General features: G+C 36.7%; 59 protein-coding genes (1 of these 59 running past the window's edge). 38 read left to right on the plus strand and 21 right to left on the minus strand.

Going from position 1 to position 57,671, the window contains the following annotated elements:
- The first annotated feature begins 126 nt into the window (after positions 1-126).
- The 9 genes from FJR11_RS02525 to FJR11_RS02565 all read left to right on the plus strand — a co-directional run bounded on the left by FJR11_RS02525 (position 127) and on the right by FJR11_RS02565 (position 7,948).
- Positions 127-717, plus strand: a complete 591-nt coding sequence (locus FJR11_RS02525; RefSeq protein WP_168502160.1) for a hypothetical protein — start codon at positions 127-129, stop codon at positions 715-717.
- 1 nt (position 718) lies between these two features.
- Positions 719-985, plus strand: coding sequence for a hypothetical protein (locus FJR11_RS02530; protein WP_168502161.1), 267 nt, complete (start codon positions 719-721; stop codon positions 983-985).
- Positions 982-1,437 carry a hypothetical protein gene (locus FJR11_RS02535; protein WP_168502162.1) on the plus strand — a complete coding sequence of 152 codons (456 nt, stop codon included), beginning with the start codon at positions 982-984 and terminating at the stop codon, positions 1,435-1,437. The genes FJR11_RS02530 and FJR11_RS02535 overlap by 4 nt, the downstream gene beginning before the upstream one ends.
- Positions 1,438-1,764: 327 nt before the next feature.
- Positions 1,765-2,097 (plus strand): hypothetical protein, encoded by a 333-nt coding sequence (locus FJR11_RS02540; protein ID WP_168502163.1) that lies wholly within the window; start codon positions 1,765-1,767, stop codon positions 2,095-2,097.
- A 232-nt stretch (positions 2,098-2,329) separates the two neighbouring features.
- Positions 2,330-3,946, plus strand: a complete 1,617-nt coding sequence (locus FJR11_RS02545; RefSeq protein WP_168502164.1) for a hypothetical protein — start codon at positions 2,330-2,332, stop codon at positions 3,944-3,946.
- Positions 3,947-4,131: 185 nt separating this feature from the next.
- On the plus strand, positions 4,132-5,472 hold the full coding sequence (locus tag FJR11_RS02550; RefSeq protein WP_168502370.1) for an RNA-guided endonuclease TnpB family protein: 1,341 nt from the start codon (positions 4,132-4,134) through the stop codon (positions 5,470-5,472).
- A 113-nt stretch (positions 5,473-5,585) separates the two neighbouring features.
- Positions 5,586-5,756 carry a ribbon-helix-helix-containing protein gene (locus tag FJR11_RS02555; protein ID WP_015079854.1) on the plus strand — a complete coding sequence of 57 codons (171 nt, stop codon included), beginning with the start codon at positions 5,586-5,588 and terminating at the stop codon, positions 5,754-5,756.
- Positions 5,757-5,987: 231 nt separating this feature from the next.
- Positions 5,988-7,442, plus strand: a complete 1,455-nt coding sequence (gene zds, locus FJR11_RS02560) for a 9,9'-di-cis-zeta-carotene desaturase (protein WP_168502165.1) — start codon at positions 5,988-5,990, stop codon at positions 7,440-7,442.
- A 59-nt stretch (positions 7,443-7,501) separates the two neighbouring features.
- Positions 7,502-7,948 carry an SRPBCC family protein gene (locus FJR11_RS02565; RefSeq protein ID WP_168502166.1) on the plus strand — a complete coding sequence of 149 codons (447 nt, stop codon included), beginning with the start codon at positions 7,502-7,504 and terminating at the stop codon, positions 7,946-7,948.
- A 64-nt stretch (positions 7,949-8,012) separates the two neighbouring features.
- Here FJR11_RS02565 and FJR11_RS02570 read toward each other — a convergent pair whose 3' ends face one another.
- Entirely contained in the window at positions 8,013-8,957 is a 945-nt protein-coding gene (locus FJR11_RS02570) for an aldo/keto reductase (RefSeq protein WP_168502167.1), read from the minus strand.
- 266 nt (positions 8,958-9,223) lie between these two features.
- Between FJR11_RS02570 and FJR11_RS02575 the strand changes: the two genes are divergently transcribed.
- The 3 genes from FJR11_RS02575 (at position 9,224) to FJR11_RS02585 (ending at position 12,537) form a co-directional block, all read left to right on the plus strand.
- A complete protein-coding gene (locus FJR11_RS02575; RefSeq protein WP_168502168.1) occupies positions 9,224-10,657 on the plus strand; it encodes a BCD family MFS transporter in 1,434 nt (477 codons plus the stop codon).
- Positions 10,658-10,752: 95 nt separating this feature from the next.
- Positions 10,753-11,559: an inositol monophosphatase family protein gene (locus tag FJR11_RS02580; protein ID WP_168502169.1), complete on the plus strand. Its 807-nt coding sequence runs from the start codon at positions 10,753-10,755 to the stop codon at positions 11,557-11,559.
- Between the two features lie 21 nt (positions 11,560-11,580).
- Entirely contained in the window at positions 11,581-12,537 is a 957-nt protein-coding gene (locus tag FJR11_RS02585) for an alcohol dehydrogenase catalytic domain-containing protein (protein ID WP_168502170.1), read from the plus strand.
- Between the two features lie 221 nt (positions 12,538-12,758).
- On the opposite strand, the gene FJR11_RS02590 is transcribed toward FJR11_RS02585, so the two are convergent.
- The 4 genes from FJR11_RS02590 to FJR11_RS02605 all read right to left on the minus strand — a co-directional run bounded on the left by FJR11_RS02590 (position 12,759) and on the right by FJR11_RS02605 (position 15,664).
- On the minus strand, positions 12,759-13,028 hold the full coding sequence (locus tag FJR11_RS02590; protein WP_168502171.1) for a hypothetical protein: 270 nt from the start codon (positions 13,026-13,028) through the stop codon (positions 12,759-12,761).
- An 85-nt stretch (positions 13,029-13,113) separates the two neighbouring features.
- Positions 13,114-14,148, minus strand: a complete 1,035-nt coding sequence (gene chlG, locus FJR11_RS02595; protein WP_168502172.1) for a chlorophyll synthase ChlG — start codon at positions 14,146-14,148, stop codon at positions 13,114-13,116.
- A gap of 138 nt (positions 14,149-14,286) precedes the next feature.
- Positions 14,287-15,387: an ArsA family ATPase gene (locus FJR11_RS02600; protein WP_168502173.1), complete on the minus strand. Its 1,101-nt coding sequence runs from the start codon at positions 15,385-15,387 to the stop codon at positions 14,287-14,289.
- 85 nt (positions 15,388-15,472) lie between these two features.
- Positions 15,473-15,664 carry a DUF2862 domain-containing protein gene (locus FJR11_RS02605; protein WP_168502174.1) on the minus strand — a complete coding sequence of 64 codons (192 nt, stop codon included), beginning with the start codon at positions 15,662-15,664 and terminating at the stop codon, positions 15,473-15,475.
- Between the two features lie 159 nt (positions 15,665-15,823).
- On the opposite strand from FJR11_RS02605, the gene FJR11_RS02610 reads away from it, so the two are divergent.
- From FJR11_RS02610 to FJR11_RS02690, 17 genes are all read left to right on the plus strand, one after another.
- Positions 15,824-16,576 (plus strand): Uma2 family endonuclease, encoded by a 753-nt coding sequence (locus tag FJR11_RS02610; RefSeq protein ID WP_168502175.1) that lies wholly within the window; start codon positions 15,824-15,826, stop codon positions 16,574-16,576.
- A 117-nt stretch (positions 16,577-16,693) separates the two neighbouring features.
- Positions 16,694-17,500 (plus strand): ABC transporter permease, encoded by an 807-nt coding sequence (locus FJR11_RS02615; RefSeq protein WP_168502176.1) that lies wholly within the window; start codon positions 16,694-16,696, stop codon positions 17,498-17,500.
- Entirely contained in the window at positions 17,501-18,256 is a 756-nt protein-coding gene (locus FJR11_RS02620) for an ABC transporter ATP-binding protein (RefSeq protein WP_168502177.1), read from the plus strand.
- Between the two features lie 63 nt (positions 18,257-18,319).
- Positions 18,320-21,556, plus strand: a complete 3,237-nt coding sequence (locus FJR11_RS02625) for a glycosyltransferase (protein WP_168502178.1) — start codon at positions 18,320-18,322, stop codon at positions 21,554-21,556.
- Positions 21,557-21,594: 38 nt separating this feature from the next.
- Positions 21,595-22,593, plus strand: coding sequence for an NAD-dependent 4,6-dehydratase LegB (locus tag FJR11_RS02630; protein WP_168502179.1), 999 nt, complete (start codon positions 21,595-21,597; stop codon positions 22,591-22,593).
- 18 nt (positions 22,594-22,611) lie between these two features.
- Positions 22,612-23,322, plus strand: a complete 711-nt coding sequence (locus FJR11_RS02635) for a sugar phosphate nucleotidyltransferase (RefSeq protein ID WP_168502180.1) — start codon at positions 22,612-22,614, stop codon at positions 23,320-23,322.
- On the plus strand, positions 23,319-24,182 hold the full coding sequence (locus tag FJR11_RS02640; RefSeq protein ID WP_168502181.1) for an NAD-dependent epimerase/dehydratase family protein: 864 nt from the start codon (positions 23,319-23,321) through the stop codon (positions 24,180-24,182). The genes FJR11_RS02635 and FJR11_RS02640 overlap by 4 nt, the downstream gene beginning before the upstream one ends.
- Before the next feature lie 47 nt (positions 24,183-24,229).
- Positions 24,230-25,162 (plus strand): glycosyltransferase family 2 protein, encoded by a 933-nt coding sequence (locus tag FJR11_RS02645; protein ID WP_168502182.1) that lies wholly within the window; start codon positions 24,230-24,232, stop codon positions 25,160-25,162.
- An 18-nt stretch (positions 25,163-25,180) separates the two neighbouring features.
- A complete protein-coding gene (locus FJR11_RS02650; protein ID WP_168502183.1) occupies positions 25,181-25,891 on the plus strand; it encodes a GNAT family N-acetyltransferase in 711 nt (236 codons plus the stop codon).
- 10 nt (positions 25,892-25,901) lie between these two features.
- A complete protein-coding gene (locus FJR11_RS02655) occupies positions 25,902-26,771 on the plus strand; it encodes a bifunctional 2-polyprenyl-6-hydroxyphenol methylase/3-demethylubiquinol 3-O-methyltransferase UbiG (RefSeq protein ID WP_168502184.1) in 870 nt (289 codons plus the stop codon).
- Positions 26,772-26,792: 21 nt separating this feature from the next.
- A complete protein-coding gene (gene rffA / locus FJR11_RS02660) occupies positions 26,793-27,920 on the plus strand; it encodes a dTDP-4-amino-4,6-dideoxygalactose transaminase (protein WP_168502185.1) in 1,128 nt (375 codons plus the stop codon).
- A gap of 13 nt (positions 27,921-27,933) precedes the next feature.
- Complete coding sequence (locus FJR11_RS02665) at positions 27,934-29,562, plus strand: hypothetical protein (protein WP_168502186.1); 1,629 nt, start codon at positions 27,934-27,936, stop codon at positions 29,560-29,562.
- The gene (locus FJR11_RS02670) at positions 29,559-30,479 is read left to right on the plus strand and encodes an NAD-dependent epimerase/dehydratase family protein (protein WP_168502187.1); all 921 of its coding nucleotides are present in this window, start codon (positions 29,559-29,561) and stop codon (positions 30,477-30,479) included. The genes FJR11_RS02665 and FJR11_RS02670 overlap by 4 nt, the downstream gene beginning before the upstream one ends.
- A complete protein-coding gene (locus tag FJR11_RS02675; protein WP_168502188.1) occupies positions 30,476-31,660 on the plus strand; it encodes a glycosyltransferase family 4 protein in 1,185 nt (394 codons plus the stop codon). The genes FJR11_RS02670 and FJR11_RS02675 overlap by 4 nt, the downstream gene beginning before the upstream one ends.
- 46 nt (positions 31,661-31,706) lie before the next feature.
- Positions 31,707-32,624 carry a glycosyltransferase gene (locus FJR11_RS02680; protein ID WP_168502189.1) on the plus strand — a complete coding sequence of 306 codons (918 nt, stop codon included), beginning with the start codon at positions 31,707-31,709 and terminating at the stop codon, positions 32,622-32,624.
- Positions 32,625-32,666: 42 nt separating this feature from the next.
- Positions 32,667-33,515, plus strand: coding sequence for a glycosyltransferase (locus tag FJR11_RS02685; protein WP_168502190.1), 849 nt, complete (start codon positions 32,667-32,669; stop codon positions 33,513-33,515).
- A gap of 22 nt (positions 33,516-33,537) precedes the next feature.
- A complete protein-coding gene (locus FJR11_RS02690) occupies positions 33,538-34,605 on the plus strand; it encodes a glycosyltransferase family 1 protein (protein WP_168502191.1) in 1,068 nt (355 codons plus the stop codon).
- 46 nt (positions 34,606-34,651) lie between these two features.
- On the opposite strand, the gene FJR11_RS02695 is transcribed toward FJR11_RS02690, so the two are convergent.
- A complete protein-coding gene (locus FJR11_RS02695) occupies positions 34,652-35,491 on the minus strand; it encodes an Rpn family recombination-promoting nuclease/putative transposase (protein ID WP_168502192.1) in 840 nt (279 codons plus the stop codon).
- Positions 35,492-35,632: 141 nt separating this feature from the next.
- On the opposite strand from FJR11_RS02695, the gene rfbC reads away from it, so the two are divergent.
- The 3 genes from rfbC to FJR11_RS02710 are packed head-to-tail and all read left to right on the plus strand — an operon-like array spanning position 35,633 to position 38,131.
- On the plus strand, positions 35,633-36,178 hold the full coding sequence (gene rfbC / locus FJR11_RS02700) for a dTDP-4-dehydrorhamnose 3,5-epimerase (protein WP_168502193.1): 546 nt from the start codon (positions 35,633-35,635) through the stop codon (positions 36,176-36,178).
- On the plus strand, positions 36,171-37,058 hold the full coding sequence (gene rfbD / locus FJR11_RS02705; protein WP_168502194.1) for a dTDP-4-dehydrorhamnose reductase: 888 nt from the start codon (positions 36,171-36,173) through the stop codon (positions 37,056-37,058). Before rfbC ends, rfbD begins: the two co-directional genes overlap by 8 nt.
- Complete coding sequence (locus FJR11_RS02710) at positions 37,055-38,131, plus strand: glucose-1-phosphate thymidylyltransferase (protein ID WP_168502195.1); 1,077 nt, start codon at positions 37,055-37,057, stop codon at positions 38,129-38,131. The genes rfbD and FJR11_RS02710 overlap by 4 nt, the downstream gene beginning before the upstream one ends.
- A gap of 111 nt (positions 38,132-38,242) precedes the next feature.
- Here the strand turns inward: FJR11_RS02710 and pyk are convergent, their stop codons facing one another.
- Positions 38,243-40,012 carry a pyruvate kinase gene (gene pyk, locus FJR11_RS02715; RefSeq protein ID WP_168502196.1) on the minus strand — a complete coding sequence of 590 codons (1,770 nt, stop codon included), beginning with the start codon at positions 40,010-40,012 and terminating at the stop codon, positions 38,243-38,245.
- Between the two features lie 425 nt (positions 40,013-40,437).
- On the opposite strand from pyk, the gene crtR reads away from it, so the two are divergent.
- Positions 40,438-41,328 (plus strand): beta-carotene hydroxylase, encoded by an 891-nt coding sequence (gene crtR / locus FJR11_RS02720; protein WP_168502197.1) that lies wholly within the window; start codon positions 40,438-40,440, stop codon positions 41,326-41,328.
- Between the two features lie 96 nt (positions 41,329-41,424).
- Here the strand turns inward: crtR and FJR11_RS02725 are convergent, their stop codons facing one another.
- The 10 genes from FJR11_RS02725 to FJR11_RS02770 all read right to left on the minus strand — a co-directional run bounded on the left by FJR11_RS02725 (position 41,425) and on the right by FJR11_RS02770 (position 48,015).
- Positions 41,425-41,655, minus strand: coding sequence for an addiction module protein (locus tag FJR11_RS02725; RefSeq protein ID WP_168502198.1), 231 nt, complete (start codon positions 41,653-41,655; stop codon positions 41,425-41,427).
- A 28-nt stretch (positions 41,656-41,683) separates the two neighbouring features.
- A complete protein-coding gene (locus tag FJR11_RS02730; RefSeq protein WP_217358206.1) occupies positions 41,684-42,601 on the minus strand; it encodes a hypothetical protein in 918 nt (305 codons plus the stop codon).
- 309 nt (positions 42,602-42,910) lie between these two features.
- Positions 42,911-43,129 (minus strand): type II toxin-antitoxin system HicB family antitoxin, encoded by a 219-nt coding sequence (locus tag FJR11_RS02735; protein ID WP_168502371.1) that lies wholly within the window; start codon positions 43,127-43,129, stop codon positions 42,911-42,913.
- 67 nt (positions 43,130-43,196) lie between these two features.
- Positions 43,197-43,913 carry a hypothetical protein gene (locus FJR11_RS02740; protein ID WP_168502200.1) on the minus strand — a complete coding sequence of 239 codons (717 nt, stop codon included), beginning with the start codon at positions 43,911-43,913 and terminating at the stop codon, positions 43,197-43,199.
- Positions 43,914-44,058: 145 nt separating this feature from the next.
- Positions 44,059-44,994: a nucleotidyl transferase AbiEii/AbiGii toxin family protein gene (locus tag FJR11_RS02745; RefSeq protein ID WP_254444668.1), complete on the minus strand. Its 936-nt coding sequence runs from the start codon at positions 44,992-44,994 to the stop codon at positions 44,059-44,061.
- Positions 44,978-45,391 carry a DUF6088 family protein gene (locus tag FJR11_RS02750; RefSeq protein WP_168502201.1) on the minus strand — a complete coding sequence of 138 codons (414 nt, stop codon included), beginning with the start codon at positions 45,389-45,391 and terminating at the stop codon, positions 44,978-44,980. The genes FJR11_RS02745 and FJR11_RS02750 overlap by 17 nt, the downstream gene beginning before the upstream one ends.
- A 49-nt stretch (positions 45,392-45,440) precedes the next feature.
- Complete coding sequence (locus FJR11_RS02755; protein ID WP_168502202.1) at positions 45,441-45,728, minus strand: hypothetical protein; 288 nt, start codon at positions 45,726-45,728, stop codon at positions 45,441-45,443.
- Positions 45,729-45,767: 39 nt separating this feature from the next.
- Entirely contained in the window at positions 45,768-46,181 is a 414-nt protein-coding gene (aroH, locus tag FJR11_RS02760; RefSeq protein ID WP_168502203.1) for a chorismate mutase, read from the minus strand.
- Positions 46,182-46,253: 72 nt separating this feature from the next.
- A complete protein-coding gene (gene sppA, locus FJR11_RS02765) occupies positions 46,254-47,075 on the minus strand; it encodes a signal peptide peptidase SppA (RefSeq protein ID WP_168502204.1) in 822 nt (273 codons plus the stop codon).
- 643 nt (positions 47,076-47,718) lie between these two features.
- Complete coding sequence (locus tag FJR11_RS02770) at positions 47,719-48,015, minus strand: hypothetical protein (protein WP_168502205.1); 297 nt, start codon at positions 48,013-48,015, stop codon at positions 47,719-47,721.
- 340 nt (positions 48,016-48,355) lie between these two features.
- Here FJR11_RS02770 and FJR11_RS02775 point away from each other — a divergent pair, with 340 nt between their 5' ends.
- The 5 genes from FJR11_RS02775 to plsY all read left to right on the plus strand — a co-directional run bounded on the left by FJR11_RS02775 (position 48,356) and on the right by plsY (position 53,062).
- Entirely contained in the window at positions 48,356-49,618 is a 1,263-nt protein-coding gene (locus tag FJR11_RS02775) for a glycosyltransferase family 4 protein (protein WP_168502206.1), read from the plus strand.
- A 215-nt stretch (positions 49,619-49,833) separates the two neighbouring features.
- A complete protein-coding gene (locus FJR11_RS02780) occupies positions 49,834-50,619 on the plus strand; it encodes an MlaE family lipid ABC transporter permease subunit (protein ID WP_168502207.1) in 786 nt (261 codons plus the stop codon).
- Between the two features lie 58 nt (positions 50,620-50,677).
- Positions 50,678-51,067: a DUF3119 family protein gene (locus FJR11_RS02785; protein ID WP_168502208.1), complete on the plus strand. Its 390-nt coding sequence runs from the start codon at positions 50,678-50,680 to the stop codon at positions 51,065-51,067.
- Positions 51,068-51,139: 72 nt separating this feature from the next.
- On the plus strand, positions 51,140-52,315 hold the full coding sequence (locus tag FJR11_RS02790; protein ID WP_168502209.1) for a DUF3086 domain-containing protein: 1,176 nt from the start codon (positions 51,140-51,142) through the stop codon (positions 52,313-52,315).
- A gap of 72 nt (positions 52,316-52,387) precedes the next feature.
- The gene (gene plsY, locus FJR11_RS02795) at positions 52,388-53,062 is read left to right on the plus strand and encodes a glycerol-3-phosphate 1-O-acyltransferase PlsY (protein ID WP_168502210.1); all 675 of its coding nucleotides are present in this window, start codon (positions 52,388-52,390) and stop codon (positions 53,060-53,062) included.
- Positions 53,063-53,166: 104 nt separating this feature from the next.
- On the opposite strand, the gene FJR11_RS02800 is transcribed toward plsY, so the two are convergent.
- The 4 genes in view from FJR11_RS02800 to FJR11_RS02815 are tightly spaced (at most 35 nt apart) and all read right to left on the minus strand, a layout consistent with a single transcriptional unit that may run on beyond the window.
- Positions 53,167-56,214 (minus strand): type I restriction endonuclease subunit R, encoded by a 3,048-nt coding sequence (locus FJR11_RS02800; RefSeq protein ID WP_168502211.1) that lies wholly within the window; start codon positions 56,212-56,214, stop codon positions 53,167-53,169.
- 4 nt (positions 56,215-56,218) lie between these two features.
- Complete coding sequence (locus tag FJR11_RS02805; RefSeq protein WP_168502212.1) at positions 56,219-56,629, minus strand: type II toxin-antitoxin system VapC family toxin; 411 nt, start codon at positions 56,627-56,629, stop codon at positions 56,219-56,221.
- A gap of 2 nt (positions 56,630-56,631) precedes the next feature.
- On the minus strand, positions 56,632-56,871 hold the full coding sequence (locus FJR11_RS02810; protein ID WP_168502213.1) for an antitoxin: 240 nt from the start codon (positions 56,869-56,871) through the stop codon (positions 56,632-56,634).
- A gap of 35 nt (positions 56,872-56,906) precedes the next feature.
- Positions 56,907-57,671, minus strand: the 3' portion of a protein-coding gene (locus tag FJR11_RS02815; protein WP_371417443.1) for a restriction endonuclease subunit S. The gene runs 579 nt beyond the window's last position; only the last 765 of its 1,344 coding nucleotides appear in the window; its start codon lies beyond the right edge, outside the window — the gene reads right to left on this strand; it ends in the stop codon at positions 56,907-56,909.

Raw genomic sequence — 57,671 nt, forward strand, 5'->3', positions numbered from 1 at the left:
AGTTAACTGGCTGTAAGCTTGGTTGGGAAATATTGAGAAAACCTATTAGGTTTCACCCCAAAATTTAACGACAAAATACGGACTATGGTGAGGGACGAAATAACCCATGATAGCAAAAAATAAAATATGAGTTTTAGATCCCTCGAACGCTACGAGTCCCAAAAAGCAGCCTATGACAACTACAAGGCGTGGAAACTATTAAGCCCTGATGCCAAACAAGCTCTATATGATGCCATCCCTGGTATAGCTACAGGTCGCGCAAAACCTGTACTTTCAGCGGGTTTTATCATTCCGTTTAATGCCACAGGAACTATTGTCACTTACATTGAAACCAAGAAAATTATAGATGCGACTCAAGGGAGCGCGGTTGGGGCTGCTGTAGCCACAGCGTTGCGGACTGCTTTAAGTGGCCAGTTTTTCGCCACAGCCACCGGTACAACTCCGGTAATTATCTCTAGCCCCCGGTACAAATTTGCAAAACTTTCTTTTACTCGGAGAAATACCCCAGTAGCGAGAGTTTCACGGATAACCAAACGTAGCTATAAGAAACCAACATCCGATACTATTTCCATGCCATTTGGAGGATCTAGTATGTCAGAAGATTTCGACGTTGCGGTAGCCGAAATAAAAACTAAGGCAAGCGGCGCGAATGCGTGGGCGAATGCTTCGGCCGGGGAAATTAAACAAACCTACAAATTCACTCCAGAAGGTATCTAAGATGTCTGGGATTGCTCAAAGAGAGGGATTTATTTGGACTCCTGATGATGACATTGACTTGTTATCAGTTGAAATTGATGCCGATGCCGATGATGCAGAATTTGCGGGGATGATTGGCATTAATAAAGCTGGTAGAGAGTTTCTTGAAAATGACATATCCCTAACGGATTATTGCGATAAACTCCAACTCTTTGGCATCCCAGATCCTTATGAGTTGGTCGGAGAATTTTTAGATCACACTGAGATGATCATGAGGTATGGTTTGTGAGAATTCTTGAATTAAACAACCCGGCTAATTTCTCACTAGTATACTCAAACTCTATACCTGCCACCTGTTTTACAACCCAGGATGGAGAGGAGATTTGCAGTAGGCTAACCGAAATCATACCGCCGGTCATTCTTGATAAACCAATTATTTCCGTGCAAATCAGCACATCCGTTCCAGTAGGTAAAATTTGGGACTATGCGGGAAAATTGAGTAGAGTTATCCAGACTGGGATTGGAGACTCATTTTCAGAAGAAAAAAAAGCTCTATTCCTTGGGAAGAGAAATCTAATTTTATTCTCACAGGTCCAATCCGATTACACGATAAGTTACCTGCCTCCAAAGTGGTTCAAAGATGTAACCATCGGGGTTTACCAGTACGATGGGGCGGATACTTCGGCAATAGAAACCGACTTGATGAGGATTGAATCAAAAATTGATGCGCTTTCAGTATGATTAGTGCCTGTCACGCTCTAAGTCATGAATCACCTTTTCCGCATACCATCTGTCAGATTTGCCAGGATACTTGCGCCTGACGTGGTTCATTAGCCTTTCTGCTGTGGGTGCATCAAAGTTAACCAGGATTAATAATTGATGAGGTATGCGTGACTTTCTGATGTTGCGGGTGTAATTTTTTCGCCTAAAGGATAATTTTAGCTTATACGCATCAACTATTTTATCCGTAAGATGCAAAATCAACCCCAGTATTCCAAGGATAAAGATAATTTGGGTAACGATTAAAATTAAAACCATCATGATGAATTGCTACTACCTGCTTTCATCATGATTCCCTTTTTTAGACAATTTTTGCTATTAGGGATTAAAAAAGGCGATTCCTACGGAGCGCTTCGCTATCGCATCGCTCTTAACTTTTCCAGAAATAAAAATATGAACAATATAGAAAAAGCACCCGCAAGTACCGAACGGGTGACAATGTTAATTACAATCCTCACCATTGCCACACAAGCAGGACTCTATCTGCTAACGGGTGGATTTGCGGCTGGTGGCAAGCTTAACGGCATTGAATCTGAAATTAAATTAATCAGACAGGAAGTGGTAAGCGCTAACCAAATCCAGGATTATCGGCTGGATAAATTAGAGGTCAGGGTAAAATAATCAATTGGGGATTCATTTTAGCGACATTACGACGGCAAAAAAGAATAATAAGATGGGAAGATGGAAAGATGGGAAGAAAATTCTCAATTATTCCTTCCCTATCACCTGTTGCCTCATTTTTAGCAACCAAAGATTTTTATTCTAGAATTGAGGGGTTCGGTTCGGTATGTTTAAAGATTAACCATTCCCAAAAGTCTAATTCTCAATCGCTTTGTTTTGATTCATTTACTCTATGACAAGTTTTAATCGCTCTACCAGTCGCCGGTTGCAGAAATTAACCCAGATTCCTTCTGTATGGGAGGGCGATCGCCGTCCAATGTCATCACCACACAATCCATTTGCAGACTCAGAGGCCAAAGGAGATTGTATCCTTTGGGTAGATGCCTCTGAAGGCATTGTTAGAGGCATGGACATGGTAGATCCCAGCCTGGGTCCAGAAGCCATTGTGCGTACCCTCATGCGGGCAATAGAGCATCCCCAAAGTCCTGCTAAACCCGGCAGACCGCAAAGAATTGTCGTCCGTGACCGGGAAATTCAATTTTACTTGCGCGGAGTCTTGCAAGATTTAGATATTGCCATTGACTACGTACCGGAATTACCCATCATTGATGAACTATTTCGCTCCTTTGCCGAAGTCATTGACAGCCAAATTCCCGATTTACCACCCAAATATGCCAAACTCCTCCATGATAAAGCCTTAGAAGTTTGGCAATCTGCCCCTTGGAGATTTTTGGAAGAACAGCAAATTTTGTCCATAGAGATCAATCAATGGGATGTAGAGAAACTCTATGCCTCAGTCATGGGAATGCTAGGAATTGAGTATGGGATTTTATTTTATCGTTCGGAAGATTCCCTAAAACGGTTTCGGGCTGCTGTTTTAGCTGATGAAGATGAACTCCAGCAAGACTTAGAAGAAGCCTTCCTCAAGCAAGACTGCTTATTTCTCACCTTTGATTCATTGCACGATAACGACGATGATGAACCGGATAATTTGGCAGATATGCCCCTTTCAGAAATTCAACCGACCTTTGGTAATATTCATCCCCTAGAAGGATTACGTTCCGTTTTGTATGAAGAAGAAGCACTACTCACTTTTGTCGCTGTAGAAAGTTTATTACGGTTTCTTCGTGACCACCATCGGCAATTATACGAGGAAGATTTTCTCACCCTCAACCAACGTTATCGAATTTCCTTACCAGAAACCGACAAAAATCGTAAATCCTTAACTGTCACTGTTTCTACCATGCCAGAGTTGACAGCAGAATTAGAAGAAATGGCTGGTTTTGATTTGGATGACGAAGATGATGAAGATGAAGATGATTCCATATTTGAAGCCCTCAGAGACGACTTAATCCCAGAAGATGCTTTCATGAGTTTGGGCGTATTACCTTGGGAAACATTAAATTACCTGCGTCAAGCACCTAATTACCAATCAGCGGGGGAATTTGCACCAAAAGGGGACGGTTTACCTGTGATTGTCATTCAAACCTCTCGCCCTAAAGCTAAGGGGATTATTGAAAATATTCAAGCCGCTGGAGGATTAAATGCCATCTGTTTTCATACCGTAACTGATCCTGTGGATGATGATCTCTATGACTTAGGTTTATTGCAAACACATAATAATGAATTATTTTTGTTTGGGCAATTTTTAGATGATGACCCAGTGCATATAGAAGCCAAGAAAAAATGGCAGCAGCGTTGTCAAAATACCAAAGGCCATTGCGGTCTAATTATTGCCAAAGGATTGACCGGCGCTGCTCGTGGTAATCCTCAATTACGAGATATGATGGCTCTATTAGAAGCTCATGTCCTTTCCTCGGAAGAATTAAGCTTGGAAACAGTTGACTAAATAAATAGATATACCTAGAATTTATAAATTAAATTACAGGATATCTAATCTAATACCAACTTGATGAGAGGCTGCACAGAATCATAAAATCCATGAATTCATCCGGATTTGTCTGTATTGAGAATATCAGTGATGGAATTAGATAATAGCAGTATACTATAGATAAACCAAGGGGGTGATTGATGATGGCATTACGGAGATCAACTTTCCGACTATATCCAAATAAACAAGTCAGTGAAATGTTGTCCTACCACCGCCAACTTCACAAAGATTTGTACAACGCTGCTGTATCCAACCGTATTACTTCATATAAAAAGTTTGGTAAATCTGTTTCTTACTTTGAGCAACAGAACTGTTTACCGGATTTCAAAGAAGTCTGGATAGAATATAAAGAAATAAATTCCCAAGCATTACAAGCTACCTTAAAAAGAGTTGATTTTTCTTTCCAAAGGTTTTTCAAAGGACTAGCAAAGTATCCTAGATTCAAATCAATTCGTCATTATTCCGGTTGGACTTATCCATCTTTTACAGGCTGGAAATTACATAGCACAGGGGATAACGGCTATCTAGAATTAGCAAAGATTGGTCAAATACAAATGCGGGGTAAAGCTAGACTTTGGGGACATCCTAAAGCCCTAGATATCGTCAACCGCAACGGTAAATGGTATGCCTCCACTGTTCTCGGAATTGATGATGTTTTACTCAAGAATAGCCGCCAAACTGATAATGGGATTGTTGCAATTGATTTTGGTTGTAACGATGCAATTGCTTGGACAAATGGTGAAGAAAATGGTTTAGTGGCTGCACCTCGGTTTTTCCGAAAAGCAGAACAAAAAAATAAACAGTTGGGTAAATCAAAACGTCGGAAACGTTCTCCCAATTTCAAAAAGAAAGTTAAGGCTTCTAGAAGGTGGAAAAAAGTTCAGAAGTTAGTGAGTAAACTTTCGAGAAAAGTTGCCAACCAACGTCAAAACTTTGTTCACCAAGAAACTACACGAATAATCAGCGGTAATAGCACGGTGGTTACTGAAAAACTAGAAGTCAAAAACATGAGTGCCAAAGCTAAAAGGGGCAAACGTAAAAAACAAAAAGCTGGACTAAATAAATCAATTCTTGATGTCGGTATGGGGATGATAAAGGACGCTCTAAAAGCAAAATTATCAGATGTTGGTGGCTTGTTTGTAGAAGTATCTACTCGCAAAGTAAAACCATCTCAAACCTGTCCAAAATGTGGGCATCAAGAAAAGAAGAGTTTAGCGGAAAGAACCCATGTTTGCCATAACTGCGGATATACCCAACAGCGCGATATTGCCGCCGCCGAAGTGATGTTGCTTTGGTACTCAAATAATCTACAGGGGTTAGGAACTAGCCTCTCAGACGTAGATGATTCTAGCTCTACTTCAAACACTAGCAAACGCAAGAATGCTGGAAGTATGAAGCAACTAGGTCAAAAGAAACGTCAAAAATCTCAGGCTACGCTAGGGGATGTAGAAACCTCTGGCTCAAATGAAGTTAGCCAGGGGTAGTTCATATAAGATTAGTGTTTTTGTTACCTTGTTAATTTCGACTAACTTTCATAGTATCATTTTTGTTTTGAGTGACCAAACTCTCTAAATCAAGTTAATATACAGCAAAGTGCATGATAATGACAAATAAAAAATGGGCAGTTAAACGCATAACAGTTAATCTGGCAACACAAGAAGCAGAGAAACTAGAAAAATATTGTCAACAGACAGGTAGACCAGCAACAGATGTAATTCGAGAACTGATTAGAAGTTTACCCCAGGGGGAAGAGGTGGCAGGAGGGTGATAGACGGTAGGGGGCAGGAAGAAGGGGGCAGGGAGCAGGGGGCAGGGGGCAGGGAGCAGGGGGCAGGGAGCAGGGGGCAGGGAGCAGGGAGAAGGGAGCAGGGGGCAGGGAGAAAGAATTTTTCCATGACAACTGACAACTAACAACTAACAACCGACAACTAACAACTGACAACTGACCAGTCACCAATTCAGTTACAATTTGTAAAGAAACTGAACAAGGAACGAGGGAATGCGCGTTGCAATTGTAGGTGCGGGATTAGCGGGGTTAGCAACTGCTGTAGATTTAGTAGATGCGGGCTGTGAGGTAGAAATATTCGAGTCTCGTCCGTTTGTGGGTGGTAAAGTTAGCAGTTGGGTAGACGGTAACGGCAACCATATTGAGATGGGGCTGCACGTCTTTTTTGGCTGCTACTACAATCTATTTGCATTGATGGAGAAAGTGGGGGCTGGGGATAATTTACGCTTAAAGGAACATAGCCACACTTTTATCAATAAAGGTGGAGAAACTGGGGCGTTAGATTTTCGCTTTTTTACAGGTGCGCCTTTTAATGGATTAAAGGCGTTTTTCACCACTTCCCAACTTTCTGTACGGGATAAATTCCAAAATGCGATCGCTCTGGGAACTAGCCCCATAGTTCAAGGTTTGGTAGACTTTGATGGGGCAATGAAAACTATTCGCAAATTAGATAAAATCAGTTTTTCTGACTGGTTCTATAGTCACGGTGGTAGTAAAGGCAGTATTAAACGTCTCTGGAATCCGATTGCTTACGCCTTGGGATTTATAGATTGTGATAATATTTCTGCCCGGTGTATGTTGACAATTTTCCAGTTTTTTGCAGTCAGAACTGAAGCTTCAATTCTACGAATGTTGGAAGGTTCACCCCAGGAATATTTACACAAACCTATTGTTAAATACTTGGAAGAAAGAGGCACAAAAATATACACTCGTCGCCAAGTTCGAGAAATTCAGTTTGCTGAGTCTGGCGACGAAACTCATGTTACTGGTATATTAGTTGCCCAAGGTGACACAGAAGCAGTAATTACCGCTGACGCTTATCTTTGTGCTTGTGATGTTCCGGGAATTCAGCGAGTTTTACCCCAACCTTGGCGGAAATGGCCAGAATTTGATAACATTTATAAGTTAGATGCTGTTCCAGTCGCTACAGTGCAGCTACGTTTTGATGGTTGGGTGACAGAATTGCAAGATGAGGAAAAACGAGGTAAGGGCGGGGAGACCCCGCCCCTACAGGCTGCGGGCATAGATAATTTGTTATATACTGCTGATGCTGATTTTTCCTGTTTTGCTGATTTGGCTTTGACTAGTCCCGCAGATTATTATCGTCCTGGGGAGGGTTCATTGTTGCAATTGGTATTGACACCGGGTGATCCTTTTATTAAACAAAGCAATGAAGAAATTGCTCACCACGTCCTTAAACAAGTGCATGAACTATTTCCTTCTTCAAGAGATTTAAACATGACTTGGTATAGTGTGGTGAAACTGGCTCAATCTTTGTATAGGGAAGCACCAGGTATGGATGCGTACCGTCCTGATCAAAAAACACCTATCCCTAACTTTTTCCTAGCTGGAAGTTACACACAACAAGATTATATTGACAGCATGGAAGGAGCAACAGTTTCTGGAAAACGTGCGGCTAAAGTAATTCTAGAAAGTGTGAAGAAATAGGTATTGGGGACTGGGGACTGGGAAAAAGAGTCAATGAATAATCTAAAATCTAAAATCCTATGAGTAGTGAATGGTTAGAACATAGTGTGCAGGTAGAAGTGGAAGTTCCTATAGAATTAGTATGGGGATTGTGGTCTGATTTAGAACAAATGCCTAAATGGATGAAATGGATTGATTCAGTCAAAATTACGGAAGATAACCCGGAAATTTCTCTCTGGAAACTGAGTACAGGAGGGTTAGATTTTACTTGGAAATCTCGAATTACTAAAATAATTCCTTATCAAATTATTCAATGGGAATCGGTTGATGGTTTACCAAATCAAGGAGCAATTCGCTTTTATGATCGCCATGATAATAGTATTGTGAAAATGACGGTTTCCTATGCGATTCCTGGCTTGATTGGTAAACTCATGGATAATTTGTTTTTAGGAAAGGTGGTAGAGTCCACAATTCAAGCAGATTTGGAAAGGTTTAAAGAATATGCTTTGAATGTGAAAGAGGATTAATGTAGGAGTCAGGAGTCAGGAGTCAGGAGTCAGGAGGAAGAAAGAAAGAAGGAAGGAAGAAGAATTAATGTAACCAAGGACGGGTAATTTTTTCTAATTCCGCAATTTCATCTTCAGTCATTTTCCAACCTAAAGCACCTACATTTTGTTTAACTTGTTCAGCGGTTTTGACTCCAGCAATAGGAATCACATTACCTTGGGCTATTAACCAATTTAAGGATACTTGGGCAGGAGTGCGATTGTATTTTTCGCCAATTTCTCGTAATAGAGATAAAACTGGGGCGATTTTATTTAAACCATCTGGACTAAATCGCGGATCTATGCTTCTTGCTCCTTGAGGCTTATAAGAAGGTGTATACTTACCTGTGAGCAATCCTTGAGCTAGGGGACTATAAGCTAAAATAGTTATGCCTAAATCACGGGCTGTTTGGGAAATACCGTTACCTTCTATGCGGCGTGTCAGTAAAGAATAACACATCTGATTTACAGCCAAAGGTACACCTCTAGCGGCTAATATCTGGTGGGCTTCTCGCATTTGGGTTGCTGAATAATTACTCACACCAACTGCACCTATTCTCCCCCGTTTCACCTCATCTGCGAGGGTGTTCATGAGCGTTTCTTGACTCAAAAAGAAGGCGAAAGGCCAATGAACTTGGTATAATTCAATTCTCTCAACTTGGAGACGTTGGAGACTAGCGGTTAAAGCTTCCGATACAGATTTACCATCCCAACGCCAAGGTAAGGGGCCAAACTTCGTCGCAATTTGTACCTTTTGGCTGGTTTGTTTCATGAACTTTCCTAAAAACTGTTCTGAAAGTCCTAAACCGTAAACTTCCGCTGTATCAAAGAAGGTGATACCAGCGTCTAAAGCAGCGGTAAAAGCGGCTTGTAACTGTTCTTCTCCATAGCCGTCGCCATAATTCCAAAATAGTTTATCACCCCAAGCCCATGTACCCATACAGAGAGGGGGAACAGCTAGACCATTTTTTCCTAATGTGATGGTTTCCATTTTGGTAAAATTATTTTATTTACATTTCTTTACTTTCCTAGTCTACCGTTTTCAAAGTTAGTAGTTTGGGCTTTAGCTGCATACAATCAGATTTCTAGAATAATTGAACGCAGATAAACGCAGATAAACGCAGATGAAGACGGATAAATTAATGGATTTTATGATTCTGCACAGCTTCACATAAAATTGGATTAGCTTCAAGATGTTCTAGCTGAAGATTTTGATTAGAAGGGATAATATCTTATAAACAATAGAAAAAAGTAGCTATGGCAATTGAAGATACATTTAATACTCCAAATCAATCTTTAATTCTTCCAAAGGTCAATATTTTGACCATGTTCCGGTTAGGATTGTTTCAAATGGGATTGAGTATGATGGCTATCTTGACTTTAGGGGTACTTAACCGAGTCATGATTCAAGAAATTGCCATTCCCGCAACATTGGTGGCTTTGGTGTTAGCATTACCTTCATTTGTTGCCCCAACGCGGATTTTGTTTGGGCAAATGTCCGATTCCAAACCCTTGTTAGGTTATCATCGCACGGCTTATGTATGGGTGGGAGCAGGAATATTTGCGATCGCTGCCTTTTTAGCGGTACAAGTAATGTGGCAGTTAAATTCTGCTAATATTGGAGATACCTGGATATGGACTAGCCAAACAATTGGTTGGACGGCGGTTTTAGGTTTAGTTTTCGCGGTTTATGGACTGGCTATTTGTGCTAGTGGTACTGCTTTTGCGGCTTTATTAGTTGATATCTCGGAAGAAGACAACCGTTCCCAAGTTGTCGGGATTGTTTGGTCAATGTTGATGGTAGGGATTATAGTTGGAGCAATTATTAGTTCTAGCTTATTGCAGCAATTAACCACAGACGCACCCATAGAAACTTTACAAGCTGCAATTAATAAATTATTTCAGATTGTTCCGGGAATAGTTTTTTGTTTAGCAATTATCGCAACTGTGGGTGTAGAAAAAAAATATTCTCGTTTCTTCAACCGTTCCAAATTAGGAAACCGGGAAGATAGTATTACTTTAAGTGGTGCTTGGAAAATCTTAACAGCTAGTCCCCAAACAGGCTTCTTTTTTACCTTTTTATTGGTGATGACTATTAGCTTGTTTATGCAAGATCCGATTTTAGAACCCTATGCGGGACAAGTCTTTAAAATGCCTTTAGCGGAAAGTACGAAACTCAATGTTTTTTATGGAACAGGCATATTAATTTCCTATGGTATTACAGGCTTTTTTATTGTTCCCCGATTAGGTAAACGGAGAACTATCAAACTAGGTTGTATTTTAGTGGCAGTTGCGGCTTTATTACTGGGTTTTTCGGGATTTTCTGCCAATCCATCTGTGCTAAAATCAACTTTGGTTTTATTCGGTTTAGCTACTGGTTTTGTCACCACCGCAGCAGTTAGTTTAATGCTAGATTTAACAATTGCGGAAGCCGCTGGTACTTTCATTGGTGCTTGGGGACTTGCTCAGTCTATATCTAGAGGTATTGCCACTGTAATTGGTGGTACTCTTTTAGATGTGGGACGCAGGTTATTACCAGATAACTTAGTCTTAGCTTATGGTTTGGTATTTGCTTTAGAAGCGGTAGGAATGTTGATATCAATTGGGTTTTTGAATCGTGTCAATGTGACAGAATTTCAAACCAATACTAGAAAAGCTTTAGCTTCTGTTTTAGAAAGTGATTTAGATTAATTGGTGATTGGTAATTGGTAATTGGTAATTGGTAATTGGTAATTGAAAACCAACTGACAACTGACAACTGACAACTGACAACTAACTAATAACAAATGAACGATTTTTGGGATACGATTTTAGATTTTGCTGAAACTACTACTACCAGAGTAGGAAAACAGTTAATGCAAGATTTTGGCAAAGTTCAAGCTTCACAAAAAGCTGATGGTAGCTTGGTAACAAAATCAGATAAATGGGCAGATCAAGAAATTCGAGATGCCATTGTTTCTACTTTCTCAGGCTACGGCATTTTGAGTGAAGAAAGTGACCAAACTTTTCCTAATACAGAATGGTGTTGGGTAATTGATCCTTTGGATGGTACAACCAATTTTACTAGGGGAATTCCGATTTGGTCTATTTCTTTGGGTTTACTTTATCGTGGTACGCCCATTTTTGGCTATGTTTACGTGCCACCATTAAATCAAGCCTTTCACGGATTTTGGGCGGGTTCATCAGGCTTAACAACGCCAACGGGAGCATTTTTAAATCATCATCCCATTCATACAAGTAAAGATGCTCCGAGCAAAAACCACTTTTTTAACCTTTGTTCTCGCAGTACCGATATTATTCAACCGGGTTTTCCCTGTAAACTGCGAATGTTAGGGGTTGCTAGTTATAACTTTTTAACAGTTGCAACTGGTGCGGTTTTGGGAGGAGTTGAAGCGACACCAAAGGTATGGGATATTGCAGGTGCTTGGGTAATTCTTCAAGCTGCTGGTGGTACATGGGTATCTCTGGATTCTGAGTCTTTTCCATTATCGCCGGGAATGGATTACAGCGATCGCTCTTTTCCGACAATGGTTGTTAGTAGTTCAGATTTAGTTCCCATATTTACACCGTTTCTGAAAAGTATGAAATTTTAACAACTGACAACTGACAATATTATGAAAGGACTTTGGCTAGAAAATAACCAATTACAATTACGCACTGATATTCCTATTCCTGAACCACCTCCGGGAGAGGCTTTAGTGCGAGTTTTGCGGGCGGGAATTTGTAATACTGATTTGGAATTAATTAAAGGTTATTATCCCTATACTGGCATTATCGGCCATGAATTTGTGGGTGTGGTGGAACAAGGACCAGAACAGTTAATTAATCAAAGAGTTGTTGGTGAAATTAACGCTGCTTGTGGTAATTGTCGTTTTTGTCGTCGGGGACAACCAACTCATTGCGAAAATCGCACAGTTTTAGGGATTGTTAACCGTCATGGTGCATTTGCAGAATATCTATCTTTACCTATGGAAAATTTGCATCTTGTCCCCGAAAATGTTTCTACAGAAGCTGCAACTTTTACTGAACCTATAGCCGCAGCTTTGGAAATTCAACAACAAGTGCAAATATGTAAAGATGACCGAGTTTTAGTGGTTGGAGATGGTAAATTAGGACAATTAATAGCGCAAACTTTAGCTTTAACTGGTTGTGAGTTATTAGTAGTAGGAAGACATAAAGATAAATTAGTAAATTTAGCAGCGAGAGGAATTAAAACTGGTTTAGCTGATAGCGTCACTGATAGATATTTTGATATCTCTGTTGATTGTACCGGAAATCCTGAAGGTTTTACTACTGCTCGTCGGGCTTTACGTCCTCGTGGTACATTAATATTGAAAAGCACATATTCCGGAAATCTTAGTTTAGATGCTTCCGCTTTGGTGGTAGATGAAATTACTCTAATTGGTTCTCGTTGCGGTCCTTTTGTTCCAGCGTTGGAATTGTTAGCGACGGGAAAGGTAGATGTCCAATCTTTAATTCATGATCATTATCCCCTTTCTCAAGGTTTGGAGGCTTTTGAAAAGGCAAAAACTAAGGGAGTTTTAAAAGTGTTGTTAGAGATGAATTCTTAATTATTGTCTGAATCAGGATATCCAAGATTTAAGGATTTTCAGGATGATTTTCTAGATAATTGTCTGAATCAGGATTTTCAGGATGTTTATTTGGGTTGAGTATTTTGGATGTAAGGATTTTTGTGATGTAGTAATTTTTTGCACTTTAAAATCATATCTCAAACTAACATCCTGTACATCCGAAAATTCTGGATATCCTGATTCTGACAAAAAGATAATAATTAATGTGATTGATAATCTTGACAATCAATTGCTGCTTCTGTATTGGCAATATAAGGATTTACCGTACATTTAAGACGATAATTATTTGTAAAAAATTGGCAATTATGACAGGGAATTTTGTGCATTTTTTGAGCAGTTTTAACTGTTGCTTGTGTTGCTGTCCATAAATTCAACAAGAGCAAAACAATCACAGTCCAAGCTATCATAAAGCAAATCGGAATCAAGAATGGTTGTATCCCATGAATTAGGAAAGATATAAAATTTAACATGGCATTTTATAAAAAAAGTGAGGAGTTAGAAATTAATATAACTCCTCACTCCTCATTGCTCACAACTAACTAAAGATATATTAAATTAAACTCCAGCATGACCTAATGCTATACCTGTTATCAGCATTCCCAATACCAAGAAAGGTTGGGCGCTGGCTTGATATTTGACATCATTGGCTATGGGGTCACGGAGAAAATACATATCTTGGAAAGTGATTTGGGGAATGATTAATAAGACGAGAATCGCTGCATATAAATTCTCGTGAATACTCACCAAATAACCTGCAACCAAACCTTGAAATAAGTCAATCATGACGACACAAATCAAAGCCGCAGTTTGTATCCCAAACATAACTGGTAATGATTGTAAACCTAATTGGCGATCGCCTTCTACACTCTTAAAATCATTAACAATGGCAATACCCAAACCTGCTAAACTGTAGAACAGAGTCAGAATCACAATTTTCCAATTCAATTCCCCAAATAAAGCATGGCCAGCCCACCAAGGTAAAGCAATGTAACTTGCACCTAAAGCATAATTTCCTAACCAACCATTTTGTTTTAATTTCAATGGTGGTGCAGAATAGATATAGGCGATAAAACTACCAAAAACAGACAACATTAAAACAGTAGGAAATGGATGACCAGCCCATAAATCTAAGGTGTAAGCTACCCCATATCCTAGTAATAGTAAAAGCACGAATTGGCTAATTACTTGCTTTTCCGAAATTCTCCCCGAAGGTATGGGACGGTAAGGTTCATTAATCGCATCAATTTCTCGGTCATAATAATCATTGATGGTTTGGGTATAACCTGTCAATAAAGGACCCGAAAGCAACATACACAGGGCAGACTTCAAAACATTTTCTAAAGTCCAAGTATAGTTACCAGCAGAAGCCGCACCGCAGACCACACCCCAAATCAGGGGAATCCAGGTAATCGGTTTCATCAATTGCAAGCGAATTTTCCAAATAGAAGTTTCCCCAGCACTTGCACCTTTCATTCCCAACAATTGCCGGGTTTTTGCATTGCGGTCTTCTGTGATTGTAACTTCTGGATTTGGAGATTCTATAGCCTCATTTGGCTGAGAATTTGGGTTAATGGGAGTTGATTCAGACATAAGGTGTAATGGGTGATAAATAGCTTTCAGTGGTCAGCAGTCAGCAGTCAGCTAATAAGTTACAGGTTAGAAGTAAAAATTGTTGGAAAAGATAAAAAATTAGCTGATAGCTGAATACTGATAGCTGATAGCTTCTTACTAAAACGAAATTATCAAATAACTATTTTGAAACTTTGCCCCAGTGACAGGTTTACCACTTAAGGCAGGAGGGAGGAAGATATTGCGTCTTTGATCTCCGGCTTCTACCGTGACTTCTGGCCCGTACTGGGTGAGTTTGACTTGTTTTTTGTCAAACCCAGGCAAAAATAAGCGTACTTGGCGATTATGTACGTCAATTTCAATTGGTTGGTTAGCTTGTAATGCTTGCTCAACAAAGTTGGGTAAAGCATCTATGAGAGGTTGCCATTCCCCATTAGAGACATCAGGAACTATGCTCACAGGTAGAGGTGCAAATTCTTCGGATAAATTAGTATTTTCTGACCCAGCAACTAGTATTGCGCCGCCAATAGTTAAACCAATTTGTTGAGCGCTTCCCCATAAATAACGAGAATTTGCCACATCAATGGGTTCTGATGTTGTCACCAAAAAAGCGGCAACCCGCTGGGGATTAGCTAAAGCGGCTTTACCTTGTTCGAGAAAATTATTAACTTGGTTAGTAGGTTGGGCAAAATTATCAGCAGTCCAATTAATATTAAAAAGACTGCTAATTAAAGGTTGAATTAGGGGAGATTCGGTAATTGTTTTGCCTAAATCGGAGTTAACAAACAATTGCCGGAATCGTCTCATATACCAACTTAAAGATTCTGGCATTCCCAACATTCGCAAGGTAGAGGAATCGCCTGTACCATCGTAGATAATCGCGTCATATTTGCCACTGGCATCATATTCACGAATAGCATTGAGAGCGAGGGCGTTATCCATCCCTGGTAATGCTACCAATTCTTGCCCATAAACCTCTTTGAAAATCGGTGTGCGGAGGTATTGAGCCTCCAATTTTTTCACTTCGTCCCAGTTCCGTTCTAGCAGTACAGATGCTTGAAACTGTACTGCTTGGAGATTGGGAGAGATTTCCTGGGGGTCAGGAGTCAGAGTAGTATTGAGTAGAATTGGCAATGTTGGATCTGCTAGTCCTGCTAGGAGTACCCGTTTACCTTGTGTTGCCAATAGCTTGGCTGCGGCGATCGCTATCTTACTGCGAGCGATGCCGTTTTTGCCTAAAAATGTCAGTATCAAGGCCATTACTCAATTTCCAATTTTGCCGATCTTGTCAATTACAACTTAGCACTCAACCAATCTTCTTCGCCTCTGCTATAAGTTGTTTTGACTAAGCTGGTTTGATTTCATCTTCAAAAAACCAGGTAGAGAAGTTATCGTCAAACTTGACCACCACACCGATTCCCGCCCCGTCAGTGACTTTGTAGCCTTCGATAATGCCAACTTTTCCGAGTTTTTGAGCGATAGTAGAGGATACGCGATCGCGCAAACGAATCACCTTAACTTTCTGTCCGATGTCCATGATCTAGTTACAATAAAATAATCCAAATCTCAGTGTAGCGGAATCTGGTACTCTGTTTTCACTGCCCATGACTTAAAATTAAATCAGCAAGCAAGTAGGTATCCTCTTATGTTTGTTACAGCCCAACAACTAGAACAACATAGTTTAAGGTAAGTAAATATGTATCAACATAACCCACCCTTGTCGCCAAAAGAAACCATGCCGACAATGTATGATTTACCTAGTGAGTTAGTAGGAGAATCGGGATTGCCGGATGAATTTCATTGTATCCAAGCCGATTTACTCAGTGAAACTTGTCAACCTGTCAATTATTTATCTGAAGAGATATTGCTGGCCAGCGACTTAAACCTTTATTATGATCCCCTCCATCCTGGCTGGTATAAACGTCCTGATTGGTATATGGTATTAGGAGTTGCTAATGCTAACCAACAGGAAAATTTACGTTTAAGTTATGTAGTATGGCAAGAAGGAATTGCTCCTTTTTTAGTAGTTGAATTACTCTCCCCAGGAACAGAACAAGAAGACTTAGGACAAACATTGCGGGAAGTAAATAAACCCCTAACCAAGTGGGAAGTATACCAGAACATTTTGCGTATTCCCTACTATGTCGTTTATGACCGCTATGAAAATAATTTTCGGGGATTTAAACTTAATGGCGCTCGTTATGAACCGATAAATCTATCAGAAAACCGCTTTTGGTTAGCAGAAATAGAAATGGGTTTAGGTTTATGGCAGGGTAGTTATCAAAATACAGAGGGTTTGTGGTTACGTGGGTATAATGCTGATGGTTGGTTGCCAACTTTGACAGAGAAGGCTGAAAACGAACGCCAAAGGGCTGATGAAGCGGAGGCTAAAGTAGCAATTTTGGCACAACGGTTAAGAGAATTAGGTATTGAGCCTGATAGTTTGTAACTAATTCCCTGAGATAGATGAAATTTCACTAATCTTAAAATTAATCGCAGACAATAGAACTCATATAGTATAAAATGCCCAAATGAGTTTTGTCTGGTGTGTAATGGTGCTATAAGAATGACACTTTCCCTGAAAGATAATTTAAATTGGTTACAAGTGCAGCGTTATTGTGAACTTCTGCAAGTCTTAGTAGGAAGAAACCTGAAAGTACGCTATCGGGGTTCTTTTTTGGGGGTTTATTGGTCACTATTGAACCCGTTGATTATGACTGGGCTGTACACTGCCATTTTTGGTGCTACCTTTGCATCTTATTATGGTAACTCCATCATGAACTATATGCTGGCAGCACTGACGGGACTGTTAGTAATCAATTTTTTCTCGGCTTGCACATCCCAAGCTTTATCCAGCGTGGTCGGAAATGGTGCATTATTAAATAAAATTCGCTTGCCAGTCAGTGTTTTCCCAGTATCAATGATTGCAGCGAATGTATTTCAGTTTTCAGTAGGAGCATTGCCGTTACTAGCGATTATGACTTTGATTAACTCCAAAAGTCTAGTCAATGTCCTAGCGTTGGTATTTCCATTTCTCGCACTGATTTTAGTTTCTACAGGAGTTGGATTTTTAGTCAGTGCTTTATACGTATTTTTTAGAGATTTACCTTACTTTTATGAATTAGTAGTATTTGTAATTTGGATTAGTAGCCCGATATTTTATCCAGCAGCTATTGTCCCAAAGCAGGTAAAACAGTTTTTAGGCATTAATCCTTTATCCCCAATTATTGAAAGTCTGCGTCAGATTACATTATCAGGTTCTCCACCGGATTTAGGTTTGATTTGGGGGGCGTTACTGAGTGGCATCATTATTTTAGCCTTGGGATGGACTTGTTTTCATCTGTGGCGACATCAATTTATGGATTTGCTGTAAATGGAAGTAATACGTTTGGATAATGTTTCGCTGTGGAGAAGGACTCAAGAGGAATTTTCCTACGACTTAAAAAAAACGATCCTATCTGTGGTAGAGGGGAAATATCGCCAACCTGCCAAAAAATTAGTTTTAAATAATATTGACTTAGTGGTTGAAAAAGGCGAAAAAATAGGTATAATCGGTGCGAACGGTTCAGGTAAGTCCACTCTGTTAAAGATAATTTCTGGGATTCTTCAGCCGACAACTGGGACTGTCAGGGTTCGGGGTCAAGTTGCACCTTTAATTGAACTAGGAGCAGGTTTTGATGCGGAAATTTCTGTGATGGACAATATCCTCCTTTATGGTGTATTGTTGGGTTTTTCTAGGGCTGAGATGAAAGCAAGAGCGTGTTCTATTTTGGAGTTTGCCGAGTTGGAGGATTATGCTTTAGTTCCAGTTAAGGGTTTATCTTCGGGTATGGTGGCTCGTTTGGGTTTTGCTATTGCGACTGATGTGCAGCCGGATATTTTGATTTTAGATGAGGTTTTGTCGGTGGGAGATGAGAGTTTTAAGAATAAGTGTAAGCAAAGAATGGATAAGTTTTGGGATAATAATGTCACTATTTTGGTAGTGTCGCATTCAATGGAGTTTATTCAACAGTCTTGTAATAGAGCTATTTGGTTAACTAAGGGTAATATAAAATTATCTGGAGAAGCTGATGAAGTTGTAAGATGCTATCTTGAAGGCGTAAACAACCCTCCAATAATTTCTAGTTAAATTTTCAGAAGCAACTTAAATTACTGTATTTTTAAATATTGAAATGTAAGTCTATCTATGATTATGGGTAATAATAAATATATTGAATTGAACGAGTGTCCCTTTTGTCAATCTAAGAATTTAAAAAAACACGGAAAACGAGCAGATAATATTTGGGTTTTACTCTGCCAAGATTGTGGTTTAGGTTTTGTGGAAAAATATCCAGAAAATCTACAAGAACTTTATAGTTTAGATTATTATGAAAAACGAGGGATTGAAAATCCTGTCATTGGTTATACTAACTATAAAGAAATCAAGTATGACTACTTTTTATGGTCTATTGCACTTGTGGCAATAACAGAAAAGAAAGGTAGTTTATTTGATTTAGGATGTAGTAACGGTTTATTTTTAGATTTAGCTAAAAGTCATGGATTTTTTTCTTTAGCAGGACTTGAATTAAATCAAGATTATGCCCAAATTTGTCAAAAGAAAGGCTATGAAGTATTTAGTGAAGACTTTATCACCTTTCATCAGCCTGAAGAACAGCAGTATGATATTATAACGGCTTGGGCTGTTTTAGAACATATCCCACAATTATTACAAACATTAACCAAAATAAAGTCTTTATTAAATCAAGATGGGTGGTTGTTTTTTGAAGTTCCTTGTTTAACTTTCACAACAAGAGATCAATATTGGTATGACTCATCTTTAGAACATATTTATTATTTTACAGAAAAGAGTATTCAGAATATTCTCAAAGAATATTTTTCTGATAATTATTCAGGAAAAGTAGTAGCTATACAAAACTTTGGAGCAACTTATGTAGGAGTAGCTAGTAATCAATATAACTCTAATTCCATCCTGAATATTTTTCATGCTATTTTTCAAGATAAAATCGAAAAATTAACTAGGAATAATATTTCAGCAGAGCAAATTACCCATGCTTTGATTTTTTCAATCCGCTACTTAGATGATCTAGCTATTGCCCATAAACTGCTAAATTTATTAACTCAGTATGAAAAATACAAATTAACTTTGTATGAACATAATATTCAATATTTAACTCAGCAATATATTAAATTATATCAAGATAATATAAGTTATTTGGAAGCAAAAAAATATTTTGTTCAAAATAATGACATACTTCATAATGAAAAACTACAACTTCACAATGAAAAGCTACAACTTCACAATGAATTATCAGCTATTAAAAGTAGTAAATTCTGGAAAATAAGAGAAAAATGGTTTCAATTTAGGAAAAAAATAGGTATAAATGATAATAGTGCATCACTTACTTTAAAAGGTCTAATTAAAACTTTAATAAAAAAAATTACAGTTAAATTTCAGAATCGTAATCCAATCATTAAATCAATTAGACAGAAAATTTGGGATTCAGAGAAACCATTAGTAAGTGTAATTATTCCCTGTTTTAATTACGGTCAATATGTTGAAGAAGCAATAGACTCCGTTCTTAATCAAACATTTCAGGATTTGGAAATTATCGTTGTAGATGGTGGTTCAACAGATAATTCAACAGTTACAACCCTAAAGTCTTTACAAAAGCCAAAAACAACTATTTATTACAGAGAAGGTCGTCATTTAGTAGGAGATAATAGAAACTTCGCTATAGAAAAAGCAAAAGGCAAGTATATTTGTTGTCTCGATGCAGATGATAAAATCAAACCTACTTATTTAGAAAAGGCTCTCTTTTTATTAGAGATTTATGCTTATGATATTGTGTCCACATCAGTGCAATGTTTTGGTAATTCCATAGAAACTTGGAATCTTGTACCTAGTCCCATATTGGAGGAAATTCTTAAAGCCAATCAAGTTTCCACTGTAGCTGTATTTTCTCAGCAGATGTGGGAAAAGGCTAATGGTTATCATGATTATGGTATAGGTAAAGATTATATTTCAGAAGATTGGGACTTATGGGTAAGAATGATGGCTATAGGTGCAAGGGTAAGCAATATTTCCGAACCCCTAATGCTGTATCGTATTCACAGTAGGCATACAAGCTTAAGTAGTCATCCTGAAAGTATTAGCTTGAAAGAGCAAGCAAAAACTATTGCATTTTTTAATCAAAAATATCTCACTCATCAAGCCTATAAACGTTCTGGGAATAACAATCATACATACTACCAAGTTACTAATGGTAGTATAAACTTAACCCAATCATACTTAGCACAAACCAAAGAAAAAAATAAACTTAAAATTCTTTTTGCTTTACCTTTTGTCATCACAGGAGGAGCAGATACTATATTACTTCAGATTGCCAAATATTTCAGTGAAAATGATTTTGATATATCAGTAATGACAACTATCAAAACTGATGCTAATAAATTTGGTGATAATACACCTAAATATCAAGAAATTACTCAAGAAATATACCATCTATATGACTTTTTAGACTCTCAAGAAAAGTGGAAAGATTTTGTTTATTACTATCTTGAATCTCGTCAAATTGACATCCTATTTATTGTTGGTTCAGCTTATTTTTATGATCTACTACCAGAGATAAAAAAAGATTTTCCTCATATCAAAATAGTAGATCAGCTTTTTAATGAATATGGTCACATAGCCAATAACAGAAAGCACGCTGAATTGATTGATATGAATATCTTAGCAACTCAGATTATTCAGGACATCTTACTACAAGAATATCAAGAATCAAAGTCAAAAACTCGTGTTATCGTTCATGGAGTGGATACTCAAAAAGAATTCAATTCCATTAATATCAATCAGCAACTAATTAGAAACATCATCCCTGAAGGTAAATTCATTGTCTCATATATGGGAAGGTTTTCAGAGGAAAAATGCCCTCTAAAATTTGTTGAGATAGTTGATAAATTACGAGACAATAAAGATATTTATTTTTTGCTGTTAGGGAATGGTCCTGAGTACGACTCAGTTAAATTTAAAATAGATAAATTAGGATTGCAGGACAAAATTTATGTTCCGGGTTTTGTTGATGACAATAAACCTTTCCTAAAAGCAACTGATTTATTAATTATTCCCTCAAGCATTGAAGGCATACCAATTATTCTTCTGGAGGGATTATCTTTAGGTGTACCTGTTATTGCTTCTAGGATTGGAGGTATTCCTGATATAATTACAGATAGTTATAATGGTTTTCTTTGTGATCCGAATAATACAGATGATTTTGTTAATACAATTATTAAGATATATTCAGATAAACATCTTCAAAGTCAACTAAAAACCAACGCTAGAACTTATGCAGAAGAAAAATTAGATATTACTAAAATGAATAAGGAATATATTAATATTTTTATTTCCTTAGTTAAGAGTAATAACTTATAATTAAGTGTTCACAAATATAATTAGGTGCATTAAATTTCATGGAAATTAAAAACAAACGAGTTTTAGTTACAGGTTCAGATGGTTTTATCGGTAGCCATTTAGTCGAAAGGTTATTAGAGGAGGGCTGTAAAATTAAAGCATTTGTCTATTATAACTCTTTTAACTCTTGGGGATGGCTTGATTCTTTATCAGAAGAAAAACTGAATAATATTGAAATATTCGCTGGAGATATTCGTGATCCCAATGGTGTAGAAATGGCAATGAAAGGATGTGATGTGGTCTTTCATTTAGCTGCTTTAATTGCTATTCCTTTCTCTTATCACTCCCCTGATTCTTATGTGGACACCAATATCAAGGGAACATTAAATGTGCTACAGTCTGCCAAAAAGCTAGGGGTTGAAAAAGTTTTAATTACATCTACTTCTGAGGTTTATGGGACTGCGAACTATGTGCCTATTGACGAAAAACATCCATTTCAAGGACAATCTCCCTACAGTGCGACTAAAATTGGTGCTGATAGATTAGCAGAATCATTTTATCGGTCGTTTAATTTACCCGTTGTGATTGTCCGTCCTTTTAACACCTATGGACCAAGACAGTCAGCGCGTGCTGTTATTCCCACGATTATTACTCAATTGTTAGCAGGGGCAACAGAGATTAAATTAGGAAGTCTTGAGCCAACTCGTGATTTTAATTATGTGAAAGATACAACAAATGCTTTTGTAGAAATTGCCAAATCGGATCTAACAATAGGAGAAGAAATTAATATTGCTACTGGAGTGGAAATATCCGTTGGAGAGATGGCTAAGGAGCTAATAAAACAACTAAATCCTCATGCTAATATTATTAGCGATAATGATCGGTTACGCCCTACTAAATCAGAAGTTAATAGATTATTAGGATGTAATAAAAAAATCTTGTCCCTTACCGATTGGAGTCACCAATATGATTTAGCTAAAGGATTAGCTGAAACTATCAAATGGTTTAAGAATAAGGAAAATTTATCGAAGTATAAAGCTAATATTTATAATGTTTAGTAGGGAGAATATTTTAAGATGAGAGCCATTATTTTAGCCGGTGGAAAAGGGACTCGATTAAAGCCATATACAGTGACTATTCCTAAACCCCTCGTTCCGATTGGTGGTGAAATGCCCATATTAGAAATTATCATTCGTCAATTAGCAGTAGCAGGATTTGATCATATTACGTTAGCTGTTAATCATCTGGCAAATTTGATTATGGCTTTTTTTGGTGATGGTTCTTTATGGAATGTGAAAATTGATTATTCTTTAGAAGAAAGTCCTCTTAGTACCATTGGACCTTTAACTTTAATCCCTGATTTGCCTGATAATTTTTTAGTGATGAATGGTGATATTCTTTGTAATTTGAACTACCTAGATTTTTACGATTATCATATTCAAGCTGATAATGATGTTACAGTCTCAACTTTTAAAAGAGAGTCAAAAATTGATTTTGGAGTTTTGAAATACAATGAGGAAAATTTAATTTGTTCCTTTATTGAAAAACCTACTTACTACTTTGATGTAAGCATGGGAATTTATTGTCTTAATCGTCGGGTTGTTGAGCAACTGACTAAAGGTGAACCTTATGGCTTTGATAATTTAATGATAGATGGAATTAAAAATAAAAATAAAATCTTAGTAAAACCGTTTGATGGTTATTGGCTAGATATTGGTCGTCCTGAAGATTATGAAAATGCTAATGAAAATTATGATCAACTTAAAATTAAATTGGGTTTAACATGAAAGTTTTAATAACTGGATCAAATGGGTTTACTGGTACTCATTTAGTTAAATATTTACAAGAAAATTCTCAGATAAAAATCAACTGTGTTAATCGTAATAAACAAAAAAATCATAATGATCTTATTTGTGATTTAACCGATTATAACTTAGTTGAAAATTTAATTCAGGAAATTCAACCAGATAGAATTTATCATCTAGCGGGAAGTTTTACTAATGATTATTCTATAGATTATGCTAATAATGTTATATCTACCAAAAATATCCTAGATAGTCTTCTTAAAGCCAAAATATCTTGTCGAGTATTATTAATTGGAAGTGCGGCTGAGTATGGTTTAATTAAAGAAGAAGATAATCCAATCAAGGAAGATCATCCCTTAGATCCAGTTAGTATTTATGGCTTAACTAAAGTCTATCAAACCCATTTAATGCAATTTTATTGTCAAGTTCATGATCTGGATATAGTTATGGCTCGTACCTTTAACTTATTAGGAGAAAATATCTCTAGGCAACTTTTTATAGGTCGAGTCTATCAACAGATAGAACAATATAAAAAAGGTGAAATAGAGAAAATAATTTTAGGTAATTTAGACAGTAAAAGGGATTATATTACTGTGGATGAAGCAATTAAAGATTACGAAATAGTGATGAATCATGGTAAAAAGGGAGAAGTTTATAACATAGGAAGTGGAAGGTCTGTAATTTTATCTCACCTTCTCGAACGAATTTTACTTGCCAATGATCTCAATTTGAGTATATTTGAAATCAAATCAAGGAATTTTATTAACAAACTCAATGTTAATGATATTTTTTCTGATATATCGAAAATTAATTTATTAAGGATGATTAAACATGAAAATTAATAAAGCGTATATAAAATTATTTTTTAACCTAATTCAATCTAAAATCTATGTCTCATATATCTGTAGTGATTCCAGTATATAAAGCAGAGAAATGTCTGCATGAACTTTACGCAAGACTCAAAGAATCTTTAGAGATTATTTCTGAAGATTTTGAGATTGTTTTAGTAGAAGATTGTGGAGGCGATCGCTCTTGGGAGATTATCTTAGAATTAGCAAATCAAGACACCAGAGTTAAAGGTATTCAATTTAGTCGCAATTTTGGGCAACACTATGGGATAACAGCAGGATTGGATCACTGTAATGGAGATTGGGTCGTAGTTATGGATTGTGATTTGCAGGATCGTCCAGAAGAAATCCCTAAACTTTATGCTAAAGCCCAAGAAGGGTATGATGTCGTTTTGGCAAAAAGGAAAAATAGACAGGATGCTTTTCTCAAAAAACTAACTTCTAAACTGTTTTATCAAGTTTTTAACTACTTGGTAGATTTAAAGTATGATGCTGAGGTCGGTAACTTTAGGATTATCTCTAGGAAAGTGGTATCTAATTTTTGTCTAATTCGGGAGCAATTAAGGTTTTTTGGTGGTTTAGTTGATTGGATGGGGTTTCCGACTGCTAGTATTGAGGTTAAACATGATTCTCGTCTAGAAGGGAAAAGCACCTATACTTTTAATAAACTTTGGAAATTAGCTACTGATACGATTATTGCCTATTCAGATAAACCATTACGTTTATCTGTTAAAATCGGTTTTATGATTGCATTTTTGGCTTTTCTAGGAGGAATCTATCTAATTATTAGAGCTATCTTATTTGGAACTCCTGTAATCGGTTGGAGTAGTTTAATTGTTTCTTTATATTTTTTAGGAGGAATTATTATTTCTATCTTAGGAATCATGGGTATTTATTTAGGTAAAACCTTTGATGAAACAAAAAAAAGACCATTATATTTAGTGAGAGATTCAACTAATTTAGATTTTAAATAACTTCTCAGATAACATTCCATGACACAAACAAGTCCAAAAAATAATCAAATTTTAATTAAGGAAACTCCTTGGGATGAAAATATTTTAGGAATCAATACTTTTGAAATTATTGTTCCATCTGAAGAACTGTTATTTTCAGGCATAAATCAAATTATAAAAAATGCAGAAAAAGGACATTATACAATTAAAGTAGATCCTCTTTGGAATACTAAAGTTTTATCTGATTGTGATTTTTATTATTGTGATACGTTAATACAACCATCTTGCTACTTTTCCAGCTTTATTCCTTATTATCACTCTAAAATTCATCTTTCTCAAACAAATTCTTTAGAAGAATTAATTAGTATTTGTGATGGTGCTTTCGCTCATGGTAGGTTTCACCGTGACTTCAACATAGATAAAAAACAAGCAGATTCAAGATATAATTCATGGTTATGTCAATTGTTTAATGATGAAAAAGTATGGGGTTTAATGTATGACCAAGAATTAGCAGGATTTTGGGGATTTTCTACTCAAAATATCCTGCTTCATGCTTTGAAATCCAATTTTAGAGAAAAAGGCATGGCAAAATATTTCTGGAGTATAGCTTGCCAAGAAATGTTTAAATTAGGTCATCAGGAAATTATTAGTTCAATATCTGCTTCTAATCTGGCGGTACTCAATCTTTATAGATCATTAGGGTTCACTTTTAAAAATGCTCAAGATGTTTACCACTTATTAATTCAGTAGGGTAATAACGATGAAAAAATGTAACGAATGTGCTTATATATTTGACAATCAAGAATGGAAATGTCCCAACTGTCAATATAATCCGAATCTAATTAATGGTTGTTTATCATTTGCGCCTGAAATTATAGACAAAGTTGAGAGTTACGATCCGATTTTCTTTGCTAAATTAGCAAAAGTAGAAGCTAAAAACTTTTGGTTTCGTTCCCGAAATCGTCTCATTATTTGGGCAATTAAAAAATTCTTTCCCAATCAAAAAAACTTTTTAGAAATTGGTTGTGGCACAGGGTTTGTGCTTTCTGGATTAGAAAAATCTTTTTCTCAATTACAATTATCAGGAAGTGAAATATTTACACAAGGGTTAGAATTTGCGTCCCAACGTTTAAATCGTACCCAACTTTTTCAAATGGATGCACTTCATATTCCATTTGAAGATGAATTTGATGGTATTGGTGCTTTTGATGTATTGGAACACATCCAAGAGGATCATTTAGTCCTTGGACAAATATATCAAGCTTTGAAACCCCAAGGAAGTTTAATTTTGACTGTGCCTCAACATCCGTGGTTATGGAGTCAAGCAGATGATCATGCTTTTCATGTGAGACGCTATCAATCTCAAGATTTAAAAAGGAAAGTACAAGAAGCTGGATTTAAGATTGTGAAAATGACTTCTTTCGTTTCCCTTCTCTTGCCTTTAATGATACTTTCCCGTTTTTCTCAACGTCGAGAACAAGAAAATTATGATCCTCTGAATGAATTTAAGATTAGTTCATGGTTAAATGTTACTCTGGAGTTTATATTGTCCATAGAACGTCAAATGATTCAAAGTGGAGTTTCCTTTCCCTGGGGAGGTTCACTTCTTCTGGTTGCTATAAAAATTTAGGAAATTTATTTGTGATTTTTAATGATTACACCCTTTAATAAACCTTTTGTGACAGGAAAAGAACTTGACTATATCCAGCAAGCCATTAACAATGGTCATCTTTCTGGAAATGGTATGTTTACAAAGCGTTGCCAAACTTGGTTAGAAGAAACCATTGGTTGTCAGAAAGCTCTTTTGACCCATTCTTGTACAGCCGGGTTGGAAATGTCAGCAATTTTGGCAAATATTCAAGCTGGTGATGAAGTCATAATGCCTTCTTATACTTTTGTTTCTACTGCGAATGCTTTTGTTTTGCGTGGAGCAGTTCCGGTATTTATTGATATTTGTCCAGATACTTTAAATATAGATGAAACTCAAATAGAATCAGCTATTACCAAAAAGACTAAAGCTATTGTTCCAGTACATTATGCTGGTGTAGGTTGCGAAATGGATATTATTATGGATATTGCCAAAGCTTATCAGCTATTGGTAATTGAAGATAATGCACAGGGAATAGGATCAACCTATAAGGGACAACCCCTCGGAAGTTTTGGTAATCTTTCGGCTCTCAGTTTTCACGAAACAAAAAATTTAATTAGTGGAGAAGGTGGAGCATTATTAGTTAATGATGCTAGTTTAATTGAACGTAGTGAAATTATCTGGGAGAAAGGAACAAACCGGAGTCAATTTTTTCGAGGACAAGTAGATAAATATACATGGGTTGATGTGGGTTCATCTTATTTACCAAGTGAACTAATATCAGCTTTTTTATGGGCGCAACTTGAAGAAAATGCAATGATTTTGAAAAAAAGATTGTCTATATGGGAAACTTATCATCAAGCTTTCTGTAAATTAGAAAAAATTGAAAAAGTTCGCCGTCCTATCATTCCAAGTTATTGTCAACACAATGCTCATTTATACTATTTATTGTTAAATAGTTTACAAGAACGAACTGATCTGATTCAATATCTAAAATCTTATAACATTCAATCAGTATTTCATTATGTTCCCCTTCATTCATCCCCTGCTGGAATAAAATATGGTAGGGTCGAGGGAAAAATGAACAATACAAATACTATTAGTGATCGTCTGTTACGTCTTCCTTTATGGATTAACTTAGATAAAACAGATCAGATTATTGAGTTAATATTAAAATATTTTCAAAATTAAATGAATTAGAAAAATGATCAATTTTATTCATGTTTTTGGATTGACTCTATTTACGTTAGTTTTTAAATATATTTTTTTGAAAGATTTATATTTTTATTTGGACGATTTTTCAGTTTTTTCTGATTTTGAGGAAACAAATTCTATTGTTCCAATTTTCACAGATAGACCTTTAGCAGGAATCTTTCTGATCTCTATCTTTCAAGTTTTTAAATGGAATGCGATCTATTATCATATTTTCGGTGCAATTGTAGAAATTATTGCTAACTTAACTGTCTATCATGTATGTGATGGACTGATTTGGAATAACAAATTTTACAGTAGTTTAACAGTATTATTTTTTCTGTTAATGCCAGGACATTCACAAGAATATTGGTGGGTTATTTTATTAACTTTAAAACTTTTATTAGTTGTATGGTTAGGTTCAATTTACTTTTTTTATCAATTTCTTTTAACCAAGAAAAATAAATTTTTATGGATTTCTTCCTTGTTATATGGAACAACTTTATTTTGCTATGAACTGGCTTTATTTTTGCCTATAATTCATGGCTTATTGTATGCAAGATTTGTGATCTGGAAAGAGCCGAAAATTAATTTTCTAAAACTTCTAAAAACTTTCTCTTATTTTGGAGCATATATTTTTGCCTTTCTCTTGTTTAGATTTACTAAATCCTTTGGTTTATCCTCACAGTTTGATCGCAGTCAGGTGGCAATAGAAAATATATTTATCCGAACCAAAGATATATTACAATCAACTTTTTGGTCATATCCTCAGATGGACAATTATGTTGGTTCACAGGCATTTAAAGGTTCAAGATTTACTGAATTTTCTTTCATTATAACAAGCTTATTTCTAATTTTTTTAATACTCACTTGGTTTTATCCTATTTTTAAATCTTCCAATACTTCTAATTTATTTAGGAAGAATGATTACATTTTTACTATTATACTTTCGATTTGTCTATGTTTATATCCCCTTATTCCATTTTTTCTGACTTCTGCCTGGTTTGATACAAGACATACATATTTACCTCATTTGGGCTTGGCTGTTATTATTGTCTTAATACTGAGAGGATTCTTGGAAATTATCCAAAAATTAAAGCATAAAAAAATAGAATATGTAATCATACTAATAACATTTTGTTTTTTGGTACAACCCCTCACAAGTGGGGCTGAATCTATGATAGGAATAGGAACGATTTGGCGACAAGTTGGATTGGATTTAAAGAACTATGAAGTCATTGTTAAAAGCAACTTTCCAACTGTTCCACCTCAGACTCTCTTTTTAATCAAAGATGCAGAAATCTTGCGTAATTGGGTTCCTGTATTTGCTGGAGACTGGGTTGTTAATGGTTTCTTTAGAAAAATTTATCCTATGCAAGGGGTTAAAGGTGACTACTACAATATATCGGCTGAAAAGAATCAAGATAACCTGAAGTTTAAAATTAATCCTGATTTTAATTCCTTAATGGTGGCACAAAAGAAATATAATTTTGAACAGGTAATTATATTAGATGGGAAAAATCAGCTTAGACCATTTTCAGCGATTAATATTAAAACTTCAAAAGGCAATTATTTAAAAAAGTTGCAAACCAGCGATAATAGTGATAATCTTTCTTCAGTCTTAGAACTCTATATCCCATGAAAGCTATTATAACAGGAGGTTGTGGTTTTATTGGTTCCCACCTTGTAGATTCGTTATTAGATCAAGGTGTTTATCCGATTATATATGATAATTTTTCCACTGGAAACCTTGAAAATTTGAACAACTGCCAAGAGCAGATTAAAGTGATATCGGGTGATATTCGTGACCTAGATACCCTACAGAGAACCATAAAAAATGTAGACTGGGTGTTTCATCTGGCGGCACATTCTTCTGTTTCAGGTTCTTTAGCAAATCCACTGTTAACTCATGAAATTAATAATACTGGTACATTAAATGTACTTTGGGCTGCCTTACAGGCAAAAGTATCAAGAGTTGTCATAGCTTCAAGTTGTTCAGTTTATGGAGATATTCATCAACCACCATTACAAGAAACCTATTTACCTGATCCTAAATCCCCCTATGCTGCTAGTAAATTAACAGCAGAAGCATTAGCTGAAAGCTTTTATTATTCCTATGGTTTAGAAACAGTTTGTTTAAGGTATTTTAATGTATATGGATCACGTCAAAGAGCAGATTCAGATTATGCGGCTGTAATTCCTCGTTTTATAGAATGTTATCACCAGAAAAAACCTCCTAAAATCTATGGTACTGGACAACAAAGCCGAGACTTTATTCATGTTTCAGATGTCGCTAGAGCTAATATTTTGGCTGCAACATTACCAAGTAGCATCTTAAAAAAATATCGAATTTTCAATATTGGTACGGGTAATAAAACTAATCTTGTAGAATTACTTAATTTAATTTCTAAGCAGACCAATTACTATTTAGAACCCACTTTTTTGCCATCTCGTCAAGGAGAGATTGAACATTCTTGTGCCGATATTAGTTTATCTCAAGAAAAGTTAGATTTTCAACCTTTAATTAGTTTAGAAGAAGGAATTAAATCATTATTATGAAAATTGTTTATGTGCTCCCATCTAATTTGATTTGTGGTGGACATATTATAGTTCTTCAGCATATTACTAGACTAGCAAAACGAGGTCACGAGATTATTATTTGTCTTTTAAATGAAGCTATTCCTGCAACATCAAGTTCTTTTGAATGGTTTCCAAATTTTAATTGCCCTGTTTTTCATCCTAAAGATTTTCCTGATGGAGTTGATATTTGTGTTGCTACTTTTTGGGCTACAGTTATTCCAGGTTTAAAATTTCCAGCCAAACATAAAGTGTATTTTGTTCAATCAGATGAAACTCGTTTTTATGATGATCCAATTCTCAAAAATCAAGTTATTTTAAGCTATTTATGTAATGTTCATTATATGACAGAAGCAAAATGGATTGTTGAATGGCTTAAAGAAAACTTTGGGTATCAAGCTGTTTATATCCCTAATGCTCTTGATTCTGATATAATTCATCCTGCTAAACCAATTGAAAATAAACAAAAAGACAAATTAAGAATATTAATAGAAGGTACAATAGATACTCCTTTTAAAAGAGTAAAAGAAGCTATTGAAGCAAGTCAAGGATTAGATTGTGAAATTTGGTGTGTTTCCAATGGAGGAGAACCTTCTCCATGCTGGAAAATTGATCGCTTTTTTTACAAAGTAGATTTTAGTAAAATGAAACATATTTATTCGAGTTGTGATATTTTAGTTAAACTTAGTAGTGTTGAAGGATTTTTTGGACCCCCTTTAGAAATGATGGCCTGTGGTGGAGTTTGTATTGTTAGTGATGTTACTGGGTATGATGAATATATTAAGGATGAATACAATGCTTTAGTTATACCTAATGGAGATGTTAATTTAGCTCATCAAGCATTAAAAAGATTAATAAATGATAAAGATTTATATAAAAAGTTGCAAGAAAATGGGAAAATAACTGCTGATTCAATGCAGTGGGAAGATTCTATTAATAAATTAGAAGTTTTCTATCAAAATTTGTCTAATCAACCAAAAACATTTCATGTTCAAGGTGAAAGGATTGAGTTTTTACAGCAACTATTAGCAGATCATTATTTTGCAACGCAACAAATGTCGAAATTAGAATCAATGATAGTTAAGAATTTTAAAAAAATTAAAAAAGTTAAAAACCTGATTCCTTTAGTTTTTAGATTATGGATTAAAAATAAACTAAAATAAGCAATAGCAATATATTTATTAAGTTTCTCCCTTACCACTTAACAATATGCAATCAAAAGTAGCAGCTTATATAACTTGTTATCAAGATATAGAATCTGTTAATAGGTGTATCCAAGCAATAGAAGCCCAATCAATTCAAGTTACAGCTATATATATAGTAGATAACTCTGATAAACCATTGTTACTAAATGATAAAAATCAACTATTGCGAATACATCATTATCCAAAAAACATTGGCATTTCTGAAGGTTTAGTAAAAGCATTAGCATGGGCTATTAATCAAGAATATGATTTTTTATGGACATTTGATCAAGATAGTATTCTTACTCCAAATTGCTTAGAAATTTTGCTGACAACTTATCATAAATTATCTGAACAAGATAACTATAAAATTGGTATTATTGCCCCTACTGCATTTGATACTAGAATAAGTAAAGTTGTAGAAAGTGTAGTTTTTGCTAATGATCATTTTCGAGGTATTAAACATAATCATAATGTAGATTTTTATGAATGTGATGCACCCATTACTTCTGGTTCTCTAATTTCTTTAGCTGCGGCTAAAACTATTTCTTCTCCTTGTGCTGACTTATTTATTGATGGTATTGACCTTGATTATGGCTTACGACTAAGGCAAAAAGGCTTTCATAATCTGATTGTTACTAAAGCTATTATGCACCACAATTTTGGTAGTCCTATTCAAATAAAATTTCTAAATCAATATCGCTATATACAAGAATATTCGGCTTTACGTTATTACTATATTTGTCGCAACCATACCTATTTAGAAACTCGTTTTTCTCAAGGTTATTACCGCCTTACTAGCTTAATGCGACGAATAAAATATATGCTAGTTAAAATCTTGTTAATTATGTTGTATGATTTAGAAGATAAACACTTAAAAATATGGGCTTGTTTATTAGGAACTTATCATGGATTAATAGGTAATCTTACTGAAAAATGGTAATTGATATCCTCATTAAAATATTTATTTTAACATTAGTCGATTATGATCTATTTTTTAACAGTTAACTATTATTCTACCAATTTAATAAGTAAATTAATCATTTCTCTACCATCTTATCAAGATAGTAACTACCAGATTATTATCATTAATAACTCTCCAGATGATCATTCAATTAATGAACTTAAATATAAACCAACAATAATTATTGAAGCAGAAAAAAATCTTGGCTTTGGTGGTGCTTGTAATTTAGGTTTACAATGGATTTACAATCAAGATAAACAAGGAATAGTTTGGATAATTAATCCAGATGCTTATTTACCACAAAATACTTTAGAAAAACTTCAATTATTTTTTGATTCACATCCAGAACTATCAATTTTAGGGACAATTATTTGTACTCCTGAAAACAAAATATGGTTTGCTGGTGGTCGCTTTATTCCTGAAAATGGCACAATTTCAGAAGTAGATTTATTAACTAATACAGATACAGATTATATTAATTGTGATTGGGTTTCAGGTTGTAGTTTAATAATTAATTTAAAGAATTTTTCTGAATGTCCTTTATTTGATCATGCTTACTTCCTATATTATGAAGATTTTGATTTTTGCAGACGCTATGCTAATCAAGGACATCTAATAGCAGTAACTAAAAAGTTAGGTGTCACACATCAACCATCATCAATTACTAATAGAAATATATTTAAAAAAATTAGATATAGTACCTATAGTTATTTATTCACAATTCATAGATACACAAATAAATCAATTTTTATTATGAAGCTTATTATGCAAATCATCAAAGCAGCAATAGGATTGATCATAAAACCACAAGCTGCTTTAGGAAAAATTCATGGTATATGTGATTATATTAGAAATAACCAATACAAGTAATAACTATTAATTTTTCAAGAAAATGCAATTACCTATTAACCTTTCCTTTTTACTAAAAAAACCCACAGGTACAACTACTTACGCACTTAATCTTTTACCTCACTTACAAAAACTTGATCCGATACTTTTGACTTCACAATCTTTCCCTGACTATAACTGCTATCCAACTCCTCCTAACCTAACATCAGAACAAGGTTTAAAAGGACATTTACGCCGCTTAGTTTGGACACAATTCCAACTACAAAAAATATATAAAACCCTCAAATCTAACCTGTTATTTTCTCCAATACCAGAAGCACCCCTATACACTAATTCTCGTTTTATTGTCACAGCATTTGACATGATACCCTTGCGTTTCCCCAAACGCTTATCACCATTAACAACATACCATAAATACTATACACCTGAAGTATTTAAACAAGCAGAACATATTATTTGTATATCAGAATCCACGGCTAAAGATATCACCCAATTCTACCAAATTCCTAGTAATAAAATAACACCAATTCTCCTGGCGGGCGATCGCACACATTTCCAATTCCTCAACCTCCCTACCCGCAATTACTTCCTATATATAGGTCGTCAAGACCCTTACAAAAACCTGCAAAGATTAATTACCGCTTTTTCCGCACTACCTAACAGAAATGACTATGAACTATGGTTAGCTGGACCTTATGATCAACGTTACTCCCCATTATTAGAAACACAAACTCAAGAATTAGGAATAAATCATCTAGTTAAATTCCTTAACTATGTATCTTACGACGAACTACCAATAATTATAAATCAAGCAATTGCATTAGTTTTTCCTAGTTTGTGGGAAGGATTTGGTTTACCAGTTTTAGAAGCAATGGCTTGTGGTACACCAGTGATTACCTCTAATATTTCCTCACTTCCAGAAGTTGCGGGAGATGCTGCTATTTTAATTAATCCTTATAATACAGAGGAAATAACCGCAGCAATGCAAACAATTATTAATGATTCAGAAACCAGAAAACAACTTTCAGAACAAGGTCTAAAAAGAGCAAATCAATTTAGTTGGGAAAAAACCGGACTTGCTACAGTTGAGGTTTTAAAAGAATATCTTTGAGGGATCTTGTTAGTTTCAGATCCCCAAATTCAATCATCATCAAGAATTAATCTTCTTGTTGATTAATATCAGTTATTTCCGTAGAAGAGGATATTGTTGACTGTTTTTGTGCTACATTCCTTACTAATTCTACATCTAAATTTAACTCAGATGCGATCGCTTCCACACTTAAACCCAAACGTAATAGCAAGGGTATAATCTCTAATTTCTCCTCAACTTTCCCCTCAATTTTCCCCTCTTCCTTAACATCTTGAAAATACCGTGTTTGCTTCAATTCATCTAGTCCAAACATTGCTTCTAACTCCTGACTACTTAAGTAAGGAAACTTGTACACCAGTATCTTGTCTACCAATTCTACAACTTTTTCTTGAATTATTGGCTCTGTTAAAGATACCCGTGCTTGTTCTTTCAGTTTGATTGCTTTTTCCCTAGCTTGCGCTTGTTGCGCTACTATTAATTCTAACATTCCCAAACCAATAGAATCAGCACTTGTTTCTTCCAGTTCATCTAAGTATATACGGGAGATTCTGCCTGGATGAAATAATTCTTGATACTGAATTGGTTCAGCGGTATCAATGCTACGATTAGGAAATATAGCGACTGCATACCAATTCTGTTGAGGACGATATAACTTCAAGTAGAGAAATATCTCTCCAAATAAGTCCCAGTAAAAATTATCTCGTTGCTGAAATTGTACTTCTACAAAATAGATTAGTTGATCATCATTTGGTGGGAAAAATATCCCATCAAAGCGAAATGCTAACTCTTTAACTTCCACCGAATCAAACTTGTACCCAATGGCATTTGATGGGGATTCTCCTAATAGTTCAAATAGGACAGTTGGTAAAGTTTGAAATATTTGATAGAAAATTGAATCTGTTTTCATCAATGGCTATATCTAAAGCTACAGATTAGTATACAGGAAGAGGCGATATCCTCTAGTATGGGAAATTCTCTATGAGATCAAGTTGTAAAATTAACATTTTGTGCTATTGTCTAAGTAGTTTTTATAGAAATTTCATATTCAATGAACATCATCCCCACCTCCATTCCAGATATCCTCCTCCTAGAACCCCAAATCTTCCAAGACTCACGGGGCTTTTTTTTGGAATCCTACAATCAAAAAATATTCACAGAAAAACTGGGAATCACAGCCAACTTCGTCCAAGATAATCACTCAAAATCTGAATATAACGTTCTCCGAGGACTACACTACCAAATCATCCAACCTCAAGGTAAATTAGTCCGCGCCATTGTTGGTACAATCTTTGATGTAGCAGTAGACATTAGAAAAAACTCCCCTACCTTTGGACAATGGGTAGGTTATGAACTCAGTGCTGAAAACAAACGCCAATTGTGGATACCACCAGGTTTTGCCCATGGCTTTCTTGTGCTTTCAGAAATAGCCGAAGTTATCTATAAAACTACAGATTATTATGCACCAGGAGGCGATCGCGCTATACTTTGGAATGATCCAGATTTAGCTATAGATTGGCCTTTGAAAACACCCCCAATTCTATCAGCTAAAGATAGTAACGCTCAAACCTTTAAAAACGCCGAAGTTTATGAGTAAATCCATATTACTAATAGGTAGTAACGGACAAGTTGGCACAGAATTACAAAATACCCTTTCATCTAACTATAAAGTTATTGCAGTTGCCCGTCCACAAATAGACTTAACTCAAGCTGATAACCTTCGCCAAATTATCAGAGAAACCCAACCAGAAATAATTATTAATGCTGCTGCTTATACCGCAGTAGACAAAGCTGAAAGTGAACCAAAAATAGCTCATATTATTAATGCTATAGCCCCGCAAATTATTGCCGAAGAAAGTCAAGAACTAGGAAGTTTCTTAATTCATCTCTCCACCGATTACGTATTTAATGGTAATAATAATTATCCCTATCGAGAAACAGATATTACCAATCCCCTGAGTGTATATGGACAGACAAAATTAGCGGGAGAAATAGCAATTCAAAAAACTTGTCCCCAATATATCATTTTACGCACAGCTTGGGTTTATGGAACTTATGGAAAAAGCAACTTCGTTAAAACCATGTTACGACTTGGTAAAGAAAGACCAGAAGTGAGAGTAGTTGCAGATCAAATTGGTAGTCCCACTTGGGCAAAAGATATAGCTTTGACAATTAGCCAAATTATCCCCCAATTAACATTAGAAACTGCGGGAATTTACCACTATACAAATAGTGGAGTTGCGAGTTGGTATGACTTTGCTATAGCTATCTTTGAAGAAGCCGAGAAATTAGATTTTCCCCTGAAAATTGCAAATATTATCCCCATTACCACCCCCGAATATCCCACACCCGCAAAACGTCCTGCTTATTCCGTCTTAGCTTGTGAGAAAATATCTAAAATATTGGGAACTAATCCTCCCCATTGGCGACAAAGATTAAGATTAATGTTAAAAAAATTACAAGAAAAATCTTTATGAAAGCACTAATTTTATCTGGTGGAAAAGGGACAAGATTACGCCCTTTAACCTATACAGGAGCGAAACAACTTGTACCCGTTGCTAACAAACCTATTTTATGGTACGGCATTGAAGAAATGGCTGCTGCGGGGATTACTGATATTGGTATTATTATCAGCCCAGAAACAGGAGAAGAAGTCAAGAATAAAACTGGAAATGGCGAAAAGTTTGGCGTTAATATCACCTATATTTTACAAGAACAACCCGCAGGATTAGCCCAAGCTGTCCAAGTTGCCCGTCCTTTTTTAAAAGATTCACCTTTTGTCATGTATTTAGGTGATAACCTGATTCAACAAGGGGATTTAAGTTCATTTTTGGATAAATTTATCCAACAACAACCAGATGCTTTGATTCTGCTGCGGGAAGTCACAAATCCTAGTGCATTTGGTGTAGCGAAGGTAGATGAAAAAGGCAGAGTATTACAATTAATTGAAAAGCCAAAAATTCCCCCTTCAAACTTAGCATTAGTAGGGGTTTATTTCTTTTCACCCATTATCCATGATGCGATTTCTCTGATTAAACCTTCAGCTAGAGGAGAATTAGAAATAACTGATGCTATTCAATGTTTAATAGATCAAGAAAAGCAAGTTGTCGCTTGTAATCTTGACGGTTGGTGGTTAGATACAGGTAAAAAAGATGATTTATTAGAAGCTAACAGGCTGATTCTGGATACCTATTTGAAAAAATCAATTTTAGGCGAAGTTGATACCAAAACTCAGATTACTGGAAGAGTGCAAATTGGGGCTGAATCTAAAATCATTAACTGTACAATTCGCGGCCCTGTGGTAATTGGTAATAATTGTTATTTAGAAAACTGTTTTATTGGTCCTTATAGCAGTATTGCCGATAATTCAACACTGATAGAAACAGATTTAGAACACAGCGTAGTTTTAGAAGGTGCTAAAATCACCGGCATTCAACAACGAATTATTGATAGCCTCATTGGACAACGCGCCCAATTAAGTATTGCTCCCCGTCGCCCGAAAGCATTGCGCTTTTTAATAGGTGATGATTCTCAAATTGAACTAACTTAAAAATAGGGAATAGGTAATAGGGAATAAATTACTTATTACCCCCTATATTTGAAAATATAAAAACTAAAAATTAATTATTTTTTTAATTTTTAATTCTTAATTTTTAATTGTTTAAGTTCCCACAGCACCAGAATAAATTAAACCCCGCTGCATATCCAAAGTCAAAATCGCACCATCCTTAATTACCTGTGTTGCTTCCTTCACACCCACAATTACTGGTACACCAAGACGTAAACCAATAACTGCCGCGTGACTTGTGAGACTTTCATCTTCAGTAATAATCCCTCCGGCTTTGCGAATTGCTTCCACAAAATCAACACCAGTGCGGGATGCCACCAAAATATCACCAGGGTTAAAATTACTGGCATCCATAGCATTATTAACTACCCTAGCGCGGCCACTCACAGAACCTTGACCTAGACCAATTCCCTGTCCTAGTATCGCAGTCACCACTTCGACCTTAATCAAGTCTGTTGACCCAGAAACGCCCTGAAGTGTACCAGCAGTCATTACCACCAAATCACCTTCAGTTAAGAGGTTTTTTTCCTGAGCAACATTGATAGCCGCTTGGAATGTCTGACCAGCAGAAGGTAGTTCTAGTACCAACAGCGGTCTAACTCCCCATACCATCTGTAACTGTCGCGCCACGTTGACATGAGGTGTAATGGCTAAAATTGGCGTTTTGGGGCGGAACTTAGAAACATTGCGGGCTGTAGCCCCGGTTTGTGTCAAGGTCATAATTGCCGCTGCGCCCAAATTTTCCGCAATTTGACCAACTGCTTGGCTAATCGCATTGGGAATAGAACGCCTCTTATCTCGTGACAAACGGGAGTTGGCGTTAAGGGTTTCCTCTTGTTCAATACGTTCAGCAATTCTCGCCATAGTAGCTACAGCTTCCACTGGAAAACTACCAACAGCGGTTTCATTGGAAAGCATAACCGCGTCTGTACCGTCTAAAATCGCGTTGGCAACATCAGATACTTCCGCACGGGTGGGACGGGGGTTGCTGACCATGCTATCGAGCATTTGGGTCGCGGTAATGATGGGAATACCCAAACGGTTGGCTGTAGCAATGAGCCGTTTTTGCAGTACAGGTACGTCTTCGGCGGGTAATTCTACCCCTAAATCACCTCTAGCAACCATTACGCCGTCACACAAAGACAAAATTGCTTCCATTTGTTCAATGGCTTCGTGTTTTTCGATTTTGGCAACCACAGGGACATTTTTACCGGTGCTGGAAATTAGTTCTTTAATTTCGATAATGTCCTGGGGATTGCGAACAAAGGAAAGTGCTACCCAGTCCACACCTTGGTCTAGACCGAACATCAGATCCTCGCGGTCTTTGTCGGTCATGGCTTTAATGGATAAGTAAACTCCCGGAAAATTAACACCTTTGTTGTTGGAAAGTTTACCGGGAACTGTAACCCGACAATGTAAATCACCTTTTTCGTGGTTAATTTCCTCCACTACCATTTCGACTTTGCCATCATCGAGGAGGATATTTGAACCGACAGGGACTTCATCTGCTAAGTAATCGTAGGTAACGCAGCTTATTTCCTGTGTTCCTTCGATGAGGCGATTTGTTAACGTGAAGCGATCGCCTTTTGCTAGAATTATAGAGCCAGTTTCAAACCGCCCCAAGCGAATTTTTGGACCTTGTAAGTCTTGCAAAATTGCGACTGGTCTATTCAGTTCAAAAGCGGTTTGCCGAATTAACCGAATACTACGCTGATGGTCAGCATGAGTTCCGTGGGAGAAGTTTAGCCGTAGGGTTGTTGCACCCGCTTCAATAATCGCTTTCAGCATTTCTGGGCTGCTGGTAGCAGGTCCAATAGTAGCAACAATTTTAGTTCGGCGCTGAGAATCTCTTAATTGCGTCATGGGCTGGGTTCAAGATTTTTGGGATCTACCTGGGAATTAATCGTAAATGTTTTGTCATACCATTTGAGATTTGAGATTTTGGATGATGAAAGACTGACGGTATCAGCAAATCATTTTTCCATTGATCGCCATCATGAAAGCAAATGGGTATGAATTAAACGAACTCTCTTTTTCAGTCACTGCTATATCAATGTTATAAACAGTTAGAGAGGTAATTATGGTATAGATTTGATATCGTACACTAATCTGATCGGCAACCTGCTTCTGGGGAAGTTTTTTATTTACAGTGCTGGTTTAGCCAAGAATCATAACCTCATTTATTGATTCTTCAGCAGGACTGTGGATAAATCTTGCTTTACACAACTTTACTCTTAACTAAGATTAATAGTATGATCCGTAAAGATTGATTATTAAAGGAGTTAAGAATGCTCACGTCGGAGGCACAAAAGCCACTGACAATTCCCCCCAAAGAACTTTTATCACCTCCTGGTGATTTTAACCCCACGCTATTGATGTTTTTAGTCGTAGTGATGATGTTGGTTTTGTCTAACTTTGGGTATTGGCTTTGGGAATGGCCGCATTGGTTGTGTTTTAGTGTCAATACTCTAGCACTACATTGTTCAGGAACGGTGATTCATGATGCTTGTCACCAATCCGCCCATCGCAATCGAATTGTTAACGCTATCTTAGGGCATTGTAGCGCCTTAATCCTAGTTTTTGCTTTTCCAGTATTTACACGAGTACATTTACAGCATCATGGTAATGTCAATCACCCCAAAGACGACCCAGATCATTATGTTTCTACAGGTGGTCCGCTATGGTTAATTGCGGTGAGATTTTTGTACCATGAAGTATTTTTCTTTCAAAGACGGTTATGGCGGAATTATGAACTACTAGAATGGTTTATTAGTCGCCTAATTGTCATTACTATTGTTTATATTTCTGTCCAATATCATTTTTTGGGCTATATTCTTAATTTTTGGTTTATTCCCGCTTTTTTGATCGGAATAACTTTGGGGTTCTTTTTTGATTATTTACCCCACCGTCCTTTTGTGGAACGCAGTCGCTGGAAAAATGCCCGTGTCTATCCTGGTAAGGTTCTCAATATTCTGATTTTGGGGCAGAATTACCATTTAATTCATCATCTTTGGCCTTCGATTCCTTGGTATAATTACCAGCCAGCTTATTATTTGATGAAGCCGTTATTGGATGAAAAGGGTAGTCCGCAAACTTCGGGGTTATTGCAGAAGAAGGACTTTTTTGAATTTGTCTATGATGTTTTCATAGGTATTCATTTTCATCATAATCATGATTGATGTGGTTTTCTACATCTGAAGTTGTAATTTGGGCGGGCAAGATGCCCACCCCACAATATTTATTCAAGCTGCCTTTTTTTCCAATAATTATTGGCTTCACGAATACTTCTCTCGCAACTTAGAAAATACTTGATTCGATGATTCACCAATAGCTTTTCCGCTCAGGATTTCGTCTAGTCTTCTAGTTAATTCTGTATCCCAAGCAACCTCTACATCATCATCTATACTTTCTTCTAGAGAATGAATTAAAAAATAGGCAAGTTCTGCCCGATCTTTTATGGAGAGTTGAGAGAGTTCAATTTTGAGTTTTTCTGCAATTTCAGTCATGTTTTGTAACATCTCCTAGATAGTCATACTACGAAGAAACAAACAGAATATGTCCTGTTATTAATTCTTTTATTTCTGCTGGTTTCTCAAAAGATATTATTTTAAAGTGCAAATCATCCCACTCTTTGCTATACGTATTTTTGAACTCACTTGCCAATGTATTCCTCTGTTGAATAAACCAATTCTCAAGTTCTCGAACTCTGCTTATTATCTTATCTGCATCTTCTCGATCTTTAACACTAGTTCCGTCAGTTCTCTTTTTGTTATAGGTTCCAGCCGTTGTGTTTCCTCCACCCATAGGAAACAGTATACGACCACCAGGAGTTTGAGATATAGTAACTAATCCAGCTTTCCGAAAGATTCCAATATCGTTATCAGAAGGGTTGTAATCAATTTCATCAATACCCCGTACAGTATGTGGATCTAGGAGTTCCTCCCAGTTTTCTTCAATAATCCTGAGTAAATCTTGATTTATAAAACCCCCTGTATGTGGATGAACATCAATTAGATACATCGTTTCTGAATTGGGAGCAAGAATAGCAAATAAAAGTTCATTAGTGCGTTGTATAAATCCATAACGTCTGGGATCAGGATCAAGAGTAGTACCCAAATGAAAATGAAAAAATCCCCAGTCAGAAAACATCGTATCGTTGTAGTCTGGATTATTTATCCGGGTACTAATATGAGGTTTTAAATCTTGTCCAGACTCAGCCTTTTCAATGAATTGTTGTAAGCCATTATGAATTTCTTCTGATAAAGACTTGCTAATTAAATCTTTAGATTGTTTAATATTCCAACAGATAACTGGTGGCATTCTCCGTATAAGGTTCAGATATCGTATCAAAAGAGTATCCAAATCCTCTCCTGGTGTTGGGAGGGGTCCCAGGTTGGAAAGTCTCCGTATAATAATTTCTTGAAGATCAGCCATGAAGTTAATAGATGCCATAATCCCCGATTTTTTCGAGTTAAATAGTTATTTTCTATATTTTACTTTGTTAATTGTAACTTCAAATATCCGTCCCTAAACTCTGCGCGTAAATCACTTCAATATTGCTACCAAAATCCAATTTATCTAAGGATTCTGTAACCAAGGATCGCCCGATTTTATATTTCAGGCAACCACATTGGGTATAATATATTAAGCATTGACTTGGTATTATGCAGTAATTATACGCAATAATATGATTTAATCAACCCAAAAATTAGGTCAGAAAACCCAACCAGCATTGTTGGGTTATTTTATTTCAATTCTTCCCTATGCTGCATTACAAACTGTTGCTTCTGGAAGTGCATCACCCGCAGATTCATAAGCAATAATGAGAGAGTCTAAGGCTTCTATTCCATTCGTTACTGCTAACTCGTAAGTATCTCCATGAGTGCGCCATTTTTGTCCTGGAAAATCCGGAAATCCTACTAAGAAGCAATTATCTTCCTCAGACCACTGGATAATCATTTGGTACTTGAGTTTACTTATCATTCAAAAAATGCCTAGTCTAAATTTTTGAGACTGCACTTGCACTAGATGATATCGTCTAGCATTATTATGCTTGATTTTCCAAATTTGCAAGTTTGTAACTCAAAATTTCGGCAGATTTTTCCATCATTTGTACCCGAAGATCACAAGATTTCCAATCAGTCCATTTCTCATCCTTAATTTTGATAGTAGTATCTTCTTTAACACCAAAGACTAAGCCCTCTTCCGCAAATGCTAGGGCCTTTGATTCTTGTCCATCTCCCAAATGATAATCACAAAGAACATGATTATCATTCCAAATGAAGTTTCTCTTTTCTAAATCTTCACGTTCCCAGCTTAACTTCGCCTTTTTCTCTACTTGCGCTTTGTAATGCCTAGCAGTAAAATCAATTATGTCGAATTTTTCTTTGCCATCTTTTATTGATACAGGTCCAACAATCCAACAATGGTAGTCGTTTATATTGTTATCAATGTCCCCACTATAACGAAGCCATGCTAATTGCTGAGTTTTATCCTTATAAGGCCTTAGTGCAAAAAATCCTGCTTTCAGAGTATAATCAGATTCTGTATCATTAAATCTTTGCTGATAAAATTTTTTACAAACTTCAACACCTAAAGCAGCGTAGTAAAAACATGATCCTTCCAAGTTATCTGTATAACCTGCATAACCAGAGTCTTCAAGTCCTTTGAGTTCATCACGAAACTCGCATAACGTTTCATGGACAGTTTCAGCAATTGCCTTTTTTTCTGGACAGCTAATTACCTGATTGTTTAAGTGTGTCATTTTTCAAGATTAATAAAGAACAAGTGCGAGCGCCCAATTTTGTAGTTTAGGCACAGGCTGTTAAATATACAAATTATATTGCTATTGATATACAGTAATATTACATAATAATAATTTTCAAAAAAATCAATGTGATTTAGGGATACTAGACTGATTCAATGCTGCTAATTATACCACGAGCAGTATCTAAAGCTTGATTGAAAGAGGGACGCTCATCCTCTGAGGCATAGGACATACCATTAACAAATAGATCATATTCATTAGCATAGATTGGATCTGATTCCAGGTATTGCAGCATTTGTTGCAACCGCTGTTTTGGTGGAATTTCTGAAAGATTAATTCCTTTAGCGCGTTGTGCATCTTGCTCCAATAGACTAATAACTAGATTAGGAAAATCTTTGTAATCTGCTATAAAATCTGCCAAAGCGGTTAAATCATGTAAATGGCGGATGATTGTTGGATCATCATTTTCATTTTCACGCTTTCGAGATAACACACGCCAAGTTAAAGCACTAAGTTTATCAGCCGCAGTTTCTATAGGTGAAACACAAGCTATCATGGGAACTTCTGGTTTCCCTTTCTTTGTAGCTTGAGCAATAAAAGATTGTAGAGGTTTTTCTTGGACTTGGAAGGGTAAAATTGGTGGCTTAAATGTGATTTCCAGCTTGATATGAGGACGTAAAGCTACTGCTGGCTGGAAATTTTGCTGATAAGCAATTTTACAAATAAAAAATTGTCCTTCGTTTCTACTTTTACATTCCTCATCTGGAAGTGACCAATCAGAACTAGCTTTGCGTATTGTATCAACTAGCAGATGGCGATAATTTCGGCATTCTTTCCGATCAAAACCTGTTGACGGCAGAATTACCTTGAAATCTAGGTCTTCTGAAAACCTTTGAATTAGCCCAAATCCTTTTGATAAACTCGTTCCCCCAGAAAAAACAAGCCGCATATCAGATTTGATGGTAATCATGGCGGCAATTATCCGCATTGCATACCAGTCTTTTTCAACAAAAGAAGCATCAACACCGAGATCAGCGGCAATAAGTTCTACAGTCTTGAGATTAAGTCGCGTATTCAAAGGTTATATATTTTCCTGCATAGCCAATTTTGCGTTTCACACGCCCTTTCACCCCAACTACACGCCCTGTGGGGACTTGGGTTGTCCGTCCCTCATTATAAGCTTGATCATAACTGGAGGGAACTACTTCCATGTTGAGTTTTTTTAACGCCTCAATGGCTAAATCACGTAAACTCTTACGAGGTATGATGCGATTTGATAAGGGTGAGATAGCTGCTTTGGCATACAAACCATAGCCAATTTTAATAAGTTTGCCTTTTTTCTCCAGCATACGCAAACTACGGCCAACTTGGTCATAATTAGCGATATCTTCAAAGTCTTTACGCACAAACACTTCACGTTTGCTGCGGGTAATACGGCACGCAATCCGATCTTGCACACTTTTAGGCTTTTTCATTGCGTCCTTTAGTTAGAAAACTTTGCAAAAATAGGACTTTTTTATTTTATCAAATATCCGTCCCTAAACTCTGAGCATAAATCACTTCAATATTGCTCCCAAATTCCAACTTATCTAAGGATTCTGTAAAAAATACAAAACCCTTATATGCCGTCACATACTTATATATTTTCGTAAAATAACCTTCACTGGTGACAATGACAAGCGGCTCTTCACCTTTGGTGAGAATATTCAAAAAAGCGTCTAATTTCACACATACACCAGTACCCCGATGAGTGAAAATACTCCCACCAATAGCAGCAGGTTGAGCAGCCGCGTCACCACTGTAATAGCTCATTTGGCGCTAACTTTTAATTATGTTATTGACCTGCTAATTTTAAACTTTCGTCTCCACTACCTGCTGTGAAGTTTGTAACGTTTGGGGTAAACTCCAATCGGGACGCAGTTTAGCTGCTTGACGTAAATAAACGTGGTGAATTGGCGTAGAAGTTGGTAAATTGGCGTGAATGAGAAAGCGAATGCAGCGCGGTAAACTGCCTTCAACGTGCATTTGTTGGACATCTAACATAGCTACACTATCCCACAAAGGACGACTGCGAGCGATCGCCGCTGGGAAGATAGCATCTAAATCTTTTGTCACGGAAAAAGTCACACTAATCATATCGTCCGGTTGGAGTTGATTTCTTTGCTCCAATTCATCTAATAATTCTGTCACTGAATCTCGAATTGCTTCGACGGTGTTTTCTGCAACGGTTGTTGCACCACGAATTGCTCGCATTTGCCATTCCACTACCAAAATTCTCCTTTTGTATTTATCAGTTGTCAGTTGCCAGTTGTCAGTTGACCACTGACTACTAACTTTTTATGGACGATATAACCACATGGGTAAACCACTTGTAGATACTTCAAATTCTAGCCAATTGATTCCCGCACCAATAACCGATTTAGCTTGACGACTTCCTGGGAGAACACGACTCAAAAATGGTTTCCGTTCTTCTAGCGTATAGCAAAGAGTTTTCTCAGGATCAAGTCCTACTAATTCCGCTGTCCACCGTCGTGCATCTTCTTCTGTTCCTAAGCGGTCTACAACGCCTAATTCTAAGGCTTGCTGTCCGGTAAAAATCCTGCCGTCAGCAAAGCTTTTTACCTTTTCTACAGTTAGTGAACGAGCTTCTGCTACCGTTTGCACAAATTGTTGATAGCTACAATCAATCAAGTCTTGCAGAATAGTTTCTTCTGGTGCTGTTAGTTGCCGATCAAAAGCTAATATATCTTTGTACGGTCCGGACTTAATGACTTTAAAAGAAACGCCAATTTTTTCCAGCAGCACTTCTAAGTTGTTTCCTCGCAAAATCACCCCAATACTGCCTGTAATCGTCCCTGGATTCGCCATGATATGTTCTGCCCCCATACCAATATAAACGCCACCAGAGGCGGAAATATTGCCAAAACTGGCGACAATTTTGGTTTTTTTAGCCAATCTCTTCAGTGCGCTGTATATTTCTTGGGAATCTCCCACTGTCCCCCCAGGACTATCAATGCGTAGCAGTAAAGCGGGAAATTTACCTTCTTCTACGGTTTTTATGGCTTCTAGGACGTGCTTACGGGTTGCACCAGCGATGGCACCGCTAACTTCAATCCGCGCAATTTGTTTCCGAAAGTTGGGCTTAAATGGCCAAATCATGGGCAATCAAATAACTTTTTAATCTTTGTGAATATCCTTAATATAGAACCCCCAGCGTGAAGCTAACAGACTTTACCTTTAATCTCATTGAGAATTAGGGATTGAAAAGGGGACAGGAAGCAACAATTTTTTTTTTGAATTGTTTTGTCCTCTCCTTCCTCTAAATAAAAGTTAGCAGCTAGACCACTCTGGAAAAGCTTTAGGAAATTTTTAGATTTTATGTGTAGTTTTATTTGGTATCTTTAAGGAACAAGAGCCAAGTATTGAAAAATATTCGCTGTTACTAAATATAGACATCTAAATCTATTGTGTTGTACCGCTGCACTACACAAGCATTAGCTAGACCACTATGGAAAAGCTTTAGGAAATTTTTAGATTTTATGTGTAGTTTTATTTGGTATCTTTAAGGAACAAAAGCCAAGTATTGAAAAATATTTGCTGTTACTAAATATAGACATCTAAATCTATTGTGTTGTACCGCTGCACTACACAAGCATTTGGGAAAATAACGACATTAAAAAATAGAAGTCTCTAGCACAGAGTCAATAGCTTTGATCAAAATTAGCTATAGTTCACCATTAGCAAAATTACTTGTTTTGTGATTGTCTAACTCATCAACGCTGGTTCGGTGCGTTGCGAAATATTAAGCGTCAGTGCGGAGAATTTGATAGCGGTAATAAACGTAGATATCAAACAACGCCCCAACAAAGCCGCAAGTCGAACTAATTATAAATAGACCGTTGAGGGAATTACCACTGCCGAAAGTGGCGAGAAAATGGAGAATTTGGCTAGAGACATCGGAAATCATCCCTTGTAGCCCAGGAACATAACTAAAAAGTGATAAAACCAACAACAAACCACCAACTAGGAACACAGGGACAAGAAAACTAAAAATGGTGGTCAGGACTAAAGATCGGAAAAAGTTACTAAAAATAGTCATTTTGAGACCGGGATAGTGGGTAACTTGAGAGATCGAGAAAAATTTATCTGCCACTTTCTACAATACTGGCGATCGCTCTCAAACATTCATTTCGTCAAGAATCTTAAGTTTTCATTAAATTGCACGGGTAATAGTTATCCCAAGTGCATTAGCTATTTTTGATGTTTCAAATCTGTAAAACCGTGAAATAATCAGGGTTTACATCTCAGTGTGCAGTTTACTAGAAGTAAAAACACTGTGAAAACCCGCTTAATTTTATGAGACTAGTCGTAAACTAAGTTAATAATTTGATGGAAAAGTAAGACGCTGACATGGACGCATAGCTGCTAGTACCAAAGATATGAAAAACGCTTCTACAAATACTCAACGGATTTTATTTTTACATCCCAACTTTCCGGCTCAATTTCGCCACCTGGCTACCGCTTTAGGCCAAAATAGTCATTATCAAGTTGTATTTGGTACTAATCGCCAAGAAGGAACGATACCCGGTGTATTTAAGGCTATTTACGAACCTTCCCGTCAAGCTGCCGCAGCCACTCATCATTATGTTCGCAATTTAGAAAATGCCGTGATCACAGGACAAGCTGTATATCGCATGGCCGAACAACTGAAAGCACAGGGTTTTGTCCCAGATATAATTTATGGTCATTCTGGTTGGGGTCCAACATTATTTATGAAAGAAATTTTCCCCAAAGCTGAATTATTGTGTTTCTTTGAATGGTTTTATCATGCCCGCGGGTCTGATGCTGATTTTGACCCCACTGAACCTCTAAATGCAGATGACCAATGCCGCATTCGTGTAAAAAATGCTCCAATTTTAATAGATTTATACAATTGCGATCGCGGTCTTGCTCCCACTAATTGGCAGCGGCAACAATTCCCCCCAGAATATCATAGTAAAATTACTGTCTGCCACGATGGGATTGATACTAACTTTTTTAAACCAAATCCCGGAGCTAAATTAGTTTTACCCCGGATTAATCTTGATCTTTCTCATGTAGAAGAATTGGTAACTTATGTAGGCAGGGGAATGGAACCTTATCGGGGTTTTCCCCAATTTATGGAAGCAGTAGCATTAATTCAACAAAGACGACCTCATACTCATATTGTAGTTGTAGGAGAAGATAGAGTTGCCTATGGGAAAACTCTCCCCGATGGCAAAACTTATAAACAATTAATGTTAGAAAAGTTAGATTTGGATCTATCTAGATTGCACTTTACCGGTGGATTACCTTACCATGAATATCTGCAAGTATTACAAGCTTCCTCAGCCCATATTTACTTAACCTATCCCTTTGTTTTATCCTGGTCAATGTTAGAAGCAATGGCCGCTGGATGTTTGTTAATAGCTTCTCATACTCCACCAGTGTTAGAAGTAATTAAAGATGGTAAAAATGGACTGCTGGTAGATTTCTTTTCTCCCCAGGAAATCGCTCGAAGAATAGATGAAGCCTTAGATAATTCCGCAGATATGCTCTCTATTCGTACCAAAGCGCGAAAAACAATTATCCAGAATTATGACTTAGAAACTCTTTTACCACAGCATTTAAATTGGTTATTAGGTAAGAAAACCGCTGTTAGAACTCATGGTTTTGCTAAGTAATGTGATTAACACCGTACTCCCAGAAAATAAAACTCATGCAGCGAAGCTGACCGAAGCGATCGCTTTTTGGTAGAATTCAGGTATTTACTATTACCCATTTTATAGATAAAGACCCTGAGTGTTAAAAATTATTGTAGGGTTATAGCAATGCTATGACCTAAGCAGATTTAAATTTTTATGTAAATGTTAATTCTATCCCCCCCGTCAGGTGAACAATGACCAAATCCAGTTTAGGAACATGGAGTCAGCGATTGCTGGCCGCGATATTTTTAGGTGGACAAGTCCTATTTCACCTCCTTCAAGGTAAAATTCACCGCCGTAACACCCTAGAACAATTAGCAATAGTGGGACCTGACTCCTTCTTTATTGCCTTATTAACAGCCATATTTGTGGGTGCAGTATTTACAATTCAGGTAGCACGGGAGTTCATCAACTTTGGGGCAGGAAACCTCGTTGGTGGCGTTTTAGCAGTAGCATTGACGAGAGAACTTACCCCCGTATTGACAGCAGTAGTTTTAGCGGGACGGGTAGGTTCGGCTTTTGCGGCAGAAATTGGCACAATGAAAGTCACAGAACAAATAGATGCTCTGTTAATGTTAAAAACAGATCCTATTGATTATCTAGTGATTCCCCGGCTCTTGGCTTGCTTTATTATGCTGCCAATTTTAACTTTGCTATCCTTAATTACAGGAATGTCTGGAGGATTGCTTATAGCTACCCGGATTTACAACCTTTCAGATACAGTATTTTTAGACTCAGCGCGGGACTTTCTCGATATGTGGGATATTGGCAGCGCCATGATTAAAGCCTGTTGCTTTGGCGTATTAATCGCCATTATCGGCTGTAGTTGGGGCTTAACCACTACTGGAGGTGCTAAAGGTGTGGGACAATCAACCACAACTGCTGTTGTCACTGCCTTATTAGTTATATTTATTAGTAACTTCTTTCTATCTTGGGTAATGTTTCAGGGTCCAGGTAGTGGAGTTTCACCAGGACAGTGATTTAAAGGCAAGAGACAAAAGAGAGTAATTAGGAATTATAGAAGTAGGAGAAAAGATTTTGACAAGTTCATTCATACCTAATGCCACATCAACAATAGAATTAAAACCAAGTTACAATATTCCGGTTGTCTTAGTGCTGGGTGCTATTCCCATACTGTTGATACAACCTTGGGTAGGAGGCATATTAACGCTATTGGGTTTGTTTTTGATGTTGCAAGCTGTAACACTGCGGTTTCAATTTACCGCTACCGATTTTGATCTTTACAGAGGAGAAAAGTTAATTAAGCGTTTTCCTTACCAAGAATGGCAAAACTGGCGGATATTCTGGAATCCGGTGCCCATTTTGTTCTATTTTAAAGAAGTTAACAGTATTCACTTTTTGCCAATTTTATTTGACCCCAAAACCTTGAAATCTTGTTTAGAAGAACGTTGTCCCCGGATTGATTAGGTTTGGTAGCTGGTTGATTGTATATTTTGGGAAAGATGTTTTTTGTATCATGGAAAATTTAGATTAATATTTATGAACCCAGAGGAATCTCAAACTCCAGAACCAATAGATGAATGGTTGGCACAAATAGAAGTGCAACCCCCTACAGATGAATTATCAGAAACCCCATCTGCTGATTTAGAATTAGAAACTGAGGCATCTGGTGAATTGGTAACGTCATTAACCACAGAAACAACAGCATTAGAAGCGGAAGATTCACTATATACACAAGCTGCGGAAAGAGTAATCCAATTACAGCAAAGATCAGCAGACCTAAATGCAGAAATTGCTCAATTGGAAATTATATACAAAACCCTTCAGACCCAAGTAAGTGTAACTCAAAGCGCACTTTCACAAGTTGTTCAAGACTCATTATTACAGTTAGAACAACGCAAACAAACTTTACAAATTTCTGTCGAACAACTCGAACGCCGTCAAGAACGGATTCGCAATGAAATGCGGACTACCTTTGCGGGGACATCTCAAGATATAGCAATTCGGGTACAGGGTTTTAAGGACTATCTCACAGGCAGTTTACAGGATTTGGCATCAGCAGCGGAACAAATGCAACTTGTCCAACCTGTGAGAGAACGGGAAAAACCACCACAGCGAGACGCAAAACCTGTTAAAGAACAATTAGAAACCCCACAACTTGGACAACAGCAGTTTCAGGATACTACTAAAAAAATCCGCCGCTTGCTTGACCAATACCGCAATCAACCAGATTATTATGGCCCACCCTGGCAGTTACGCCGGACTTTTGAACCAATTCACGCGGAAAAAATATCAAATTGGTTATTTACTTTAGGTGGACGCGGTGCTTTGCGGACAATGGGTAGCCGCTTACAAAATATTTTAATTGCTTCGTCGGCAATTTCGATATTACATCAACTATATGGGGACAGGGTGCGAACTCTAATTTTAGCAAATACACCAGAACGTTTAGGTGAATGGAGACGGGGTTTACAAGATTGTTTAGGTATCGGTCGTCCTGATTTTGGACCAGATAGAGGGGTGGTATTATTTGAAGCCGCAACAGCTTTAGCCCAGAAGGCAGAAAGATTAGTTAAAGCTAATCAAATGCCTTTAATTATTGTTGATGATTCTGAGGAACAAATCAATTTGGCTTTGCTACAATTCCCTCTCTGGTTAGCTTTTGCCCCTGATCCAAAAACTATGAAAGATCGGAATTTTGATGATGATTTTTAATTGGCCATTAGTCATTGGTCATTGGCAAAACAACTAACAACGGACAACTAACAACGGACAACTGACAAATTTATGTGGTTAAGTTTGTGTGGAGTGGTGGTTTTATTAGCTTACCTATTTGGTTCTTTTCCAACTGGATATCTGGCAGGTAAGCTATTAAAAGGAATTGATATTCGGGAAGTTGGTTCTGGTTCAACTGGTGCAACTAATGTTTTAAGAACTTTGGGTAAAGTTCCTGGGGCATTCGTGTTATTTATTGATGCTTTAAAGGGTGGATTAGCAATAAATTTAGTTTATGCTTTAGGCAATATTGCTTCTAGTCAGAACTTAATTCCACCAACTGTAAATATTGAAGTTTGGCAACCTTATTTAGTCACTTTAGCTGGGTTAGCTGCCCTTTTAGGACATAGTAAATCCATCTTTCTCGGCTTTACTGGTGGTAAATCTGTGGCTAGTGGTGTGGGGATTTTGTTAGCTATTAGTTGGCAAGTAGGTTTATCAACCTTGGGGGTTTTTGCGTTAGTAATTGCTATTTCGAGAATTGTGTCTTTAAGTTCTATTGCTGGGGCTGTGGCTGTTTCTATTTTAATGGTAATTTTCCAGCAACCTTTAGCCTATATTCTGCTTGGTTTTGCTGGTGGTTTATATGTAATTATCCGTCACCGCACTAATATTGAGCGATTAATTGCGGGGACAGAACCGAAAATTGGGCAAAAGGTAGAAACACCAACAGAACAAACTAGTTAAATAATCAATAGATATCTCCACAAAAGCAGAGACGTTCCATGTAACGTCTCTACAAGGGTTTTAGGAAACGCATATTTAGTTTTCACCAGATGTCTAATACCTTTTCAGTTGCTATTTCCGTTTTCGTTTATATTTCGGTGCAAGGCTTCATAAATACTAGCAAGTAATTTTTCAAATACAACACTCCTAAATTCTTCATTATTCATTACTTCCATAAAGATTTTTTCGTTGCCTTCCATACGGTCAATAAAGAGGTTTTCTAGATGTTTATCTAGGACAGGGGCAAAGTTTTCTTTGGTGTTGACTTGGGCAGCTTGTTTAATGGAATTATTAGTAATTGCTGTTTCGGTAATTTGTTCAAAAAACAGTTGGTCTGCTAGGGTAAAATCTGTGCCAAATCTTTCATTTAGGGAGTCAATTAGTTGAGATAGGGGAATTTCTTGATCTGGCTGACGAGTTCCCACTGCGGTAGCACCTGATAATGGTTCGGCTTGACCATCATTGAGATCAATTTTTCCGGCACTGATTTTTTCTAAACGATAAAATTTTAGTTCTATATCCCCAGATAAATCTACTTTTGGTGTTTCAATACTGCGGGGTAATTTCTTTAGCAGAAAACGTCCGTAAGCATAGAGTTTTTCTAAGTCTGAATCTTGATAAGGAAGAATCTGTGCTAGGAATAGATAAAGGTTGCGAAAGCTGGTAAGTTGCTTTTTAAAGTCTTCTTTGTCTGCGTCTTTTAGTTTTTGATAACGGTCAATTATTGGATCTAGTAAGGTATTTAATTTTTTATGTTCGCTGCCAGTTAGAGAGGTTTTCGGACGAAACCAAATTTCACACCATTGGGTTATATCTTCTTTGCTGAAAAATTGCCATTCATAAAGTTTATAAAATAGCTCATTAAGTAGTTGTGGATCTGCGGTTTCACCAATGGAGGTTTCTTCATAGTAGTATTTGAAGGCTTTGTAAATGTCCTCTGGTTTGTTGACAAAATCCAGTACAAAGGTGTCGTCTTTCCCTGTGGTGGTCCGGTTGAGGCGAGATAAAGTTTGCACGGCTTGAACTCCATCTAGCCTTTTATCTACAAACATGGTATGTAATAAAGGTTGGTCAAATCCGGTTTGAAATTTATTAGCAACTAACAATACTTGATAAGCATCGCTGTCAAATTTTTCGGGAATTTCTGATGTTTTGATGCCGTTCATATTGGCTTCTGTAAAGGGTTGATCTGGAAATTCATCGAGGGTAATAGAACCAGAAAAAGCCACTAGAGATTTGATATCGCTATAACCTTTTTTCTGAATATATTTATCAAACTCAAGCTTATATTTAACGGCGTGTTCACGGGAACGGGTAACAACCATTGCTTTAGCCCTACCACCAATTTTATGACGGGTGTGGGTGCGAAAATGTTCGATGATAATTTCTACTTTTTCGGCGATGTTATGGGGATGACTTTCAATAAATTTAACTATGGCTTTAGCTGTTTGCCGACGGGGTAAATTGGGGTCATCTGCTGAGGTGCGAACTAATTCATAATATCGTTGATAGCAGGTGTAATTGGCTAAAACGTCTTTAATATAATTTTCTTCAATTGCTTGACGCATGGTGTAAAGATGGAAGGGAGATTCACCATTTTCTCCCGGTTCATCAAATACGAGTAAGGTTTTATATTTGGGAGTAGCGGTAAAGGCGAAATAACTCAGGTTTGGTTGTTTAGTGCGGGTAAGTTGGGCTTTTAATAGTTGTTGTTTAGCCTCGTCACTAAGATCCTCTTCTTCTTCATCTTCTAAAAGTTGAGCCGCAATTGCCGATTCAATCCCGTCTTGATTGAGAATTTTCCGCAGTTCTGTAGCGGTTTCTCCTGTTTGAGAACTATGGGCTTCATCAACTATGATGGCAAAGCGTTTATTTTTGGTATTAATATTGATAGTTTTCCCTTTTTTCTCCAGAGTTTCAATAGCTTTGGTAATAAAGGGGAATTTTTGAATAGTAGAAATTATAATGGGAACTCCATCATTTAAAGCGGTGGCTAATTGTTGGGTATTTTCATCTATTTTCTGGACAACTCCGGCTTTATGTTCAAATTGATAAATAGTGTTTTGCAGTTGTTGATCTAATACGGTTCTATCTGTAATCACGACAACGGTATGAAAGATTTTTTCGTTTTGGTTGTCGTGGAGATTTGCTAAACGATGGGCTAACCAAGCGATAGAATTAGATTTTCCTGAACCTGCGGAATGTTGAATTAAATAATTATGTCCGGCTTTATTTTCTTGAGTATGGTTAATAAGTTTACGCACCACATTAAGTTGATGGTAACGGGGGAAAATTAGGGTTTCTTTTTTCTGGTATTTAATGCCTGTATCTGTGGTAATTTTGGTTTCTTTAATTTCGATGTGGAGGAAACGCGCCAAAATATCTAATAGGCTATCTTTTTGTAAAACTTCTAACCATAAGTAACTTGTCCGATATTCTTCATTGTCACCAATGGGATTACCAGCACCGTGATTATGTCCTTTATTGAAGGGGAGAAAATGGGTACTTTCTCCGGCTAGTTTGGTGGTCATCCAAACTTCTTCTGTATCTACGGCGAAATGGACTAAGCACCGTTGTTTAAAGGTAAATAGGGGATCTTTGGCATCTCTATGGTTTTTATATTGATGAATGGCGTTGTGGTAAGTTTGCTCAGTTAGAGGGTTTTTTAGTTCGATGGTTGCTATGGGTAAACCGTTGAGACTAAGGAGAATATCAGGGATTTTTCCGGTTTTGATAGTGACTTGACGGGTTACAGTGAGGCGATTTTTTTGGTACTGTTCTAATGTTTCCGGGTTCATGCCGGTGTTAGGTTGGAAATAGGCTATTTTAAAGGTTTTACCATAACATTTGAAGCCGTTACGGAGGACATCTAGCATCCCCCGGCTTTTGAGTTCTTTGGTGAGGCTATCTATGATGATTTTTTGGGCATCTGTGGGGCTGGTTTTGGCTAATTGTTGCCATTGTTTAGGTTGAGTTTGTTGGATGAAATTAATGATTTCTGTGGGGAAAAGGGCTGTTTCTGGGTCGTAGTTTTTGGCGTTACCTTGTTCGTAGCCACTGAATTGCAGGAGTTCTTTTTCAATAATGTTTTCAAATTCTTGTTCTTTGTGCATATTGTTAATTGGGGTTGAGCCAGTTTTCTACTTTTAAATTAGGAATGCGAGAAAATTCACGGACATTGGCGGTAACAACAGTTAGATTTAATGTCAACGCATGGACAGCAATTAATAAGTCATTACTACCAATGGGAGTTCCTTGACGTTCTAAATGTGTACGAATTGTGGCATAATTATGATCTATATCTGCCATTAATGGTAATACAGGAATCATGCTAAAAGCTAGTTCAATTCGTTGTTTTAATCGGAATGAATTGCTTTTTTCTGCGCCAAATCGTAATTCACAAGCTACAATAATACTGGTACAAATTTTTTCTTCACCCACATTTTTAATTTGAGAAAAAATTCTCCCTGTTGGGTGTTTGACAAAATCAGAGAGTATATTGGTGTCGAGCAAGTATGAATAAGACATTTTTACAATTCAATATCATCTAAGGGTAATAATCCTTCATCAACATTGGGGAAATCTTCTTCTATGTCATCTAAGGTGGAAAAGGTTTCTAGGAGAGATTTTTTCTTATAGGGTTCTATAATTAGTTTTCCATTATCTTCTCTGATAATTACTTCTGTTGTTGATAGAGTTAATTCTGGAGGGATGGTTAAGGTTTGGGTGTTTCCTGTTTGAATAAGTTTGATGTGATATTCTGTACTCATTGTGATTATCCTTTTTAGGGTTGTGTTTTCTGGGGTTAGGGAATATCAACTTGGCTTACATCTATTTTACCTGTGACGGCGTTGGTAATTAGGGAGGTGCGATATTCTTTTAATAGTTCTATAGCTTGTTTGATTTTGGCTTTTTGTATGTCAATTTGGGTTGTTTTTTGATCTAAATATTCGGCAATTTGTTTTTGTTCAGAGTGTACGGGACAGATAATTTTTAAATTACTTAGTTCATTCAGATTAAATGTATTATTGACTCCTGCTTTTGAAACCATAAAAAATCCAGTTATTCTCAAGCCATTTAACATATATTGAAAATATCTAGAACAGAATTGAGACATATTGAATCTTATTCTAAGTAAGAACGAAACATTAGTCCATTCACCATCTAAATCAAAATAAGCTGTTTTACCTAAATGTGATGAACTTCCATTTCGCCAATTAAATAATAAATCGCCCTTTTGGAGAATAAGTCCTACTTTTTCAAAGTCACTAAGTTCACAAAAACCATATTCATCTACTAATAAATTTCCATCTCGTGTAACATTGGGAAGAGAAAGTAAATTAATACCTTCAGTAAGACTTCGATCTATTTCACCTCCCACACCATAAGAAATATCTGCAACTCTTTTTACATGACGTACATCCCAATGTTCAGGAATATTACCCAGCCACTCAATACCAGAATCTTTCATTGGTACGCTTGAATTTAGTCCTTTGGTGACAGCGTGACTGATGAGGGCGGTGCGTTTTTCGTCGAGTTTTTCAATGAGGGTTTCTTTCTTTTTGATGAG

Source organism: Anabaena sp. UHCC 0187 (genome assembly GCF_009712035.1).
GTDB lineage: Bacteria > Cyanobacteriota > Cyanobacteriia > Cyanobacteriales > Nostocaceae > Dolichospermum.

What these genes read in the sequence shown, in the direction of transcription:
- FJR11_RS02525 (WP_168502160.1), top strand. Translation starts at nt 127, where the DNA reads ATGAGTTTTAGATCCCTCGAACGCTACGAGTCCCAAAAAGCAGCCTAT.
- FJR11_RS02530 (WP_168502161.1), top strand. Translation starts at nt 719, where the DNA reads ATGTCTGGGATTGCTCAAAGAGAGGGATTTATTTGGACTCCTGATGAT.
- FJR11_RS02540 (WP_168502163.1), top strand. Translation starts at nt 1,765, where the DNA reads ATGATTCCCTTTTTTAGACAATTTTTGCTATTAGGGATTAAAAAAGGC.
- FJR11_RS02545 (WP_168502164.1), top strand. Translation starts at nt 2,330, where the DNA reads ATGACAAGTTTTAATCGCTCTACCAGTCGCCGGTTGCAGAAATTAACC.
- FJR11_RS02550 (WP_168502370.1), top strand. Translation starts at nt 4,132, where the DNA reads ATGGCATTACGGAGATCAACTTTCCGACTATATCCAAATAAACAAGTC.
- FJR11_RS02555 (WP_015079854.1), top strand. Translation starts at nt 5,586, where the DNA reads ATGATAATGACAAATAAAAAATGGGCAGTTAAACGCATAACAGTTAAT.
- zds (WP_168502165.1), top strand. Translation starts at nt 5,988, where the DNA reads ATGCGCGTTGCAATTGTAGGTGCGGGATTAGCGGGGTTAGCAACTGCT.
- FJR11_RS02565 (WP_168502166.1), top strand. Translation starts at nt 7,502, where the DNA reads ATGAGTAGTGAATGGTTAGAACATAGTGTGCAGGTAGAAGTGGAAGTT.
- FJR11_RS02570 (WP_168502167.1), bottom strand. Translation starts at nt 8,957, where the DNA reads ATGGAAACCATCACATTAGGAAAAAATGGTCTAGCTGTTCCCCCTCTC.
- FJR11_RS02575 (WP_168502168.1), top strand. Translation starts at nt 9,224, where the DNA reads ATGGCAATTGAAGATACATTTAATACTCCAAATCAATCTTTAATTCTT.
- FJR11_RS02580 (WP_168502169.1), top strand. Translation starts at nt 10,753, where the DNA reads ATGAACGATTTTTGGGATACGATTTTAGATTTTGCTGAAACTACTACT.
- FJR11_RS02585 (WP_168502170.1), top strand. Translation starts at nt 11,581, where the DNA reads ATGAAAGGACTTTGGCTAGAAAATAACCAATTACAATTACGCACTGAT.
- FJR11_RS02590 (WP_168502171.1), bottom strand. Translation starts at nt 13,028, where the DNA reads ATGTTAAATTTTATATCTTTCCTAATTCATGGGATACAACCATTCTTG.
- chlG (WP_168502172.1), bottom strand. Translation starts at nt 14,148, where the DNA reads ATGTCTGAATCAACTCCCATTAACCCAAATTCTCAGCCAAATGAGGCT.
- FJR11_RS02600 (WP_168502173.1), bottom strand. Translation starts at nt 15,387, where the DNA reads ATGGCCTTGATACTGACATTTTTAGGCAAAAACGGCATCGCTCGCAGT.
- FJR11_RS02605 (WP_168502174.1), bottom strand. Translation starts at nt 15,664, where the DNA reads ATGGACATCGGACAGAAAGTTAAGGTGATTCGTTTGCGCGATCGCGTA.
- FJR11_RS02610 (WP_168502175.1), top strand. Translation starts at nt 15,824, where the DNA reads ATGTATCAACATAACCCACCCTTGTCGCCAAAAGAAACCATGCCGACA.
- FJR11_RS02615 (WP_168502176.1), top strand. Translation starts at nt 16,694, where the DNA reads ATGACACTTTCCCTGAAAGATAATTTAAATTGGTTACAAGTGCAGCGT.
- FJR11_RS02620 (WP_168502177.1), top strand. Translation starts at nt 17,501, where the DNA reads ATGGAAGTAATACGTTTGGATAATGTTTCGCTGTGGAGAAGGACTCAA.
- FJR11_RS02625 (WP_168502178.1), top strand. Translation starts at nt 18,320, where the DNA reads ATGGGTAATAATAAATATATTGAATTGAACGAGTGTCCCTTTTGTCAA.
- FJR11_RS02630 (WP_168502179.1), top strand. Translation starts at nt 21,595, where the DNA reads ATGGAAATTAAAAACAAACGAGTTTTAGTTACAGGTTCAGATGGTTTT.
- FJR11_RS02635 (WP_168502180.1), top strand. Translation starts at nt 22,612, where the DNA reads ATGAGAGCCATTATTTTAGCCGGTGGAAAAGGGACTCGATTAAAGCCA.
- FJR11_RS02640 (WP_168502181.1), top strand. Translation starts at nt 23,319, where the DNA reads ATGAAAGTTTTAATAACTGGATCAAATGGGTTTACTGGTACTCATTTA.
- FJR11_RS02645 (WP_168502182.1), top strand. Translation starts at nt 24,230, where the DNA reads ATGTCTCATATATCTGTAGTGATTCCAGTATATAAAGCAGAGAAATGT.
- FJR11_RS02650 (WP_168502183.1), top strand. Translation starts at nt 25,181, where the DNA reads ATGACACAAACAAGTCCAAAAAATAATCAAATTTTAATTAAGGAAACT.
- FJR11_RS02655 (WP_168502184.1), top strand. Translation starts at nt 25,902, where the DNA reads ATGAAAAAATGTAACGAATGTGCTTATATATTTGACAATCAAGAATGG.
- rffA (WP_168502185.1), top strand. Translation starts at nt 26,793, where the DNA reads ATGATTACACCCTTTAATAAACCTTTTGTGACAGGAAAAGAACTTGAC.
- FJR11_RS02665 (WP_168502186.1), top strand. Translation starts at nt 27,934, where the DNA reads ATGATCAATTTTATTCATGTTTTTGGATTGACTCTATTTACGTTAGTT.
- FJR11_RS02670 (WP_168502187.1), top strand. Translation starts at nt 29,559, where the DNA reads ATGAAAGCTATTATAACAGGAGGTTGTGGTTTTATTGGTTCCCACCTT.
- FJR11_RS02675 (WP_168502188.1), top strand. Translation starts at nt 30,476, where the DNA reads ATGAAAATTGTTTATGTGCTCCCATCTAATTTGATTTGTGGTGGACAT.
- FJR11_RS02680 (WP_168502189.1), top strand. Translation starts at nt 31,707, where the DNA reads ATGCAATCAAAAGTAGCAGCTTATATAACTTGTTATCAAGATATAGAA.
- FJR11_RS02685 (WP_168502190.1), top strand. Translation starts at nt 32,667, where the DNA reads ATGATCTATTTTTTAACAGTTAACTATTATTCTACCAATTTAATAAGT.
- FJR11_RS02690 (WP_168502191.1), top strand. Translation starts at nt 33,538, where the DNA reads ATGCAATTACCTATTAACCTTTCCTTTTTACTAAAAAAACCCACAGGT.
- FJR11_RS02695 (WP_168502192.1), bottom strand. Translation starts at nt 35,491, where the DNA reads ATGAAAACAGATTCAATTTTCTATCAAATATTTCAAACTTTACCAACT.
- rfbC (WP_168502193.1), top strand. Translation starts at nt 35,633, where the DNA reads ATGAACATCATCCCCACCTCCATTCCAGATATCCTCCTCCTAGAACCC.
- rfbD (WP_168502194.1), top strand. Translation starts at nt 36,171, where the DNA reads ATGAGTAAATCCATATTACTAATAGGTAGTAACGGACAAGTTGGCACA.
- FJR11_RS02710 (WP_168502195.1), top strand. Translation starts at nt 37,055, where the DNA reads ATGAAAGCACTAATTTTATCTGGTGGAAAAGGGACAAGATTACGCCCT.
- pyk (WP_168502196.1), bottom strand. Translation starts at nt 40,012, where the DNA reads ATGACGCAATTAAGAGATTCTCAGCGCCGAACTAAAATTGTTGCTACT.
- crtR (WP_168502197.1), top strand. Translation starts at nt 40,438, where the DNA reads ATGCTCACGTCGGAGGCACAAAAGCCACTGACAATTCCCCCCAAAGAA.
- FJR11_RS02725 (WP_168502198.1), bottom strand. Translation starts at nt 41,655, where the DNA reads ATGACTGAAATTGCAGAAAAACTCAAAATTGAACTCTCTCAACTCTCC.
- FJR11_RS02730 (WP_217358206.1), bottom strand. Translation starts at nt 42,601, where the DNA reads ATGGCATCTATTAACTTCATGGCTGATCTTCAAGAAATTATTATACGG.
- FJR11_RS02740 (WP_168502200.1), bottom strand. Translation starts at nt 43,913, where the DNA reads ATGACACACTTAAACAATCAGGTAATTAGCTGTCCAGAAAAAAAGGCA.
- FJR11_RS02750 (WP_168502201.1), bottom strand. Translation starts at nt 45,391, where the DNA reads ATGAAAAAGCCTAAAAGTGTGCAAGATCGGATTGCGTGCCGTATTACC.
- FJR11_RS02755 (WP_168502202.1), bottom strand. Translation starts at nt 45,728, where the DNA reads ATGAGCTATTACAGTGGTGACGCGGCTGCTCAACCTGCTGCTATTGGT.
- sppA (WP_168502204.1), bottom strand. Translation starts at nt 47,075, where the DNA reads ATGATTTGGCCATTTAAGCCCAACTTTCGGAAACAAATTGCGCGGATT.
- FJR11_RS02770 (WP_168502205.1), bottom strand. Translation starts at nt 48,015, where the DNA reads ATGACTATTTTTAGTAACTTTTTCCGATCTTTAGTCCTGACCACCATT.
- FJR11_RS02775 (WP_168502206.1), top strand. Translation starts at nt 48,356, where the DNA reads ATGAAAAACGCTTCTACAAATACTCAACGGATTTTATTTTTACATCCC.
- FJR11_RS02780 (WP_168502207.1), top strand. Translation starts at nt 49,834, where the DNA reads ATGACCAAATCCAGTTTAGGAACATGGAGTCAGCGATTGCTGGCCGCG.
- FJR11_RS02790 (WP_168502209.1), top strand. Translation starts at nt 51,140, where the DNA reads ATGAACCCAGAGGAATCTCAAACTCCAGAACCAATAGATGAATGGTTG.
- plsY (WP_168502210.1), top strand. Translation starts at nt 52,388, where the DNA reads ATGTGGTTAAGTTTGTGTGGAGTGGTGGTTTTATTAGCTTACCTATTT.
- FJR11_RS02800 (WP_168502211.1), bottom strand. Translation starts at nt 56,214, where the DNA reads ATGCACAAAGAACAAGAATTTGAAAACATTATTGAAAAAGAACTCCTG.
- FJR11_RS02805 (WP_168502212.1), bottom strand. Translation starts at nt 56,629, where the DNA reads ATGTCTTATTCATACTTGCTCGACACCAATATACTCTCTGATTTTGTC.
- FJR11_RS02810 (WP_168502213.1), bottom strand. Translation starts at nt 56,871, where the DNA reads ATGAGTACAGAATATCACATCAAACTTATTCAAACAGGAAACACCCAA.